The 44,458-nt window shown below is 69.2% G+C and carries 50 protein-coding genes and 1 tRNA gene; 22 read left to right on the forward strand and 29 right to left on the reverse strand.

Annotated elements, in window-relative coordinates; genetic code table 11:
- Positions 1-220 (forward strand): antibiotic biosynthesis monooxygenase (locus BGO46_RS01580; RefSeq protein ID WP_292683866.1); only part of this gene is annotated, 220 nt, incomplete at its 5' end.
- Between the two features lie 174 nt (positions 221-394).
- Here the strand turns inward: BGO46_RS01580 and BGO46_RS01585 are convergent.
- From BGO46_RS01585 to BGO46_RS01600, 4 genes are all read right to left on the reverse strand, one after another.
- Positions 395-904, reverse strand: a complete 510-nt coding sequence (locus BGO46_RS01585; protein WP_292677880.1) for a GNAT family N-acetyltransferase — start codon at positions 902-904, stop codon at positions 395-397.
- 88 nt (positions 905-992) lie between these two features.
- Positions 993-1,472, reverse strand: coding sequence for a hypothetical protein (locus BGO46_RS01590; RefSeq protein WP_292677878.1), 480 nt, complete (start codon positions 1,470-1,472; stop codon positions 993-995).
- Between the two features lie 12 nt (positions 1,473-1,484).
- Entirely contained in the window at positions 1,485-2,555 is a 1,071-nt protein-coding gene (ychF, locus tag BGO46_RS01595; protein WP_292677876.1) for a redox-regulated ATPase YchF, read from the reverse strand.
- Between the two features lie 46 nt (positions 2,556-2,601).
- Positions 2,602-3,342, reverse strand: coding sequence for a class I SAM-dependent methyltransferase (locus BGO46_RS01600; RefSeq protein WP_292677874.1), 741 nt, complete (start codon positions 3,340-3,342; stop codon positions 2,602-2,604).
- Positions 3,343-3,490: 148 nt separating this feature from the next.
- Here BGO46_RS01600 and adhP point away from each other — a divergent pair, with 148 nt between their 5' ends.
- The 3 genes from adhP (at position 3,491) to rmuC (ending at position 6,598) form a co-directional block, all read left to right on the forward strand.
- On the forward strand, positions 3,491-4,558 hold the full coding sequence (gene adhP, locus BGO46_RS01605) for an alcohol dehydrogenase AdhP (RefSeq protein WP_292677872.1): 1,068 nt from the start codon (positions 3,491-3,493) through the stop codon (positions 4,556-4,558).
- 119 nt (positions 4,559-4,677) lie between these two features.
- Positions 4,678-5,283 (forward strand): exonuclease domain-containing protein, encoded by a 606-nt coding sequence (locus tag BGO46_RS01610; protein WP_292677909.1) that lies wholly within the window; start codon positions 4,678-4,680, stop codon positions 5,281-5,283.
- A 55-nt stretch (positions 5,284-5,338) separates the two neighbouring features.
- Positions 5,339-6,598, forward strand: coding sequence for a DNA recombination protein RmuC (gene rmuC, locus BGO46_RS01615; protein ID WP_292677870.1), 1,260 nt, complete (start codon positions 5,339-5,341; stop codon positions 6,596-6,598).
- A 26-nt stretch (positions 6,599-6,624) separates the two neighbouring features.
- On the opposite strand, the gene BGO46_RS01620 is transcribed toward rmuC, so the two are convergent.
- Positions 6,625-6,816 carry a UDP-N-acetylmuramyl pentapeptide phosphotransferase gene (locus BGO46_RS01620; RefSeq protein WP_292897057.1) on the reverse strand — a complete coding sequence of 64 codons (192 nt, stop codon included), beginning with the start codon at positions 6,814-6,816 and terminating at the stop codon, positions 6,625-6,627.
- A gap of 160 nt (positions 6,817-6,976) precedes the next feature.
- Entirely contained in the window at positions 6,977-7,966 is a 990-nt protein-coding gene (gene glpX, locus BGO46_RS01625; RefSeq protein ID WP_292677868.1) for a class II fructose-bisphosphatase, read from the reverse strand.
- Positions 7,967-8,181: 215 nt separating this feature from the next.
- Between glpX and fbaA the strand changes: the two genes are divergently transcribed.
- A complete protein-coding gene (gene fbaA / locus BGO46_RS01630; RefSeq protein ID WP_292677866.1) occupies positions 8,182-9,219 on the forward strand; it encodes a class II fructose-bisphosphate aldolase in 1,038 nt (345 codons plus the stop codon).
- Between the two features lie 124 nt (positions 9,220-9,343).
- Here fbaA and BGO46_RS01635 read toward each other — a convergent pair whose 3' ends face one another.
- On the reverse strand, positions 9,344-9,922 hold the full coding sequence (locus BGO46_RS01635; RefSeq protein WP_292677864.1) for a DUF6264 family protein: 579 nt from the start codon (positions 9,920-9,922) through the stop codon (positions 9,344-9,346).
- Positions 9,919-10,980 (reverse strand): 4-hydroxy-3-methylbut-2-enyl diphosphate reductase, encoded by a 1,062-nt coding sequence (locus BGO46_RS01640; protein ID WP_292677862.1) that lies wholly within the window; start codon positions 10,978-10,980, stop codon positions 9,919-9,921. The genes BGO46_RS01635 and BGO46_RS01640 overlap by 4 nt, the downstream gene beginning before the upstream one ends.
- Before the next feature lie 76 nt (positions 10,981-11,056).
- Here BGO46_RS01640 and xseA point away from each other — a divergent pair, with 76 nt between their 5' ends.
- The 7 genes from xseA (at position 11,057) to BGO46_RS01675 (ending at position 17,012) form a co-directional block, all read left to right on the forward strand.
- Positions 11,057-12,331: an exodeoxyribonuclease VII large subunit gene (xseA, locus tag BGO46_RS01645; RefSeq protein WP_292677860.1), complete on the forward strand. Its 1,275-nt coding sequence runs from the start codon at positions 11,057-11,059 to the stop codon at positions 12,329-12,331.
- A gap of 78 nt (positions 12,332-12,409) precedes the next feature.
- Entirely contained in the window at positions 12,410-12,631 is a 222-nt protein-coding gene (locus BGO46_RS01650) for an exodeoxyribonuclease VII small subunit (RefSeq protein ID WP_292677857.1), read from the forward strand.
- Between the two features lie 22 nt (positions 12,632-12,653).
- On the forward strand, positions 12,654-13,280 hold the full coding sequence (locus BGO46_RS01655; protein WP_292677855.1) for a DUF4245 family protein: 627 nt from the start codon (positions 12,654-12,656) through the stop codon (positions 13,278-13,280).
- A gap of 50 nt (positions 13,281-13,330) precedes the next feature.
- Positions 13,331-13,930, forward strand: coding sequence for a carbonic anhydrase (locus BGO46_RS01660; RefSeq protein WP_292677907.1), 600 nt, complete (start codon positions 13,331-13,333; stop codon positions 13,928-13,930).
- 34 nt (positions 13,931-13,964) lie between these two features.
- The gene (locus BGO46_RS01665; protein ID WP_292677853.1) at positions 13,965-15,362 is read left to right on the forward strand and encodes a class II fumarate hydratase; all 1,398 of its coding nucleotides are present in this window, start codon (positions 13,965-13,967) and stop codon (positions 15,360-15,362) included.
- Between the two features lie 10 nt (positions 15,363-15,372).
- Entirely contained in the window at positions 15,373-16,359 is a 987-nt protein-coding gene (locus tag BGO46_RS01670; protein ID WP_292677851.1) for a HAMP domain-containing sensor histidine kinase, read from the forward strand.
- Positions 16,356-17,012 carry a response regulator transcription factor gene (locus tag BGO46_RS01675; protein WP_292677849.1) on the forward strand — a complete coding sequence of 219 codons (657 nt, stop codon included), beginning with the start codon at positions 16,356-16,358 and terminating at the stop codon, positions 17,010-17,012. The genes BGO46_RS01670 and BGO46_RS01675 overlap by 4 nt, the downstream gene beginning before the upstream one ends.
- An 18-nt stretch (positions 17,013-17,030) precedes the next feature.
- Here BGO46_RS01675 and BGO46_RS01680 read toward each other — a convergent pair whose 3' ends face one another.
- The 3 genes from BGO46_RS01680 to BGO46_RS01690 form a co-directional block, all read right to left on the reverse strand.
- Positions 17,031-18,380, reverse strand: a complete 1,350-nt coding sequence (locus BGO46_RS01680) for a PhoH family protein (RefSeq protein ID WP_292677847.1) — start codon at positions 18,378-18,380, stop codon at positions 17,031-17,033.
- 164 nt (positions 18,381-18,544) lie between these two features.
- On the reverse strand, positions 18,545-19,885 hold the full coding sequence (locus BGO46_RS01685) for an aminotransferase class V-fold PLP-dependent enzyme (protein ID WP_292677845.1): 1,341 nt from the start codon (positions 19,883-19,885) through the stop codon (positions 18,545-18,547).
- 56 nt (positions 19,886-19,941) lie between these two features.
- Positions 19,942-20,727 carry an isoprenyl transferase gene (locus tag BGO46_RS01690; protein ID WP_292677843.1) on the reverse strand — a complete coding sequence of 262 codons (786 nt, stop codon included), beginning with the start codon at positions 20,725-20,727 and terminating at the stop codon, positions 19,942-19,944.
- A gap of 127 nt (positions 20,728-20,854) precedes the next feature.
- Between BGO46_RS01690 and BGO46_RS01695 the strand changes: the two genes are divergently transcribed.
- Positions 20,855-21,559: a hemolysin III family protein gene (locus tag BGO46_RS01695; RefSeq protein ID WP_292677905.1), complete on the forward strand. Its 705-nt coding sequence runs from the start codon at positions 20,855-20,857 to the stop codon at positions 21,557-21,559.
- Between the two features lie 4 nt (positions 21,560-21,563).
- On the opposite strand, the gene BGO46_RS01700 is transcribed toward BGO46_RS01695, so the two are convergent.
- Entirely contained in the window at positions 21,564-21,908 is a 345-nt protein-coding gene (locus BGO46_RS01700; protein WP_292677841.1) for a hypothetical protein, read from the reverse strand.
- A gap of 138 nt (positions 21,909-22,046) precedes the next feature.
- Between BGO46_RS01700 and BGO46_RS01705 the strand changes: the two genes are divergently transcribed.
- A complete protein-coding gene (locus BGO46_RS01705; RefSeq protein WP_292677840.1) occupies positions 22,047-22,457 on the forward strand; it encodes a DUF4307 domain-containing protein in 411 nt (136 codons plus the stop codon).
- Between the two features lie 77 nt (positions 22,458-22,534).
- Positions 22,535-23,023, forward strand: coding sequence for a transcription elongation factor GreA (gene greA / locus BGO46_RS01710; protein ID WP_292677838.1), 489 nt, complete (start codon positions 22,535-22,537; stop codon positions 23,021-23,023).
- 202 nt (positions 23,024-23,225) lie between these two features.
- Here the strand turns inward: greA and ilvA are convergent, their stop codons facing one another.
- The 7 genes from ilvA to BGO46_RS01745 all read right to left on the reverse strand — a co-directional run bounded on the left by ilvA (position 23,226) and on the right by BGO46_RS01745 (position 31,197).
- The gene (gene ilvA, locus BGO46_RS01715) at positions 23,226-24,452 is read right to left on the reverse strand and encodes a threonine ammonia-lyase (RefSeq protein WP_292677836.1); all 1,227 of its coding nucleotides are present in this window, start codon (positions 24,450-24,452) and stop codon (positions 23,226-23,228) included.
- Positions 24,449-25,648, reverse strand: a complete 1,200-nt coding sequence (locus tag BGO46_RS01720) for an AI-2E family transporter (protein WP_292677834.1) — start codon at positions 25,646-25,648, stop codon at positions 24,449-24,451. Before BGO46_RS01720 ends, ilvA begins: the two co-directional genes overlap by 4 nt.
- Positions 25,649-25,740: 92 nt before the next feature.
- Positions 25,741-26,628, reverse strand: coding sequence for a M48 family metalloprotease (locus BGO46_RS01725; protein WP_292677832.1), 888 nt, complete (start codon positions 26,626-26,628; stop codon positions 25,741-25,743).
- A 47-nt stretch (positions 26,629-26,675) separates the two neighbouring features.
- A complete protein-coding gene (locus tag BGO46_RS01730; RefSeq protein ID WP_292677903.1) occupies positions 26,676-27,242 on the reverse strand; it encodes a LemA family protein in 567 nt (188 codons plus the stop codon).
- A gap of 82 nt (positions 27,243-27,324) precedes the next feature.
- On the reverse strand, positions 27,325-28,638 hold the full coding sequence (locus BGO46_RS01735; protein WP_292677830.1) for a D-arabinono-1,4-lactone oxidase: 1,314 nt from the start codon (positions 28,636-28,638) through the stop codon (positions 27,325-27,327).
- Complete coding sequence (locus BGO46_RS01740; RefSeq protein ID WP_292677828.1) at positions 28,635-29,876, reverse strand: alanine racemase; 1,242 nt, start codon at positions 29,874-29,876, stop codon at positions 28,635-28,637. The genes BGO46_RS01735 and BGO46_RS01740 overlap by 4 nt, the downstream gene beginning before the upstream one ends.
- A gap of 205 nt (positions 29,877-30,081) precedes the next feature.
- Positions 30,082-31,197, reverse strand: a complete 1,116-nt coding sequence (locus BGO46_RS01745) for a nucleotide disphospho-sugar-binding domain-containing protein (protein WP_292677825.1) — start codon at positions 31,195-31,197, stop codon at positions 30,082-30,084.
- Positions 31,198-31,554: 357 nt separating this feature from the next.
- Here BGO46_RS01745 and BGO46_RS01750 point away from each other — a divergent pair, with 357 nt between their 5' ends.
- Positions 31,555-31,833 (forward strand): hypothetical protein, encoded by a 279-nt coding sequence (locus tag BGO46_RS01750; RefSeq protein WP_292677823.1) that lies wholly within the window; start codon positions 31,555-31,557, stop codon positions 31,831-31,833.
- A gap of 20 nt (positions 31,834-31,853) precedes the next feature.
- Here BGO46_RS01750 and BGO46_RS01755 read toward each other — a convergent pair whose 3' ends face one another.
- The 3 genes from BGO46_RS01755 to BGO46_RS01765 all read right to left on the reverse strand — a co-directional run bounded on the left by BGO46_RS01755 (position 31,854) and on the right by BGO46_RS01765 (position 34,533).
- The gene (locus BGO46_RS01755; protein ID WP_292677821.1) at positions 31,854-32,345 is read right to left on the reverse strand and encodes a nuclear transport factor 2 family protein; all 492 of its coding nucleotides are present in this window, start codon (positions 32,343-32,345) and stop codon (positions 31,854-31,856) included.
- Between the two features lie 11 nt (positions 32,346-32,356).
- The gene (locus tag BGO46_RS01760; protein ID WP_292677819.1) at positions 32,357-33,487 is read right to left on the reverse strand and encodes an FAD-dependent monooxygenase; all 1,131 of its coding nucleotides are present in this window, start codon (positions 33,485-33,487) and stop codon (positions 32,357-32,359) included.
- 74 nt (positions 33,488-33,561) lie between these two features.
- A complete protein-coding gene (locus tag BGO46_RS01765) occupies positions 33,562-34,533 on the reverse strand; it encodes a LysR family transcriptional regulator (RefSeq protein ID WP_292677817.1) in 972 nt (323 codons plus the stop codon).
- 204 nt (positions 34,534-34,737) lie between these two features.
- Here BGO46_RS01765 and BGO46_RS01770 point away from each other — a divergent pair, with 204 nt between their 5' ends.
- From BGO46_RS01770 to BGO46_RS01795, 6 genes are all read left to right on the forward strand, one after another.
- Complete coding sequence (locus tag BGO46_RS01770) at positions 34,738-36,039, forward strand: extracellular solute-binding protein (RefSeq protein WP_292677815.1); 1,302 nt, start codon at positions 34,738-34,740, stop codon at positions 36,037-36,039.
- 82 nt (positions 36,040-36,121) lie between these two features.
- Positions 36,122-37,072, forward strand: coding sequence for a sugar ABC transporter permease (locus BGO46_RS01775; protein WP_292677813.1), 951 nt, complete (start codon positions 36,122-36,124; stop codon positions 37,070-37,072).
- A complete protein-coding gene (locus BGO46_RS01780) occupies positions 37,072-37,902 on the forward strand; it encodes a carbohydrate ABC transporter permease (protein WP_292677811.1) in 831 nt (276 codons plus the stop codon). Before BGO46_RS01775 ends, BGO46_RS01780 begins: the two co-directional genes overlap by 1 nt.
- The gene (locus BGO46_RS01785) at positions 37,902-38,240 is read left to right on the forward strand and encodes a hypothetical protein (RefSeq protein ID WP_292677808.1); all 339 of its coding nucleotides are present in this window, start codon (positions 37,902-37,904) and stop codon (positions 38,238-38,240) included. Before BGO46_RS01780 ends, BGO46_RS01785 begins: the two co-directional genes overlap by 1 nt.
- Positions 38,237-38,548: a hypothetical protein gene (locus BGO46_RS01790; RefSeq protein WP_292677806.1), complete on the forward strand. Its 312-nt coding sequence runs from the start codon at positions 38,237-38,239 to the stop codon at positions 38,546-38,548. Before BGO46_RS01785 ends, BGO46_RS01790 begins: the two co-directional genes overlap by 4 nt.
- Before the next feature lie 85 nt (positions 38,549-38,633).
- Positions 38,634-39,830, forward strand: a complete 1,197-nt coding sequence (locus tag BGO46_RS01795) for an MFS transporter (protein ID WP_292677804.1) — start codon at positions 38,634-38,636, stop codon at positions 39,828-39,830.
- A gap of 6 nt (positions 39,831-39,836) precedes the next feature.
- Here BGO46_RS01795 and BGO46_RS01800 read toward each other — a convergent pair whose 3' ends face one another.
- From BGO46_RS01800 to BGO46_RS01830, 7 genes are all read right to left on the reverse strand, one after another.
- Positions 39,837-40,181, reverse strand: coding sequence for a type II toxin-antitoxin system PemK/MazF family toxin (locus tag BGO46_RS01800; RefSeq protein ID WP_292677802.1), 345 nt, complete (start codon positions 40,179-40,181; stop codon positions 39,837-39,839).
- On the reverse strand, positions 40,178-40,411 hold the full coding sequence (locus tag BGO46_RS01805; RefSeq protein WP_292677800.1) for a hypothetical protein: 234 nt from the start codon (positions 40,409-40,411) through the stop codon (positions 40,178-40,180). Before BGO46_RS01805 ends, BGO46_RS01800 begins: the two co-directional genes overlap by 4 nt.
- A 22-nt stretch (positions 40,412-40,433) precedes the next feature.
- Positions 40,434-40,778: an HNH endonuclease signature motif containing protein gene (locus tag BGO46_RS01810; protein ID WP_292677799.1), complete on the reverse strand. Its 345-nt coding sequence runs from the start codon at positions 40,776-40,778 to the stop codon at positions 40,434-40,436.
- Positions 40,779-40,850: 72 nt separating this feature from the next.
- Complete coding sequence (locus BGO46_RS01815) at positions 40,851-41,327, reverse strand: DNA alkylation repair protein (RefSeq protein ID WP_292677797.1); 477 nt, start codon at positions 41,325-41,327, stop codon at positions 40,851-40,853.
- A gap of 132 nt (positions 41,328-41,459) precedes the next feature.
- Positions 41,460-41,532 (reverse strand) — tRNA-Leu (locus BGO46_RS01820).
- 65 nt (positions 41,533-41,597) lie between these two features.
- Positions 41,598-43,139 carry an FAD-dependent oxidoreductase gene (locus BGO46_RS01825; RefSeq protein WP_292677901.1) on the reverse strand — a complete coding sequence of 514 codons (1,542 nt, stop codon included), beginning with the start codon at positions 43,137-43,139 and terminating at the stop codon, positions 41,598-41,600.
- Positions 43,140-43,195: 56 nt separating this feature from the next.
- Positions 43,196-44,458, reverse strand: a 1,263-nt coding sequence (locus tag BGO46_RS01830) for a S8 family serine peptidase (protein WP_299985075.1), incomplete at its 5' end; no start/stop codon positions are given.

Below are 44,458 nucleotides of genomic sequence, written 5' to 3' on the forward strand. Positions count from 1 at the left end.
CGCTGTCGCACTCGCCAACGAAGAAGTAGGAACGATTGTCTGGTTCGCGGTCAGGACCCACGCCGACACCTTCTGGATCTTCGATGCATTCCCCGACGAAGCTGCTCGCGACGCCCACGCCAACGGCGCCATCGTCGCAGCCCTGATGGCCAACCAGCACCTCCTCGGCGCAGCACCCGAGATCCTGGCGGCCGACGTCCTCGCGTCCAAGCTCCCGTAGTCCGCCAACGCACGAAACGATCGCGCCCCGCCGAGCCGTCGCCAGGTCGCGACGCAACGCCACGCTGCGTTGCCGAGCGGTGCGAGGCCTATCGGCACACGGACAGGATGCCGGCCGCGAACGCTCAGCCGGCGAGGGGTCCGTCGCAGAGGCATCTTGGTCGCGACGTCGCACTCACTGTCGCCGCGCCCAGTCTTGCCGAGACAGCATAAAGCGTGAGTACGTGGATTTAGCGCCGAGGAACACGTCTTCGTCACCCGTACCGATAGGGGTCATGCCGATGCGCTCGAGCACGCGAAGCGAACCTACATTGGCCTCGACTGCCTCTGCCCATAGGGACGAGAGCCCGAGGACCTCAAACCCGTACTCGACTCCCGCGGAGGCAGCAAGCGTCCCCCACCCCTGGCCCCATCGCGACGAAGGACCGACGACGAACCCGAGCTCACGCGTTTCCTCTGCGTCTCCGTGAGTGTCCACGTAGCCCACCACGTCATCTCCGAACACCGCGGACAGCCGGATCAGGTGAGGGCCTGGGTTCGCGATATGCGCGGCCCACCACTCGGCGAGGTCCTCGAACGTCGCATCCTCACTCCACCCGGCGTGAGCACGAAAGACAGGATCGGATGCCCAACCGGCGAACGTGCCAGCATCAGATGACACCATCGGGCGCAGCTTAAGCTCCATGCCCGCAAGTCCATCACACCGGCAACGCCGAAGGCTCAACCCTCATCAGCGCGCTTCGCCGGCGGCTCACTCAACGGTCTGGCAGCAGTCAGTTGATGAACCGGAACTCCACGACGTCGCCGTCCTGTCGCCGCTCGGCACGGCTGAGCATCGTCCGCGCAAGAACAGCACTGGTCAAGCCCGCGACAGCTGCGATCCCGATGAACATGTACAGGTAGCCAGCACCACCTGTCACGGCAGCCACAATTCCGAAACCGATCCACAGCACCGCCGCCCCGATGCTCGCACCTACGGTCCCGAGGATAACGCGCGACGCGCTCGGTCGCCCGAGTCGCCGGTCACGCAACCAGATAGCGGTTACCGCGCCCGCGCAGGCTGTCAACCCCGTCCCGATACCGAGACACGCCCCCAGCGCAATCCAATAGAAGAAGCCTCCCCAGCCAGACTGTGCGCGGTAGTCCGCGTTCCCAGTGAGGTACTGCGCAAGCCCGCAAAAGAGCCCGAGCACCGCGGATGCAACAATCGCTACCCCGAGGGTTGACCGGTAACGCCGCCAGATCGTACTCACGCGCTCACATGCCTAACTGTGGCGGAACTCCACCACGTCGCCGTCCTGCATGACGTAGTCCTTGCCCTCGAGGCGCGCCTTGCCGGCGGCACGGGCATTCGCAACCGAGCCGGTCTCGACGAGGTCGTCGAAGCCGATCACCTCGGCCTTGATGAAGCCCTTCTCGAAGTCGGTGTGGATGACGCCCGCGGCCTGCGGAGCCTTCCAGCCCTTGCCGATCGTCCAGGCGCGTGCTTCCTTCGGCCCCGCCGTAAGGTAGGTCTGCAGGCCGAGCGTGTCGAAACCGATGCGCGCCAGCTGGTCGAGACCCGATTCGTCCTGACCGGTGGATGCCAGCAGCTCCGCGGCATCCTCGGGGTCGAGATCGATGAGCTCCGACTCGATCTTCGCGTCGAGGAACACGGCCTTCGCGGGAGCGACGAGCGCGGCGAGTTCGGCCTTGCGCGCGGCATCCGTCAGCACCGCCTCGTCGACGTTGAAGACGAAGATGAACGGCTTCGACGTGAGCAGCCCGAGCTCCCGGATGGGCTCGAGGTCGAGCCCCGACGCCGACAGCAACTCGCCGCGCTGCAGTGCGTCGCGGGCGGCCGTGGCGGCCTCGAGCACCGACGGGTCGAGCTTGCGGCCGCGCACCTCCTTCTCGTAACGCGTGATCGCCTTCTCGAGCGTCTCGAGGTCGGCCAGCTGCAGCTCGGCGTTGATGGTCTCCATGTCGGATGCCGGGTCGACCTTGCCGTCGACGTGCACGACATCGCCGTCGGCGAAGCCGCGGACGACCTGCGCGATGGCATCCGCCTCACGGATGTTCGCGAGGAACTTGTTGCCCAGGCCCTCGCCCTCGCTCGCGCCGCGCACGATGCCGGCGATGTCGACGAACGAGACGGATGCCGGGAGGATCCGCTCGCTGCCGAAGATCTCGGCCAGCGTGTTCAGGCGCGGGTCGGGCAGGTTGACGACGCCGATGTTCGGCTCGATCGTCGCGAACGGGTAGTTCGCCGCGAGCACCGAGTTCTTCGTCAGCGCATTGAAGAGCGTCGACTTGCCGACATTGGGGAGACCGACGATTCCGATGGTAAGAGCCACGGGAGGTCAGTCTACTTTGGCGCGGACACAGGCGACGCCCGCCGCCTCATCCCTTCACGGCGCGAAAGGCTCTCGTGATGTACGGCAGGTCGACGACCGCATCGCCGACGGCGCCGGCCTCGTCGAGCAGCGTCTCGACCTCACGCCCAATGCGGGCACGTTCGTCGGCGGATGCCGTGATGATGTAGCTGCGCGAGAACACCATCGCCGTCAGCGTCTCGCGGGTCACGCGGCGGCTCCAGCGCCAGGTACGCTCCTCGAGCGCCGTGAACGGCGTCGCGACGGTCGGCGGGCCGCTCGCCAACATCTCCTCGGCGTGGCTGCCCTTCATGATCGCGGTGAGCCGCGCGACCCACGGCACCGACTCGTCCCGGATGTTCCAGATCAGCCCGAGAGTCCCGCCCGGCTTGAGCACCCGACCGATCTCGGCGGACCCGGCGACGGGTTCGACCCAGTGCCAGGCCTGCCCGAGCACAGCGGCGTCGACGCTCTCATCGGGCAGGGCAAGCCGCTCCGCGGCGCCGACCATCGTCTCGACACCGGGCACGCTCGCCCGCAGGACGTCGAGCATCGAGGCATCCGGATCGACAGGGATCACGTCAGCGCCGAGGGCCGCGACGACGCGGGTCAGCTTGCCGGTTCCCGCGCCGATGTCGACCACGCGCGGATGCCTCCCCGCGGCCTCGAGCAGCCACGCGACCGCCTCGACGGGATAGTCCGGCCGCCCCTGCTCGTAGGTCGCGGCCGCCGTGCCGAAGCTGGTCGCCATCTCGTCGCGCGTCGCCATGGTGTCGACCCTACGCGCGGCCACTCCGAGCGCACACCCCACCCGACACGCCGGGGCCGCAACCTCCTGCAACGTGCGTCTGCCTACCGTCGGAACACCCGCGGCGCCTCCCCCGCCGCACCGGTTCAGCACAAGGAAGTGAATGTCGATGACGACTCTGATCCCCGCCCCCACCGCAGCACGCGACAAGACCCGAACCGACACGATGCGCGCCGCGGTCGTGACCACCGCCGGCGAACCCCTCGTCGTCGCCGACGTCCCAATCCCCACGCCCGGTCGCCACCAGGCCCTTGTGAAGGTGCTCGCGAGCGGTGTCTGCCACACCGACCTGCACGCCGCGCGTGGCGACTGGCCGGTCGCCCCGAAGGGCGACCTGATCCCGGGCCACGAGGGCTACGGCGAAGTCATCGCCCTCGGCGAGGGCGTCACGACGCTCGAGGTCGGCCAGAAGGTCGGCAACGCCTGGCTGTGGTCGGCGTGCGGCACGTGCGAGTACTGCCGCACCGGCTGGGAGACGCTGTGCCCCGAGCAGCAGAACGGTGGCTATTCGGTCGACGGCAGCTTCGGTGAGTACATGCTCGTCGACGAGCGGTTCGCCGCACGCATCCCCGACGGCGCCGATCCCATCGAGGTCGCGCCGATCCTGTGCGCCGGCGTCACGGTCTACAAGGGCCTGAAGATGACCGGCGTCCGTCCCGGCGAGTGGGTCACGATCTCGGGAATCGGCGGGCTCGGGCACATCGCCGTCCAGTACGCGCGCGCCATGGGCATGCGCGTCGCGGCGGTCGACGTCGACGACGCGAAGCTCGAGCTCGCCCGCGCGCACGGCGCCGAGGTGACCGTCAACGCCTCGCAGCAGGATCCGGGTGAGGCGATCCAGGCCGCGACCGGCGGCACCCACGGCGTCCTCGTGACTGCCGTGCACCCCAAGGCGTTCGACCAGGCGCTGCAGGTCGTGCGCCGCGGCGCGACGATCGTCTTCAACGGGCTGCCCCCGGGAACGTTCGACGCCGACATCTTCGACATCGTGCTGCGCGCCATCACGATCCGCGGATCGATCGTCGGCAGCCGTCAGGACATGGTCGAGGCCCTCGACTTCTATGCCCGCGGTCAGATCCACCCGACCGTCAGCGTCGAGTCGCTCGACGACATCAACGACATCTTCGAGCGCATGGAGCGCGGAAAGATCGATGGACGCATCGTCATGACGTACTGACGATGGATGCCACGAGGGCGGCCGCAGCAGGGCCGCCCTCGTGGCGTGTCACGCCGCAGTTGACGCGGTCACGGCGCGCCGAACCGCCGATCCCCTTCCACGAGAGCACAGTGGATCACGTGCCCCTGGACTTCACCGCGATCGACTTCGAAACGGCGAACTCCTCGAGCGCGTCGGCGTGTGCGGTGGGCCTGAGCCGCGTCCGCGACGGCCGCGTCGTGGCCACCGAGGGCTGGCTGATCAAGCCACCCGCGGGCCACGACCGCTTCTTCGAGCTGAACATCGGCATCCACGGCATCCACCCCGAAGACGTCACGGGCGCCCCGGACTGGACGGCCCAGCTCACCGATCTGACGGCGTTCATCGGCGACGATGTGCTCGTCGCCCACAACGCCGGGTTCGACATGACGGTTCTGCGCCGCGCGTGCGAAGTGACGGATGCCGCGTGCCCGCCCTACCGCTACCTCTGCAGCCTGCAGGTCTCGCGCAAGACGTACGAGCTGGCGTCGTACCGACTGCCGCTGGTCGCCGCAGCGGCCGGCTTCCTCGATTTCGCGCATCACGACGCGTCGGCCGACGCCCTCGCGTGCGCGCACATCATGATCGACGCGGCCCGCCGCGCCGGCGCGACCGACATCGTCGAACTCGCGATGCTGCTCGGACTGCGCGTGCCGCAGATCCCGGTGCCGGCGGCCGCCGAAAACGCCCCCGCAACCGCTCGCTGAGCATCATCGGCGCGCTCACCGCGGCGATGTCGGAACCCTCCGGCACCATGAGGCTATGGATGCCGTCATCGTCACCGTCATCGCCATCGTGTGTCTGCTCGCCGGCCTGCTCGCCGGGTGGTTCGCCGGCGGCGCCCGAACGGCCGAGCGCACGTCCGCCGAGCGCACGGCGCTGACCGCGCGCACGTTCGCCGCCGAAGCGGCGCAGCGCTCGCTCTCCGACCAGCTCGAGCAGCAGCGTGCGCTGACGCGTGAGCTGGGAGCCCAGTCGCGCGCCGATCAGGAGGCGCAGCACGAGCGCGAGCGGCGCGAGCAGCTCGTCCTGCGCGCTCTAGCACCGGTGCAGGAGACGCTGCAGTCGATGCAGCACAAGGTCGACGAGCTCGAGCGCGAGCGGCAGACGCAATACGGCTCGCTCGCCGAGCAGTTGCGGCGTGCGCACGAGTCCGACGAGGCGCTGCGCGCGACGACCGAGTCGCTCGCGGGCGCCCTGCGATCGAACGCGACGCGGGGCGTGTGGGGCGAGACGCAGCTGCGCCGCGTCGTAGAGTCGGCGGGACTGACCCGCTATGTCGACTTCGACACGCAGGCTTCACTCACCTCTGACGTCGGCGACGGCCGGCCCGACATGATCGTGCGCCTGCCGGGAGAGAAGGCCCTCGCAGTCGATGCCAAGGTGCCGCTGGATGCCTATCTCGAGGCATCCGCGATCCCTGTCACCGCGCAGGGCGAGGCGGCTGCACGTCGCGCGCAGCTGCTGCAGAAGCACGTCAAGGCGGTGCGGGCGCACATCGACGCGCTCGCGGGCAAGCGATACTGGACCGGCCTGCCCTCGAGCCCGGAGTTCGTCGTGTGCTTCATCCCCAGCGAGTCACTGCTGGCGGCGGCGCTCGAAGAAGACGCGAGCCTGCTCGACTACGCGTTCACGCGCCGCGTCGCGCTGGCATCCCCCGTGAACCTGTGGGCGGTGCTGAAGACCGTCGCCTACACGTGGACGCAGCAGGACGTCTCGACCGAGGCACGCCGCCTGTTCGATCTCGGCAACGAGCTGTACCAGCGCCTCGGCGGGCTTGCCGCCCACACCGACGAGCTGCGCCGTGCGATCGAGCGGACGGTCGACAGCTACAACCGACTCGCGGGCTCGCTCGAGTCGCGCGTGCTCGTAAGCGCGCGACGGTTCCCGGGCATCGACGACACGAAACTGGATGCCACGGCCGCGCCCGCGACGATCGAGAAGACACCGCGCCGACTCGTCGCGCCGGAGCTCACCGAACAGCTGTCGGCAGACCTGGGCGATGTGCGCGAGCGCCTGTGACGGCGCTCAGCCGCCGATGACGAAACTCAGCCGCCGGGGAAGAGGTTCATGAGGCCGACGACGCCGAGAGAGACGACGACGAACGCGCCGATCATCCACCACGCGCTGACCTGGTGGTCGTCGGGCAGGCGCCGACGCAGCAGCACATCAGGGCGGCGAGAGGCGTCGACGGGGACTTGAACTTGACCTGTGCTGGGACCGCTCGCGGCTGCTGACATGTGTACCCCCGGACTCGGCATGGACGACGTGGACGTCGCCGGTGACCGCGTTCCATTGTGCCAGAACGTTCCTGAGAACTCGGGATAGCCCACCAAAAGTATGAATCCGCGCCACAGGCGCGCCGCTCCTGCCCGTCAGCGCGCCGTCAGCGCGCCCGGGTCACAGCCACTTCGAGGTGAGGTGCTCCGAGCTGATGCGGCGGAGGGTCCCGGATGCCCCGCGCAGCACGACGCTCTCGGTGTAGGTGTAGTCGCCATCACGGCGCACTCCGGCGACGAGCTCCCCGTTGGTGACGCCTGTCGCGACGAAGATCGTGTTGTTGCCCGTGACCATCTCGTCGGCCTCGTAGACGTAGTCGTCGAGCTTGAGGCCCGCGTCGATACCGCGCTGCTTCTCGTCGTCGTCGCGCGGCCACAGCCGCCCCTGAATGTGCCCGCCGAGAGCCTTGATCGCACACGTGGTCGCGACGCCCTCGGGGCTGCCCCCGACGCCGATGCACATGTCGGTGCGCGCGTTGTGCCGCGCCGCGTTGATGCCGCCGGCGACGTCGCCGTCACTCATCAGGCGGGTGCCGGCACCCGAAGCCCGGATCTCCTCGATCAGCCGCGCGTGGCGCGGACGGTTCAGCACCGAGACGACCAGTTCGTCGACGGGCTTTCCGAGCGCCTTCGCGAGCAGGCGGATGTTCTCGGCGACGGGCAGGCGGATGTCGACGACGCCGACGCCCGCGGGGCCCGTGACGATCTTGTCCATGTAGAACACACTCGAGGCATCCAGCATCGACCCGCGATCCGACACCGCGAGCACCGACAGGGCGTTGTTGCGACCCTCCGCCGTCAGCGACGTGCCGTCGATCGGGTCGACGGCGATATCGCACTGCGGGCCACGCCCGGTGCCGACGTGCTCGCCGTTGAAGAGCATCGGAGCGTTGTCCTTCTCGCCCTCGCCGATGACGATGACGCCGTCGAAGTTGACCGTCGTGAGGAACGCGCGCATGGCATCCACCGCCGCGCCGTCGGCGAGCTCTTTCTGGCCGCGTCCGATGAAAGGCACCGACCGGATCGCGGCCGCCTCGGTCGCGCGCACCAACTCGAGGGCCAGGTTTCGGTCGGGGTGCAAAGGGCTCATATCCGCGGTCAGGCTCACCATGACTCGAGCCTACGTCGGCCGCGCCCGCGGCGTCAGGGTTTTCGCCGCCGCCGGGACGAAGGAATCGCGATTCTTATCGACTCGTCAAGCCGAGCACGTGGCGACCGCCCGGCGACCGGATGCCCGTTTTGCAAGGCGGCGAGCCTCTCACCGCACCGCGCGCTTCGGTAGAGTGACCCGTGGACACGGCCGAACGCCTATCAACGATCCAAGGAGTGGAAATGCCCGTCGCAACCCCGGAGCAGTACGCAGAGATGCTGGACAAGGCGAAGGCCGGCGGGTACGCCTTCCCGGCGATCAACGCCGCCAGCTCGCAGTCCATCAACGCCGTCCTGCAGGGCCTGACCGAAGCCGGATCCGACGGCATCATCCAGGTCACCACCGGTGGCGCCGACTACTTCGCCGGCCACACCGTGAAGGGTCGCGCGACGGGCGCGCTCGCGTTCGCGAAGTTCGCCACCGAGGTCGCCAAGAACTACCCGATCACGGTCGCGCTGCACACCGACCACTGCCCCAAGCCCGCCCTCGAAGACTTCGTGCTGCCCCTCATCGCGGCATCCGAGGAAGAGGTCAAGGCCGGCCGCAACCCGATCTTCCAGTCGCACATGTGGGACGGCTCGGCCGTGCCGCTGGACGAGAACATCGAGATCGCGAAGGAACTGCTCCCCCGCATCAAGAACATCAACGCGATCCTCGAGGTCGAGATCGGTGTCGTCGGCGGCGAAGAGGACGGCGTCAAGCACGAGGGCTCGAACGAGGCGCTCTACACGACGACCGCCGACGTCTCGAAGTTCGTCGACGCCCTGGGCCTCGGCGAGAACGGCCGCTACATCGCGGCGCTCACGTTCGGCAACGTGCACGGCGTCTACAAGCCGGGCAACGTGAAGTTGCGCCCCGAGCTGCTCGGTGAGATCCAGGCCGGCATCGCCGAGAAGTTCGGCACGGGCGCCAAGCCCCTCGACCTCGTCTTCCACGGCGGCAGCGGCTCGACCGCTGAAGAGATCGCGACGGCCGTCGCGAACGGCGTCGTGAAGATGAACATCGACACCGACACGCAGTACGCGTTCACGCGCTCGGTCGCCGGCTTCATGTTCCAGAACTACGACGGCGTCCTGAAGGTCGACGGCGAGGTCGGCAACAAGAAGGCCTACGACCCGCGCGCGTGGGGCAAGGTCGCCGAGTCGGCGATGGCAGCCCGCGTCGTCGAGGCCACGCAGCAGCTGGGCTCTGCGGGTCACTCGATCAGCGCCTGACCGGCACCAGACTCACGAACGCCTCGGTCCTCCCGTCTCGGAGATCGGGGCGTTCGTGTTTCCCCGCGCACACTCCCGCGCGCCGGCACCCGCGCACCCGCGCGTCAGCGAGGGTTCCCGCGCGTCAGCGGGTGATGTACGCGATGATCGCAGGGTCGCTGTACAGCGGCACCATGACGCATACGGTCACGACGAGGAACGTGACGATCGCGCCGACCAGCGGAATCCACCAGCTCAGCCGTCCGCGCGCGACGGCTCGCCACGAGAGCACAGCCGTCAGCATCCAGCCGACTACGAAAACGATGGCGCCGATCCGACCCCACAGGTCGCCCTGGGCGAAGTTGCTGAAGGTCGCGTCGATGCCGGCGAGATCCAACGTGGTCTGCGCGAGCTCGGTGAAGTTCCACAGCTGTGGCACACCGCTGATCACCGTGATCAGGCCGTAGACCAGCAGCGCGAACGTGATGATCCGATCTGCTGTGCGCGAGGGCCGCGCCGCGCTCGTCGTGGGGTGCGGCAGCGGAAGCGGCCCGGTCACCGGCGTCGGCAGGTGCGTCATGCGGGCGGATGCCTGCGGTGCAGGCTCGCGGATCGCCGCGCGCTGCTGCTCGGGCGTCGCATACTCGCCGTACTGCGGACGCTTGCGGGCGTCATCCCCTCCCGACAACTCGGGCGCGTCGTGGCGAGGCTCGGCGGCACTCACGACCGGGTCCGTCCCCCCAGGGCGCGTCCGTCGCGCTTGCCGGAGGCATCCTGCCGCAGTTCCTTCGGCAGCGAGAACATGAGGTCCTCTTCTGCCGTGCGCACCTGCTCGACGTCGCGGTAACCCGCACCCGAGAGCTCTTCGAGCACCTCTTGCACGAGCACCTCGGGCACCGACGCGCCGCTCGTGATGCCGACCGTGTCGACGCCGTCGAGCCAGGCCTGCTCGATCTCGTGCGCGTAGTCGACGCGATACGCGGCCTTCGCTCCGTACTCCAAGGCGACCTCGACCAGCCGCACCGAGTTCGACGAGTTGGCCGAGCCCACGACGATCACGAGATCCGCTTCGGCGGCGACCTTCTTGATGGCGACCTGGCGGTTCTGCGTCGCGTAGCAGATGTCGTCGGAGGGCGGATCGTGCAGCTCGGGGAACCGCTCGCGCAGGCGCCGCACGGTCTCCATGGTCTCGTCGACCGAGAGCGTCGTCTGCGACAGCCACACGACCTTCGCCGGGTCCTTCACCTCGACGGTGTCGGCGTCTTCGGGCGAGTTGACGATCGTGACGTGCTCGGGCGCTTCACCGGCCGTTCCCTCGACCTCTTCGTGGCCCTCGTGGCCGATCAGCAGGATCTCGTAGTCGTCGCGCGCGAACCGCACGGCCTCTCGGTGCACCTTCGTGACCAGCGGGCAGGTGGCGTCGATCGCGTGCAGTCCGCGGTCTTCTGCCGCGTTGACGACTGCGGGTGAGACGCCGTGCGCGCTGAAGACGACGTGCGCACCCTCGGGCACTTCGTCGACTTCGTCGACGAAGATGGCACCCTGCGCCTCGAGCTCGGTCACGACGTGGATGTTGTGCACGATCTGCTTGCGCACGTACACCGGCGCTCCGTAGCGCTCCAGTGCCTTCTCGACCGCGATCACTGCCCGGTCGACGCCCGCGCAATAGCCGCGCGGCGACGCCAGGAGGACCTTCTTGTGTCCGGGCGTCGGGTTATCCTGAAGCCGCCCACGGGGCCTCGGGACCCGGGGCGAGGGAAGACGGACGGCGGTGCTGCTCACGCCTACGATTCTAGAGAGCAGACGCTGTGCACGGGCCGCATGCGTGCAGACGACCGGCCGGAAAGGAACGGGAGCGATGACCTCTTTCGAAACCGCGCCCGGCCAGGCCCCTCCCCCCGACGCCGTGCATCCGCGCGACTCGTCGCCCGACACGCCGACGTCGGTGTCGCGGCTGAACGAGACGATACGCGGGTTCATCTCGAGCTGGGGTTCGGTGTGGGTCGAGGGCGAGATCACGGCGTGGAACCTGCGCGGCGGGCATGTGTTCGGCAGGCTCAAGGATGCCTCGGGCGACGCGATGATCTCCTTCCGACTGTGGTCGTCGACGCTGCAGCGCCTGCCGGACGATCTGAAGGTCGGCGACCGCGTGGTCGCATGCGTGAAGAGCGACTACTTCGTCAAGACGGGCGACTTCAGCTTCACCGTGTCGGCGATGCGCCATGTCGGGCTCGGCGATCAGCTCGAGCGTCTCGAGCGGCTGCGGGCGACGCTGCGCGCCGAGGGTCTGTTCGATCCTGCCCGCAAGAAGCGGCTGCCGTTCCTGCCGCACGTCATCGGTCTCATCACGGGCGAGCGCAGCGACGCCGAGAAAGACGTGCACCGCAACGCCGAGTTGCGCTGGCCGCAAGTGCGCTTCCGCACGATCCACGCCGCCGTGCAGGGCGACCGTTGCGTGCCCGAGACACTCGCCGCCCTCGCGCAGCTCGATGCCGACCCCGAGGTCGATGTCATCGTGATCGCGCGCGGCGGCGGCGACCCGCAGACCCTGCTCGGCTTCAGCGACGAGCGCCTGCTGCGGGCCGTCGCCGCGGCATCCACCCCGATCGTCTCGGCGATCGGGCACGAGAACGACCACCCGCTGCTCGACGACGTCGCCGACCTGCGCGCGTCGACGCCGACGGATGCCGCGAAGAAGGTCGTCCCCGATGTCGCTGAGCAGCGCGCACTCGTGCAGCAACTGCGCAGCCGCGCGCGCATGCGCCTCACCCAGCGCATCTCGCACGACGTCGCCCAGCTCGAGCAGCTGCGCACGCGCCCCGTGCTGCGCGCGCCGGAGGGCATGCTGACCGCCCGTGCGCAGGAGCTGTGGACGCTCACCTCGCGCGGACGTGACCTCGTCACCCGCCGCATCGACACGGCCGAGCGCACGACGGCGCAGCTGCGCGCATCGCTGCGCGCGCTCTCGCCCGGCGCGACCCTCGCGCGCGGATACGCGATCGCGCACCTCGACGGTGGTGTGATCGTCCGCGACGCGGCGCAAGCGCCCGCCGGATCCGCGGTCGTCGTCACCGTCGCCGACGGCTCGTTCGCCGCCCGCTCGGAAGGTCCCGTGGCCGAGACGGACGCCTGACGGGGCGAACACGGGGCATCCGCCGTCCACCCCCTTCCGGGGTCAGGCGTGTCGTGAGGCCGCCCTAAGATGGAGAGCATGACCGCGGACACCGCCACCGATGTCGCGAGCCTGTCGTTCGAGCAGGCCCGTGACGAGCTCGTGCGCGTCGTGGCCGAGCTCGAGCAGGGCGCGCCGACCCTCGAGCAATCGCTGACCCTGTGGACGCGCGGCGAGGCGCTCGCGGCGCGCTGCGAAGAGTGGCTGCTGGGTGCGAAGCGGCTGCTGGATGCCGCGCGTCCGGCGGACCCGGAGGCATGATGGCGTCCGGAGGGAACAGCTGATGGCACCCGGCCCCCGCGTCGTCGCCGAGCTCGGCCGACCCGAGACCCCGCAAGAGACCGCCGACCGCAAGGCCGCATCGTCGGCCGCCTACCGGTCGAGCCAGACGTTCCGCAGTCTCATCGCGGCGCTGATCGTCACGGTCGCGGTCGTCGCCGTCGTGTACCTGGGCGTGCCGCGGGGTTCGCTCGCCGAGCCCGAGCCCGTCGACGTGGCCGCCACGGCCGCGGAAGTGTCGGCATCCCTCGACCACCCCATCCTCGTTCCGGTCGTGCCCGCCGATTGGCGGGCGAACTCTGCGCGCGTCGAAGGCCAGATGTGGCGCGCCGTCTACGCCCCGGCATCCGGCTACGTGCGCATCGCACAGGCGTTCGACGCCCCCGACGGATGGGTGCAAACCGAGCTCGGCGGTTATGCGCCGACCGGGTCCGTCACGATCTCCGGCATCGAATGGGATGAATACCGCATCCCGTCAGCCGGGCGCACCGACTCCGTGTCGTACGCGCTGGCGACGGATGCCGGGACCGACGTCGTCCTCGTCTACGGCGACACCGACGCCGACACCGCCGCGATCGCCGCGGGCGGCGTCGCCGACCAGATCCGTGCCCTGCGTGAGGAGACACCGTGACCGAACAGGCCGCACCCGCTCGAGAGACTCCGGCAGCCGTCTGGGAGGACATGCGTGCCGGCAACGCCCGATTCGTCGCCGGTGAACCGAACCACCCCAACCAGGACGTCGAGCGTCGCCATCTGCTCGCGGCGGCTCAGACGCCGCGTGCGGCACTCTTCGGCTGCGCCGACTCGCGCCTCGCGGCCGAGATCATCTTCGACCAGGGCCTCGGCGACCTCTTCGTCGTGCGCAATGCCGGCCAGGTGGCATCCGACTCGGCCGTCGCGAGCCTTGAGTACGCCGTCGCGGCGCTGGATGTACCCCTCATCATCGTGCTTGCGCACGATGCATGCGGCGCCGTGCGCGCCGCGATCGACTCGACGACGTTGGACAGTCCCGAGCTTCCGTCGGGCATCTGGCAGCTCATCGCCAAGATCGTTCCCGCCGCACGCACCGTGCTGCGCGAGAGTGATGGCGTCGACCCCCGCGAGCTCGATGCCGAAGACGTCGGCATCGCGCACCTGCGCAACACGATCGACGACATCCTGGGGTCGTCGCGCCTCATCGCCGACGCGGTCGCTGCGGGGCGACTCGGCATCGTGGGGGCGAACTACCGCCTCAGCGAGGGCACTGCCGTGCCGCACGTGGCCGTCGGCATCACCGACTGAGACTTCCGAACCAGCACACACACGAGGACGTGAGATGACCGACACCACCGACTACCGCATCGAGCACGACACGATGGGCGAGGTGCGCGTTCCGAAGGACGCGCTGTACGCCGCGCAGACCCAGCGCGCGGTGGAGAACTTCCCGATCTCGGGCAAGGGTCTGGAATCCACGCAGATCGCCGCGCTGGCCCGCATCAAGAAGGCTGCCGCGCTCGCCAACAAAGAGCTCGGAACCCTCGACGGCGCGATCGCGGAGGCCATTGCGGCGGCAGCCGACGACGTCATCACCGGCCGCTACGACGACCAGTTCCCCGTCGACACGTACCAGACCGGGTCGGGCACGTCGTCGAACATGAACATGAACGAGGTGCTCGCGACCCTCGCGACTGCCAAGCTCGGTGCGACCGTGCACCCCAACGATCACGTCAACGCATCGCAGTCCTCCAACGACGTGTTCCCCACCTCGGTGCACATCGCGGTGACGCAGGCACTGATCGACGACCTCGTTCCGGCGCTAGACCACCTCGCCGTCGCCCTCGAGGCCAAGGCCGTGCTGTGGAAGGACGCCGTCAAGAGCGGGCGCACGCACCTGATGGATGCCACGCCGGTCACCCTCGGCCAGGAGTTCGGCGGCTACGCCCGCCAGATCCGCCTCGGCATCGAGCGGGTGCAGTCGGTCATCGGCCGCGTCGGCGAGGTGCCCCTGGGCGGCACGGCTGTCGGCACGGGCATCAACACGCCCCTCGGGTTCCCGCAGAAGGTCATCGCGTTGCTGCAGGCCGAGACCGAGCTTCCGATCACCGAGGCGAAGGACCACTTCGAGGCGCAGGCGAACCGCGACGGGCTCGTCGAGGCGTCCGGCGCCCTGCGCACGATCGCGGTCTCGCTGACGAAGATCAACAACGACATCCGCTGGATGGGCTCGGGCCCCAACACCGGCCTCGGCGAGCTGCACATCCCCGACCTGCAGCCCGGCTCGTCGATCATGCCCGGCAAGGTCAACCCGGTCGTCCCCGAGGCCACGCTCATGGTGTGCGCGCGCGTGATCGGCAACGACGCGACGGTCGCGTGGGCCGGGGCATCCGGCTCGTTCGAGCTCAACGTCGCGATCCCCGTCATGGGTACGGCGCTGCTCGAGTCGATCCGCCTGCTGTCGAACGCCATGCGCGTGCTCGCCGACAAGACGATCGACGGGCTCGAGGCGAACCTCGACCGTGCCGCCGCGTTCGCGGGCATGTCGCCCTCGATCGTGACTCCGCTCAACAAGCTCATCGGCTACGAGGCGGCCGCGAAGATCGCCAAGCACTCGGTTGCGAAGGGCATCACGGTCCGCGAAGCGGTCATCGATCTCGGCTACGTCGAGCGTGGTGAACTGACCCTCGAGCAGCTCGACGAGAAACTCGATCTGCTGTCGATGACCCACGCGGGTTGATAATCGGAGTGTGAACCGCACCGTCGGCGCTGCGCGGCCCGCACCCGCGCGGCGCCCCCGCACTCTGGGACTGCTGCTGACGATCGTCGGCGCAGGTTTCGCCGTGACCGCGCTGGCCGTGCTGCTGGCGCTGATCGTGTCGTCCGCGGAGGTCTCGTGGCCGGCCGTGATCGCGTTCGCCGTTGCGGCTCTTGCCACAGTCGCCGTCACGGCGGTCGTCGGGTGGACGCTGCTCGATGAGATGCACTCCCCCGCGGTCGCCGACCGCGTCGAGTCATCCTTCGACACGCAGCGGCGTCTGCTCGATGACGTGCGCCACGAGCTGAAGACCCCGATCACGATCGTGCGCGGTCATCTCGAGCTGATGGATGCGGGCGACCCTGAAGACGTCTCGGCGATCCGCGAGCTCGGCATCGCCGAACTCGACCGCATGACGCGCCTCATCGGCGACATCGACCTGCTGGCCGCTGTCGAGGCCGACAGCTTCACGATGGGCGACGTCGACCTCGCTGAGCTCACGCAGCGCGTGGGGGGTCTCGTCGGTGTCATCCCGGGGCACACGTGGAGCATCGAGCAGAGTGCGACAGCCGTGATCCGCGGCGATCGCGACCGGCTGCTGCAGGCGTGGCTGCAGTTGGCCGACAACGCGGCGAAGTACACGCCCGAAGACAGCCCGATCGAGATCGGCACCGCCGTGCACCCGTCGGGCGCGCAGCTGTGGGTGCGCGATCACGGTCCGGGCATCCCGCCTGCGATGCGCCACCGGGTGTTCCGCCGCTTCGATCGCGGCGTCGGCAAACGCTCGGTCGGCGGCTCGGGACTGGGTCTTGCGATCGTCGACGCCATCGCGAAGGCACACGGCGGTCACTGCACGGTCACCGATACACCCCGCGGAGGTGCCACACTGACACTGGAGATCCCGATCGGGACGCGGGCTTCCCTTCCGACGCCGGTGCGCGCCGGCGATGTCGTCCTGCAACGAGAGGCCTCTGGATGACCCGCATTCTCGTCGTCGACGACGAACCGCACATCGTCGCACTGGTGACCCGCGCGCTGCACGCCGAGGGGCACGACACCGTCGTCGCCGACGACGGGCAGGCCGCGCTCGACCGCGCCGTGCAGGGCGACATCGACCTCATCATCCTCGACGTCGGTCTGCCGTCGATGGATGGGTTCGAAGTCCTGCGCGCCCTGCGCGCAGAAGGCGAGCGGATGCCCGTCATCATGCTGACGGCACGCAGCGCCGCCAGCGACGCCGTCGATGGTCTGGATGCCGGGGCCAGCGACTACGTGCCCAAGCCGTTCTCGGTCGCGGAGCTCATGGCGCGCGTGCGCTCACGGCTGCGCGAGCGCACCGGCGCGATCACGATGGTGCTCACTCAGGGCGACGTGACCCTCGACATCCTCGCGCGCCGCACGACCGTCGCGGGCCGTGAGATCGACCTGTCGGCGCGCGAGTTCGCCCTCGCCGAGCAGTTCCTGCGCCACCCTGGTGCCGTGCTCACGCGCGAGACGCTGCTCAGCCGCATCTGGGGCATGGACTTCGATCCGGGGTCGAACGTCGTCGACGTGTACGTGCGCTACCTGCGCGCCAAGCTCGGCGCGAACCACATCGTGACGGTGCGCGGCGAGGGCTACCGCTGGGAGTAGCCCCCGCCGCGCAACGGCTCAGCTGAGCTCGCCGGCCTCCAGCAGGTCGGTGACGAGAGCCGCGATCGCGGAGCGCTCCGAGCGCGTCAGCGTGACGTGCCCGAACAGGTCGTGCCCCTTGAGCGTCTCGATGACCGAGGCGATGCCGTCGTGGCGCCCGACACGCAGGTTGTCGCGCTGGCCCACGTCGTGCGTCAAGACGACCCGCGAGTTCTGCCCCATGCGGCTGAGCACCGTCAGCAGGACGTTCCGCTCGAGCGACTGCGCCTCGTCGACGATCACGAAGGCGTCGTGCAGCGACCGGCCGCGGATGTGCGTGAGCGGCATGACCTCGAGCATCCCGCGCGCGACGACCTCTTCGAGGACGTTGCCCGACACGACCGAGCCGAGGGTGTCGAACACGGCCTGACCCCACGGGTTCATCTTCTCGGCCTGGTCGCCGGGCAGGTAGCCGAGCTCCTGACCGCCGACGGCGAACAGCGGGCGGAACACGATGATCTTCTTCTGCTGCTGCTTCTCGAGCACGGCATCGAGGCCCGCGCAGAGGGCGAGGGCCGACTTGCCGGTGCCGGCGCGGCCGCCGAGCGAGACGATGCCGACCTCGGGGTCGAGCAGCAGGTCGATCGCGATGCGCTGCTCAGCCGAACGCCCGTGCAGCCCGAAGACCTCGCGGTCGCCGCGGACGAGCTTGTACCCGCCGTCGCCCGTGACCCGGCCGAGGGCCGAGCCGCGCTCCGAGTGGATGACGAGGCCCGTGTTGACCGGCAGCCCGCGCACCTCTTCGCTCGTGGCGACCTCGCTCTCGTAGAGGTCGCTCATGTCGTCACCCGACACGTCGAGCGAGGCGATGCCGGTCCAGCCGCTGTCGACCGCTTGCTCGGCGAGGTACTCCTCGGCGTTGATGCCGAGGGACGCCGCCTTGACGCGCATCGGGAGGTCCTTGGAGACCACGGTGACCTCCTGGCCGTCCTGCGCGAGGTGTGCCGCAACGGCGAGGATGCGGGTGTCGTTGTCGCTCAGACGCAGACCCTGCGGCAGCACCGAGGCATCCGTGTTGGCGAGTTCGACGCGCAGTGTTCCACCGGTGCCGACCGGCACGGGGAAGTCAAGGCGTCCGTGCTCGATACGCAGCTCATCGAGGTGACGCAGCGCCTGACGGGCGAAGTAGCCGAGCTCGGGGTCGTGTCGCTTCGCCTCGAGTTCGGTGATCACCACCACCGGGACGACGACGGAGTGCTCGGCGAACCGGAAGAACGCCCGCGGATCGCTGAGCAGGACCGAGGTATCGAGCACGAAGGTGCACAGGTCCTGATCCACCTCCGCACCCTGGTCGACGCTCTGCTGCTGCTCTGGTGCTCGTGTGGTCACAACCCACTCCCGCCCCGGGTGATTCACCCGGCAGTCTCGAGTTGGCCCGTGCCACGAGTCGCGGTTGGGCCGACTCGACCGGGCGCCTTGCCCGATGTGATGACCGTACGTCTGGGCCGGATGCCACGACACCTCCGACACGCCGACGGCAGGTTGCGGGAACGTTAACTTTCCGTCGTGTCGCCGGCGACGTCATCCCGCGCACCGTCTTCCGGCGCCGGATCGACGACCGCGATGAGGATCTCGCCGGAGGGCGGCTCCGCATCCAGGCCGAGATCGTCGTCGAGCACCACGATCTCGTCGGGCATCTCAAGGATGTCGCCGACCTCGATCGTGATCGCGTCACCGCTGGTCGCTTCGGCACCGAGCTCCTCGCGGGTGAACTCGACCGCGACGACGCGCAGCGCGGCGGCATCGGCCAGCGCGTCGCCGAGCAGCTGCAGACTGTCGGCACCGCCACCGACGTGGGTCGACACACGGATCGTCGCGCCGCGCGCGGTCACCGTGACCCCGTGGTTGGCCAGGGCTGCAGCGAGTGCGGGCGCATCGTGCGGCTCGGGCACGAGCGTCACGATACCGGCGTGCGCGTCGCGCGGGGTGAGCACGGCGATGCCGTACCGGTCGGCCAACTGCATGACGCCCTGCGCGCGCTCACGCACGCCCTGCGCGATCTCAGCAACCCCGGCCTCCTGCACCTCGCGCAGTGCGGCCGCGAGCCGTGACGCGGCCAGCGGGTCAGAGGGCGCGACCGAGTACGCCGCGGCACCGTCGCGCGCTACGGGCGCGCCGAGGCTCGTCGCGTCGCCGGCCATACCGGAGATTCCGGACAGCACGGGGGCGATGCGCTCCCGTGCGTGCGACGAGAATCGCGCGAACCCGGTGCCGCGCCCGGCACGCAGCCACTTGTAGCCGTTGCCGGCGACGACGTCGGCCGCGCTCCAGTCGATGTCGACGACGCCGAATGCCTGCATGGCGTCGACGATCAGCAGGCGCCCGCCGATCGCGTCGCGAATCGCGGCGATGTCGGCGAGGGCCCCGGTGCGGAAGTCCACGACACTCAGCGCGACGGCGGTGACATCGTCGGTGAGCGCTGCGACGATGGCATCCGTCGTCATGATCCCGCCGGGCGTGTCGATCTCACGCACCGTGAGCCGACCGCGCGCGGCTGCGGCACGATGCGCCTCGACGCGCACCGAGGGGAAGTCCTGCGCCGGCACCACGACGGTGCCCTTGAGGCCGAACATCGCATGCATGAGCCCGAACGTCGTCGAGGGCTGCAGCACGACCTCGTCAGATGAGGCGTGCAGCAGCTGCGCCGCCAGGTCACGGGCTTCACCACCGCGAGCGCCCACGAGGTCGATGCTGGAGGGCCGGCCTGTACCGAGCAGCTCCGCGTCAGCGCGCATCTCAGCACGCACTACCGGCGACAGTGGGCCGAACCGCGCCCAGTCCAGATATCCCGCCGGAACATCGAAAGACTCGACCAGCGACTCCAGTGCACTCACGCCTGCAATTGTGACACGCGCCGCCGACCCTGCCCCCATCCGGCCCTTGGACCGGGTCAGCCGCCGTAGCGGCGATCACGCGTCGCGTAGTCGCGGATCGCCCGCAGGAAGTCGACTTCGCGCAGGTCGGGGCCGAGCGCCTCGACGAAGTAGAACTCCGAATGCGCCGACTGCCACAACAGGAAATCGCTCAGCCTCTGCTCGCCCGATGTGCGGATCACGAGGTCGGGGTCGGGCTGCCCGCCCGTGTAGAGGTGCTCGCCGATCTGCTCGGGCGTGAGGCTCGCTGCCAGGTCTTCGAGCGACCCACCGCCCACCTGGTGCTGCGCGATGATGCTGCGCACGGCGTCCACGATCTCGCCGCGGCCGCCGTAGCCGACCGCGAGATTGACGTGCAGGCCGGTATTGTGCGCTGTGCGCTCTTCGGCGGTCTTCAGCACGCGGGCGAGGTCGGGCGGCAGACCGTCCGAGCGGCCGACGTGCTGCACGCGCCAGCCGGGTTCGCGGGAGAGCTCGTCGGCGAGCTCGGCGATGATCTCGATGAGGTCGGAGAGCTCTTGCGAGTCGCGTTTGCGCAGGTTGTCGTTCGACAGCAGATACAGCGAGACGACGCGGATGCCGAGGTCATCGCACCAACGCAGGAACTCGTGCATCTTCGCGGCGCCGGCACGGTGGCCGTGTGCGACCGTCGTATAGCCGGCCTGACGCGCCCAGCGCCGGTTGCCGTCGATCATCATCGCGACGTGATTCGGCACCGTCTCCGGCGTGAGCACACGCTTGAGCCGTGAGCTGTACAGGCGGTAGAGCAGGCCTCTGCCCTCATCGGATGCCTTCGCCGTCACGCGTCTACGCTATCGCTCCGCGCCCGCACGAACACGGCAATCCGCCGCGCCGCGTATGTTCTGCCCGGCATGCGCCGCCGCGTAGGCTCAGGGTGTGCCCGAGAACACACCCGCCGAGGGCGTCGAGATGCCCCAGCTGCCCCTGCTGGAAGCCGCCGGCGACAGCGCCCAGATCGAGCTGAAGCCGAGCTGGCGCGGTTGGATCCACGCGGGGACCTTCCCCGTCGCGATCGCGGCGGGCATCGTCCTGATCGTGCTCGCTGATGGGGCGCCCGCGAAGTGGGCATCCGCCGTCTTCATGGCGACCTCGGTGTTGCTGTTCGGCAATTCGGCGCTGTACCACCGGTTCAACTGGGGTGCGACGACCAAAGCCGTGCTCAAGCGCATCGACCACGCCAACATCATGCTGCTGATCGCGGGCACCTATACGCCGATCGCGGTGCTCGCGCTGCCGCCCCAGAAGGGTCTGCTGCTGCTGATCCTCGTGTGGTCGGGCGCACTCCTGGGCATCCTCTTCCGCGTGTTCTGGATCAACGCGCCGCGCTGGCTGTATGTCGCGCTGTACCTGCTGCTGGGCTGGGCGGCCGTCATGTACCTCGTCGATCTGTTCGAGGCGAATGTCGCGATGATGATCCTCGTGATCGTCGGCGGGCTGCTCTACACCGGCGGTGCCATCTGCTACGCCCTCAAGCGGCCCAACCCGTGGCCGGGCCACTTCGGCTTCCACGAGATCTTCCACGTGTGCACGGTGCTCGCGTTCCTGTGCCACTGGACGGCGTGCCTGCTGATCGCGCTCGACCCTGTCGTCCCGTCGCTGGGCGTTCCCGCCTGACCCGTCAGCGCTGGGCGGGGCCGCCGTCGCGGGGGGAATCGTCGCCTGCGGGGTCGTCGGCCGCGGGGTCGTCATCCGCGTCGAGGTCTTGGTCGTCGACATCGGTCGCCTCGACAGCGGCTTCCGCCTGCGCCTCGGCATCCAGCTGCTCGTTGATGTCAGCGCGGTAGCCGGCCCGGCGGATCCGTCGCAGCATGTCGATGATGAGGAAGACCACGACGACTGCGATCAGCGCCATGGCGGCGAACCCGACGAAGCCCGGGGTCACCGAGTCGGGGTCGACCGTCATGGAGGGCGACGGCGTCGCCAGGCCTGCCGCCAGAATCTGCCCGGTCGCAAGTGTGTGCATCGTTCCTCGGTTCATCGGTGCGCCGACCCGCTGGTGCGCAGGTCCTCGGGCTGCGCGCACAGCGCGTAGCCTGGAGGTCCAGCCTAGAACGCCGCGCCCGCGGGCACGCCCCGCACACACCACCGGAACGGATCCGAGATGACCACCGCCACGCTGCCCGACGATGTGCGGGCAGAGCTCGACGACCGGTACGGCCGCGGGCGAGGCGGGCGCCGGTGGGGATGGATCGCCGGCGCCGCCCTCGCGGTGGCCGCCGTCGGGTACCTCGGCTGGACGACCGTCGCGCAGTCGGTGACCTCCGTCGACTTCGACACGACGGGGTACTCATACATCGACACGCACACGATCACGGTCGATTTCCAAGTGACACTGCAGCCCGGTGCGGCGGTCACGTGCGCCGTCGAGGCGCAGGACACCGAGCACGGTGTCGTCGGCTGGCGCGTGATCGAATACCCCGCGGATGCCGCGCACACGCGCGCGTTCCGCGAGACGATCCCCACCGTCGCAGAGGCGACGACGGGTTTGGTGACCTCTTGCTGGATCCCGTAGGCTGATCCACACATCACGCGCCCCGGCTGCCTGCCGGGGCGTTTGGCTTACGCCCCGACCGATCAAGGAGAAGACACGTGGCAGACAGCACGGAGACCTTCCTCACCCAGGACGCCTACGACCGACTCGCCGCCGAACTCGAGCAGCTGTCGACGACGGGACGCGCCGAGATCGCGGCGCGCATCGAGGCAGCCCGCGAAGAGGGCGACCTGAAGGAGAACGGCGGCTACCACGCAGCCAAGGATGAGCAGGGCAAGCAGGAGGCGCGTATCCGCACGCTACAGGCGTTGCTGAAGGATGCCGTGGTGGGCGAAGCCCCCGAGTCGGATGGCACTGTGCGCGGTGGCACCGTCGTGACAGCGATCGTCGCCGGAGGCGAAGAGGTCTTCCTCCTGGGCAGCCGCGAGATCGCGGCGGGTTCCGAGCTCGACGTGTACAGCGAGGCATCCCCTCTCGGCGCGGCAATCCTCGGCCTTGCCGAGGGTGCGAAGACGTCCTACACCGCGCCGAACGGCCGCGAGATCTCGGTCGAGATCGTCAAGGTCGACACCTACGCCGGGCAGTAGTCCCGCGCGGCGCTCCTGCGGGGGCGTCCTGCTCGAAAAGTTGGCGCACATGCGCGCCTCGCGCACAGGCAACCCCTCATTTGCGCCAACCATTACTGGCTGCGCCGAAATGGCTGGCGCGAATGCGCACCTCAAGGGCATCCAACCCCTCATTTGCGCCATGAAATCGCGCCCGAAGGCCGCGGAAGCGACCCCGCGCCCGTTAGTCCTCGACGACGCGGGGGTGGAAGCCGGCTTCTTCGAGGACGCTGATCACGTGCGCGCGGTGCTCCTGACCGCGTGTCTCGACGCTGAGCTGCAGGATCACCTCGCTGATCTGCAGGCCCTGGCCGTGGCGCGTGTGCAGCACCTCGATGACGTTCGCGCCGGCGATCGACAGCAGCTCCGACACGCGCGCCAGCTGACCGGGGCGGTCGGGCAGCGGGATCTGCAGCGTCATGTACCGGCCGGATGCCGCGAGGCCATGCGCCACGACCCGCTGCAGCAGCAGGGGGTCGATGTTGCCACCCGACAGGATCACGGCGGTGGGGCCGGATGCCTGCACCTTGCCCGCCAGGATCGCCGCCACGCCGACGGCTCCCGCGGGCTCGACGACCTGCTTCGCACGCTCGAGCAGGCTCAGGATCGCACGGGCGATGTCGTCGTCGGTGACCGTGACGACCTCGTCGACGAGTTCGCTGATGATCTCGAACGGGATGTCGCCCGGGCGGGCGACGGCGATGCCGTCGGCGATCGTCGGCGTCGTCTGAACCGTCAGCGGCTCGCCCGCGGCGAGGGACGACGGGTAGGCGGCCGAGTTCTCGGCCTGCACGCCGATGACACGCACCGTGCGCCCCGCGGCCGCAGCGCGCGCCTTGACGGCCGCCGCGACGCCCGCGATGAGCCCGCCGCCGCCGATCCCGAGGATGACGGTGTCAAGGTCGGGCACGGCGTCCCACAGTTCGAGCCCGAGCGTGCCCTGGCCGATGATGACGTCGCGGTGGTCGAACGGGTGGATCAGCACGGCGCCCGTGCGCTCGGCGAACTCCGCGGCCAGGCGCAGCGGCGTCTCGACCGTCGCCCCCTCGAGGATCACCTCGGCGCCGTAGCCGCGCGTCGCGAGGAGCTTGGGCACGGGCACGCCCAGCGGCATGAAGATCGTCGCGGGGATGCCGAGCTTCTGTGCCGCCAGGGCGACGCCCTGAGCGTGGTTGCCGGCGGATGCCGCGACGACGCCGCGCGCACGCTCGGCCTCGGTCAGGCGCGACAGCCGGTACGTCGCACCGCGGATCTTGAACGATCCGGTGCGCTGCAGGTTCTCGAGCTTGAGGTAGACCGGCTGCCCGAGCACGTCGGACAGGTGCTCCGACACGTCGAACGGGGTCTGCACGATGACGTCGCGAAGGACGGCGGCGGCGTCTTCGAACTCCGCCAGGGTGGGGGTGGTCACGCGGGGTTCCTCCTGCTGCGCGGAACGGTACTCCAGATGAGATCGCGTTCGGTGGGCGGAGCCCCGCCGCCGTGTCGCTCGGACAGATATGCGGCGACGACGTTGACGAACGCGGCCAGCGGCACGGCGAACAGGGCACCCGGGATGCCCGCGATCATCGCGCCACCCGCGACGACGAGCACGACTGCGAGCGGGTGCACCTTGACGGCCGAGCCCATCAGCAGCGGCTGCAGCACGTGGCCCTCAAGCTGCTGCACGCCGAGGATCACGACGAGCATCCACAGGGCGATCCAGGGACCGTTGTAGACGAGGGCGAGGAACACCGCGAGGGCGCCCGTGACGACGGCGCCGACGAACGGGATGAACGCACCGAGGAACACGAGCACGCCGACGGGGATCGCAAGGGGCACGCCCAGCAGGGCCGCGCCGACCCCGATGCCGATCGCGTCGATCGTCGCGACGAGCAGCTGCGTGCGGGCGTAGGTGACGACCGTCGCCCAGCCGGCGCGGCCGGCACCGTCGGCATCCGCCCGCGCGCGGCGCGGGAACAGGCGCACGACCCAGCGCCAGATGCCGCCGCCGTCGGCGAGGGTGCACAGCAGGATGAACAGGGCCAGCACAGCACCGGTGAGCACGTGCCCGACGGTCGATCCGATGACCAGGGCGCCCGACCACAGCGCGCCGACCTGCTGCTGCAAGAAGTCCCACGCCTGAGCGAGCACGTCGTCTATCTGCGTCGTCGTCAGGTGCAGCGGCCCATCGATGAGGAACTGCCGCAGCGCCGCAATCGACTCGGTCGTCTTGGTCTGCACGCTCGACCATTCCTGGGTGATCTGCCAGACCGCGAGCCACAGCAGGCCGCCGACGATCGCGAGCGCACCGACGACCGAGATGACGATCGCGAGCCAGCGCGGCACGCGATGGTTCAGCAACCACGAGAACGCGGGCCACAGCAGTGCCGTGATGAGCAGGGCGACCAGCAGCGGCACGACGAGGAGCTTGAGCTGGATCACGAGCCAGATCAGGATGCCCGCGGCGATCGCGATCACGACGAAGCGCCACGCGTAGGCGGTCGTCACGCGCAACCCGTGCGGGAGGCTCTCGTCGATCTCGGTGCGCACGGTCTTCGTGCGGATCGCATCGAGCAGTCGGCCCCGGGGCTTGTCACTCCGGTCGGACTCGTCGGTACCGCTCATCTCGCCAGTCTAGGCGCGCACTGATGCACGCACGGGAATGCATGCGCCTGACGGCATCCATGCGGAGCGCATTCCCAGCCGACGCGCCGCATCTAGAACTTCCCGCCGATCTCGCGCAGGCGTGCGATGCGATCGGCGATCGGCGGGTGCGTCGCGAACAGCCGTGAGACCGCCCCCGGCCGCAGCGGGTCGCTGATCCACAGGTGCGCCATCGACGTGTTCGCTCGCGTCAGCGGCCGCCCCTGGTCGGCGAGTTTGGCGAGCGCCGACGCGAGTCCGTCGGGGTCGCGCGTCGTCATCGCGCTCGTCGCGTCGGCGAGGTACTCGCGCTGGCGCGAGATGGATGCCTGCACGATGCCCGCCAGCAGCGGTGCAACGATCGCCGCGACGACGCCGAACAACAAGAAGACGAGTTGGGCCTGGTTGTTGCCGCCGCGGCGCCCACCGCCGAAGAAGGCGACACGCATGAGGATGTCGGCGATGAGGCCGACGGCGACGACGAGGCCGAACACGATGAGCGAGACGCGGATGTCGTAGTTGCGGATGTGGCCGAGTTCATGCCCGAGCACGCCTTCGAGCTCGCGGTCGGTCATGATCTCGAACAGGCCCGTCGTCACCGTGATCGCGGCTTCGTCGGGTTTGCGGCCCGTCGCGAATGCGTTGGGCGCGGCATCCTGCACGACGTACAGCCGCGGCATGGGCGTGCCCGTCGTGATGCAGAGGTTCTCGACGATGCGGTAGTACCGCGGCGCGTCTTCGCGCGTGACCTCCTGTGCGCCCGACAGCGCGAGCGCCTCACGGTCGGCGAAGAAGTACTGCGCCGTCGCGTAGCCGGCCGAGCCGACGAGGATGAACGCGGTGATCCACCAGTTGTTACCCGCGAGCCACCCGGCGACAAGACCGATCAGGCCCAGGAACAGCACGAACCCGCCGAGGATGAACCAGGTGTTGCGCTTGTTGCGCGCGATCGCGGAGTACATGGCTCACCGGGTGCGAACGCCGCGGTGCGGCACCGACCTGGCTCGGCTCAAAACTGGATCCGCGGCGGCTCCGAGATCGCGGCCCCGCCGGTGACCTCGAAGAACTCGCGCTCGTGGAAGCCGAGGTTGCGCGCGAACATGTTGTTCGGAAAGACCTTGATCTTCGTGTTCAGCTCGCGCACGCCGCCGTTGTAGAAGCGGCGGGATGCCTGGATCTTGTCTTCGGTGTCGACGATCGACTGCTGCAGCTGCAGGAAGTTCTGACTCGCCTGCAGCTGCGGGTAGGCCTCGGCGACGGCGAACAGCGACTTCAGCGCCTGCTGCATGTGGCCTTCGGCAACGCCCGCTTCAGCGGGCGACTGCGCCCCGAGCGTCTCGGCGCGGGCGCGCGTGACGTTCTCGAACACGGCTTTCTCGTGCGCGGCGTAACCCTTGACGGTCTCGATGAGGTTCGGCAGCAAGTCGGCTCGACGTTTGAGTTGGACGGTGATGTCGCTCCAGGCCTCGTCGACGCGCACGTTCAGCGCGACGAGCGAGTTGTACGTCGCCCACAGATAGATCCCGAGGATCACCACCAGCGCGACCACGATCAGAACCGGGATCAGCCACGCCATATCCATACGTCTCCCCTCGACTTGTGCTCATCTTATCTGCGGCGGCGGACGCTCCACCGTGCGCGGCGGAGGTTCTCAGCCGTTACTCACCCAGCACCCGCCGCAGATAGGGGTTGCCGAACCGGCGGTCGGGATCGAGGCGATCACGCAGGGCGACGAAGTCGTCGAAGCGCGGATAGCGCCCCCGCAAGGCCGAGGCATCCAGCGTGTGCATCTTGCCCCAGTGCGGGCGGCCCCCGTGGGCGAGCATGATCTGCTCGACGGCGGTGAAGTACGCCGTCGGGTCGGCCCTCCAGTAGCGGTGCACCGCGATGTAGCCGCTCGCGCGGCCCGCCGCCGTCGACAGCCACAGATCGTCGGCGGCGGCGACGCGCACCTCGACGGGGAACTCGATGCGCCAGTCGTTGTCGTCGATGACCTGCTGCACCCCGCGAAAGGCGGCGGCAAGGTTCTCGACGGGAACGGCGTACTCCATCTCGCGGAACCGCACGCCGCGACTCGTCGCGAAGACGCGATGCGAGGCATCCGAGAACGAGCGATCGCCCCAGACCCGCGCCGACATGCGGTTGATACGCGGCACGAGTGCGGGCACGGCGCGCCCGGCGCTGCACACCGCCTGATGCACGCCGTTGCCGACGATGAGGTCGTCGACGATGCGGGATGCCCGGGACAGCGGCGCCGTCGTGGCATCCGCCGGGAGCCTCGTGTTGGTCTTGGTCAGCGCGACGTCGGTGTGCGGAAACCAGTAGAACTCGAAGTGGTCGACGGCGTCCGCGCGCGCGATCACGTTGTCCACAACCTCGTCCAGTGCCTCGGGGCGCTCGATCGCCTGCAGCACGAACGTCGGCACGCACTGGATCGTGACGTCGACGAGGATGCCGAGGGCGCCCAGCCCCAGCGCGACGGCGGGCAGGAGCTCGGGTTCGTGGTCTTCGTCGACCGTGAGCAGTTCGCCGTCGGCGGTCACGAGGGTCGCGCCGACGATTTGCGTCGAGAGGCCGCCGAAGCGCGCGCCGGTGCCGTGCGTGCCGGTCGAGATGGCACCCGCGATCGACTGCCGGTCGATGTCGCCGAGGTTCGTCATCGCGAGGCCGTACGGCGCGAGCAGCGCGGGGATGCGGTGCAGCCGCGTTCCCGCGAGCAGGCGCGCGCGCGACCGCTCGCGGTCGACCGAGACGAGTCCGGACAGCTCGGTCAGCTCGAGGAGCGTGCCCGGCGCGACCGCGATGCCCGTGAAGCTGTGCCCCGCGCCGACGGCCTTGATCGGCCGGCCCCGGGTCGCGGCGGCGCGCACTGAGCGGCGCACGGCCTCGATCGTGCTCGGGTACTCGACATACTGCGGCCGAATGTGCTCGGTGCGCGCCCAGTTCTGCCAGATGCCGCCGGGTCTGGTCACAGGAAGCTCTTCCCTTCGCCGCGGTAGGTGGCCGTCTCGCCGACGAGCTGGTCGCCGCTGGTCAACAGGTAGTGGTCGACGCGCTCAGCGAGCTCGCCGCTCTTGGCGTGCCGGAACCACGTGCGGTCGCCGATCTTCAGTCCACGGGCGGCATCGCCCTGCAGCGGCGTCTGCACCTCGCCGGCGCCCTCGCGGGCGAGGGTGTGCAGGCCCGCGGGCCAGGCTGGCAGGGGCTGGCGCGACGCGACGGGCGGGCCCGAGGCGATCCAGCCGCCGCCGAGGACGGTCGCGATGTCGGGCGTGGGCTTGCGGACGACCTCGAGCGCGAAGGCCGCGGCGGGCGCGGGCGAGAACGCGCGGTAGAGGTCGAACAGGTGGCCCGCGAGCAGACCGCTGCCGGCCGTCGTCTCGGTGACGGCGAGGTCGGATGCCGTGGACTCCAGCGACCCCGTCCCTCCCCCGTTCACGAACTCGAGCTGCGTGATCTCACGCAGGCCCGCGACGATCGCGCCGCGGCGGTCGAGCAGTTCCTGCCCCGAACGGCGCTGCATCCAGCGGATCACGGCATCGCCCGAGCCGGTGTCGTCGGGCTGGCCCGCGATCTGGGCTTCGTACATCATGAGGCCGACCAAGCGGAAGCCCGCCCGCGCGACGATGCCGCGCGCGAGCCGCGCCACCTCGCTCGCGTCGTGCACGGGCGAGCGGCGCACGCCGATGTGACCGAGCACGGGGGCGCGCCACGAGGCATCCGCATCGATCGCGACGCGGATCGTCGCGCGGGCAGGCGCCGCCGCGATCGCGTCGATGAGGTCGAGCTGGGCGAGGTCGTCGACCATGAGCGTGATGCGGGATGCCTTGTGCTCATCGGCGGCGAGCGTCGCGAGCGCGGCACGGTCGACCGTGGGGTAGCCGAGGACGATGTCGTCATGCGTGTCGGCCAGCCAGAGCGCTTCGGGCAGCGTGAAGGCGAGGATGCCCTGGTAGCCCGCGACCGCCAGCGTGGCATCCAGCACCTCGCGCACCCGGATCGACTTGCTCGCGACGCGGATCGGCACGCCGCTCGAGCGCACCACGAGGTCGAGCGCGTTGTGCCGCAGCGCGTCGACGTCGATCGACGCGACGGGGCCAGCCGCGCTCGCGACAGCGTCGGTGCGCGAGCGCCAGTAGCGAGCCGGGTCGCGCCACGGCTCCGCGATGGCGGGCTGAGACACGGGTTCGGCGAGCAGGTCGAGGCTCATGGGAGGCTCCTTCGCACGGGTGGCACAAGCCTACGACGGGACGGAGTCTCTCTTGCGCCGCGACGCCGGGTCGGGTTGCGCGCGGGGTGCTCGTGCTGGTTGGGGTGGGCGAGCGATTTGGGTGGCGCAAATGCCTACCTCGAGCGAGTTGAGGTGGTCATTTGCGCCACCTATTTCGGCGACCGGATGCCCCGGGCGCGAGCGCCTACGCTCGCGCGAGCGCGAGGATGCGGTCCGCCGCCACGGCGGCTCCCGGCGGCGCGGAGCGCAGGCGGGCGCCCGTCGCGGCGGCGCGTTCGCGCAGCGCGGCATCCGCCAGCATGTCTTCGACTGTGCGGCGGAGCATCGCCGGGTCGCTGCGCGGCGAGAGCTTCGCGCCCAGGCCTTCCGCGGCGATGATGTCGCCGATGAGGGACTGGTCAGCGGTCGGATTGAGCGGCAGAACGATGAGGGGGATGCCGTGCGCGAGCGCCTTCATCGTCGTGGAGTGCCCGCCGTGCCCGATCACGAGCGCCGCACCGGGGAAAATCTCGGAGTGGGGTACGAACCCCTCGATCGTCACGTTCGCGGGCACCGTGCGAGGCCGCGAACCCTGGATGTCGCAGCTGCCCGTCGTCACGATCACTTCGACGGGCAGGCCCGCGAGCGCGTCGATCGCGCGCCAGTACACGGCGCGCATGCCTGCCAGCGGCGTGCTCGAGAAGCTCACGATGACGCGGGGAAGGCGGCTCGCGGATGCCGGTGCCGCCACGCCCACCTCGGTGGTGCCAGTCCACGCATAGCCGGCGAGTTCGGGGGCGCCGGAGGCGGGATCGAGCTCGCGGTCGGTGAGCAGGAGGCGCAGCGCGGCAGCACCCCACAGCAGACGGGGCGAGTGGCCGAGCCCGCGGAGCAGCCCGGACACGAGTCCGTGGAGAGCTGCGCGCCGCCAGAACTCCCCGAAAGTGTGCAACAGCACGACGACCGGGATGCCTGTGCGCTGGGAACCCGCGATCAGGGCGAGCGCCATGCAGTCCACGACGACGATGTCGGCCCGGCGGTCATGGACGAGGCGTTCCGCGTCAGCCGCGAAGCGGCGGCTCAAGAAGATCCCCGCCTGACGTGTTCCCGGCGGTTCCCACCGTCCCGACGCGTCGCGCCGGGCCGCCCATCGCGCGTCGACCGCGACCGGGTACGCGTCGGACCCCCGGTCGCCCGCTGGCTCGGCGGCGGCGAGTCCCGCTATCTCGACCTCGATTCCTCGGCGGCAAAGCTCCTGGGCGATCGCCATCGTCGGCGGCACGTTGCCGCCGAGGTTCGCGGTCAGGAACAGCGCCCTCACGGCTCGACCTCGAGCACCGTCGGGCGGCGCGCAGCGAGCTCGGTCTCGGTGCGCGGCCAACCGGCGGTCGCGGGAGCTGTCTTTCGTGGCATGTCGACTCCGCTCCGAGCAGATGGGCGACGATGGGTGCACTCGTGGCTCGCGGCGACCCGCGACGAATCAGCCACGACGATGGCCGCGGGCCGTCCCCCGAGCCAACGGCGTCAGCGTAGCGCCACCTGCGCAGCGGCGAAAGGCTACCCGTGCTGCGCGAGCGCCCCGAACGAGATCTGCAGCAGTTCGAGCGGCGTGGGGCGGGATGCCTCGCGGCTCGGCCCCCGGCCGCTCGGCGTCATGCTCGCTCGATAGGGTCGTCGCATGGACGACGAGCTCCGCAACGCGCAGGCCCGACGTGAGATCCTTGCCGCGTACGTCACGGCGCTCGATGATCCGGCGCGACTGCTGCGCGTGTGCGCGGAGGTCGGCGGCGACAACGACGACGCACGGCGCGCGGTCGCTGCGGCGTTCGGTGTGTCGGTGCATGCCGCCGACGCGATCCTCGCGCTGCAGGTGAGGCGTTTCACGCCGCGCGAGATCGACAGGGTGCGCGGCGAGTTGGCTGAGGTCGACCGGCGACTCCGGGTGCTCGGGGCGTAGCAGCGAACGGCAGCCTGCACTCAACGGCGGTACTGAGCGGGAGTGTAAGGACCGACCTGCAGCGCCTTGCCGAGTTCCTCTCCCTCCCACCCGAAGTGCAGCTCGCTTCGCACGATCCACCAGCGCCCGTCGCGGCGCTCGTACCGATCGACGTTGCGGGTCGTCGACATCACCTCGGGGCGCCGCTTCGCTTCGTTGTACGCGAGGGTCAGCACGTAGTACTCACTGGCCGCACCGTCGCCGTCGATGTCGATCAGCACGTTGGTGACCGCGTGCCGCATCACCGCCCAGCTCTCACCCGCGCCGTATCCCGGGTTGAATCGCACGACATCGCCGGCGACCTTCTCGAGGATCTCGTCGAGGTTGCGCGAGAGCACGTGCCCCGCCCCCGTCGCGATCTGCGCGTCCGCCGCGAAGACCTCGCGATACAGCGCCGCCTCTGTCGTATCGCGTCCCTTCGCGTACCTCGCGATCAACTGCGCGATCGCGTACGCGTCATCACCGATGCTCATCGCTCCCCCATTCAGTACGGCTGGTTCAGCACGGCGATCGCGCCGCCCATGAGCTTCTGCTGCTCCGGCCCGGTCGGCAGGTTCTGCTGCTCGCGCTGCGACAGCGCGACGCTCGTGTTCACGACGGCGCTCACCCGTGGCCAACGACGCTCGCGAAAACTCTGGAATGCGTCCTCGATGGACGCCGCGGACTGAAGCTCCTGTGCGAGCACGACGCCGTCTTCCAGCGCCATCCCACCGCCCATGCCCATGTGCGCCGTCGTGGCATGCGCGGCATCCCCGATCAGCAGCACGCGCCCACGGTGCCACTTCTCGAGGAGAATCCAGTCGAACGGACGGGGAATGATCTCGTCGTCGGGCTTCAGATGATCGCGAAGCTGCACGATCGCGGGTGCCGTGTACTGCGCCATGAAGTCCCGCAGCACGACGTAAGCCTCTTCCTGACTCAGTCGCGTGCGCGGCAGATTGAGCACGAACGGGCAGTAGGTCTTGTCGGGATACGGCTGGTAGTAGAAGGCCATGCGCCCCTGCTCCCCCTGCACGTACCACCCCTCCGGCTCGATGCCCGTCGCATCCGAAAGCCAACGGACGCTCATCTGGCCCGCGTACTCCGGCTCAGGCGCCTCGGGAAAGACGAGTTCCCGCACTTTCGAATAGCACCCATCAGCACCGATCACGATGTCGTAGCGGTCGATGCCACCCGTCGAGAAGGTGACCTCCACGGCATCCTCGGTCTCGACGATCTCATCGACCGTCGTACCGGTCAGCAGGCGCGCACCCAGCTCCGACGCGCGGTCGACCAGCGTCGCCGCCAGCGCGGGGCGGTACACGCCGATGGGCATCAACCCGCCGGCCGGAATATCCGGCTTCGCCGGAGGCAGCATGAGCGTGCTGCCGTCCGACGCGTACATCCCGGGTGCGGCAAGCCCCGGCTGGCCGTCGGCCGCGACCTGTTCGTAAACACCCAACTCGGCGAGCGCATTGGGCGCACGCCCCGCGATACCCATGCCGGCACCGACCGCGCCGAACTGATCCGCGAGTTCGACGACATCGACGTCGATACCGATCTGCTCGAGCGCGATCGCGGCGGAGAGCCCCGCGATCCCGCCGCCGACGATGAGAGCCCGTGAAACCAAGGCCATGAATCACTCCTTTGTTCATCCACCCCGTTTGGCAGAAGGCCAGTATCGGGAGCGGATGGCGGATGTGACGCCGGCTATCGAGAACGCTGATGGTCGCCATGCGCGGGACGTATCGCCCCGGCTGGCCGCACTCCGAGTGCGCTGAGGTCACGCAGATAGTCGAGCTGGGCGCGCATCCACCGGTGTTCGCGATCCGCGTTGTGCGTCGGATGCCACCAGAAGGCGAGCACGATGGGGTCCATTGCAAACGGCGGTTCCAGCACCCGTAAGCCTGTACGCGCGTGGCCGGCATCCAGCAGTCGCTCCTGGATGAGCCCCACACGATCCGTTCCACGAATGCACAGCGGCATGTCAGAGAACCGGTCGACGACGACGGCGATCTTCATCGCGATCGACGCCCACTCGTTGCGCTGCATCTGCACCGGCGAGACGCGGCTCGACTCGAACGGTGTCACCCAAGGCAGCGCACTCAGTTGGGGAATGGTCGGCCGCTCGCTCAGTCGCGTGTTCCCCTCGTCGGCGATGACGACCCACCGGTCCGTGTACACATCGAGGTGCGGCATCTCTTCGGGGAAGTACCCGTGCGGAGCGATCGCGCCGTCGATGTCGCGGGTGCGCACCTCGTACGGCATGAGCTCGTTGGGCGGGAGATTGCGGAACGCGACTCGCACGTGCGGGGCGCGGCGCGCGACCTCGGCGCTCCACCGCGCACCCAGCGCACCGAGGCCGTAGTCGGACGAAGCGATCGCAAACCGGCGGGTCGAGGTCGACGGGTCGAACTCCAGGTGCGCCGAGAACAGGTGCTCCGCCGAATCGACGACCTCTGCCACCATCGGGCGCAGCCGCACGGCGAGCGCCGTCAGCTCCATCTCGTTGCCCACACGGATGAGCAGCTCGTCATCGAAGTGGGCGCGCAGTCGAGCCAGTGATCGCGAGACTGTCGGCTGCGCGAGGTTCAGCCGTTCCGCGGCGCGAGTGACGTTCGCCTCTCGCAGCAGTGCGTCGAGCGCGACCATCAGGTTGAGGTCCAGCCCGCCGATGTTCACGGCTCCATTCTCCCGTGCGGCCTGCCGAATCGGGAGCATGGCGGCATGCACCCGGCGGATACCGCCTATTGCCCGCGCGCATTCCGTGGCATCCGATGTTGCACCGTCGGGTACCAATGACCAACGGATGCCACACCGCACCGACGCGGCGGACCGCCCGAGGCCCGCGCATCCGCCGACAACGAGGTCAGAGAGGACCTACTGATGACACAGCATGTCACTCCCCGCAGAGGCCGACTGCTCGGTTTCACCGCGGCCGGCGCGGCCATTGCGCTCCTCGCCGGATGTAGCGCCGGCAACGACACCCCTGAGGCAGATGTCACGCCCGCGTCGAGCTTCACGATGGTCGCCCCGACCTCGGGTTCGGGCGAAACGCCTGCCGAACTCATCGCGGCCGACTACGAGGCGGCGACCGGCGTGCACATCGACGTCACAGCCATCCCCGCCGACTCCTATGACAGCACCGTCAAGACGCAGCTGCAGGGTGGCTCCGGCGCCGACCTCATCATGGTCACCGGCGGCAAGCTCTTCCCCACCTCGGTCGGTCCGCTCGTCGACGCGGGTCTGTTGAGGCCGCTCGAGGGCGATGCCTCCGCGGCACTCATGACGCCTCAGACCGAGGCACTGTTCACGGGTGACGACGGCACCGTCTACGCCCAGCCGACGGGCACGGTGGTCTACGGCCTCGTCACGAACGACGCGACCGTCGCGGCATCCACCGGCTCGTTCCCGGAGACGTTCGACGACCTGCTCGCCGGGTGCACGGCCACGGCGCAGAACCCGGCGTTCCTCGGGCTCGCGGGCACGACGTCGTCGAGCACGTCGATCGTCGTCGCGGAGCTCGCCGCGAACCTCGTCTACGCCGTCGACCCGGAATGGAACCAGAAGCGCGCCGACGGTGAGGTCACCTTCTCCGACAGCGACCAGTGGCACGCCGTCTTCGACACGCTGACCGAAATGGTCGACGCGAACTGCTTCCAGCCTGGAGCCGAAGGCGCCGGGTTCCCCGACCTCGTCGGCGGGCTCATGCAGGGCGGGATCCAGACGGTGGCGCTCCCCTCGCTCCTCCTCGCAGAGCTCTCGCGTCAAGCCGGTGCTGAGCTGCCGCTCAGCGTGCAGACGCTGCCCGCCGATTCAGATGGCAAGGCGCTGCTGATCGCGCAGCCCGGATCGGGCCTCGGCATCAACGCCGATGCGGACCCGTCCGCCCAGGCGGCCGCGCAGGACTTCCTCGACTGGCTCGCCGAGCCGGAGAACTCCGCCACCTTCGCCGGTTACGAGGGCTCGATTCCTGCGGCCGACCTCGGCGACGCATCGAAGATCCCCGCGGCATTCGCTGCGGTGGCGGATCAACTGGCGGCGGGTGACTACACCTACCTGCCGTCGAGCGACTGGACCAACCCGGAGGTCTCGGCCGCGATGGGCGACGGACTCACCGCGATCCTGACCGGGCAAGGCGACACGGCCTCTGCACTGGCCGCGATGGACGCCGCCTGGGGCGCGTGACACCAGCGACGCCCCGCGGGGTGCGGGAACGGCTCCTGCCCGTGCCCGTACCCCGCCCCGAACATCGAAGAAGGAAACCGCAGTGAGCACAGCGACCGAGCGCATCCTGACCTCAGGGCGCGGCGACAGGCGCGTACGGCGTGATCACACAGCCCCCGAACCGCGGCGCCTCATCCGCTTCGGCTCCTGGTGGTGGGCGTTGCCGGCCATCACTCTGATGGTCGGAGCGATCTACCTCGCAACGGCGACGGGTGCCTTCTACGCGTTCACGAACTGGAAGGGCCTGGGCGACTTCGACTTCGCCGGCCTCGACAACTTCGCCCGCATCTTCACGGATCCAAAGATGGTGACCGCCCTCGTGAACACGCTCGTCCTGGCGGCGGGTTTCGTCATCGGGACGAACGTCATCGGGATGATGTTCGCGCTCGCTCTGCATCGCACGCTGCGCACGCGCCACGCATTGCGCGCGCTGATGTTCTTGCCGGTCATCCTGAGTCCGCTCGCGGTGTCGTACCTGTGGCGATTCATCTTCGAGTACAACGGACCGCTGAATGCCGCGCTCGAGTCTCTCGGACTTGAGACATGGCAACGCACGTGGCTGGCAGATCCCACCTGGTCGCTGTGGGTCGCCTTGTTCGTGATGGTCTGGCAGGCCAGCGGCATCGCCATGGTCATCTACATCGCCGGCCTGACCGGTGTTCCCGAAGAGATCGAGGAGGCCGCCGCCCTCGACGGCGCCGGCGCCTGGACGCGCTTCTGGCGCATCACGATGCCCTCCATCAGACCTGCCGTCGTCATCGCGCTCACGCTGACCACGATCCAGGGGCTGCGGACCTTCGACCAGATCATCGCGCTCACCGGCGGCGGCCCCGTCGGCGCGACCGAGACGATGGCGACCCAGGTGTGGAAGCAGGCGTTCGTCAACAACAACTTCGGCTACGGCGCGGCGATCGCCCTCGTCCTGACGCTGATCATCCTCGTCTTCGCCGTCATCCAGCAGGCGGCAGGACGCCCGCGCCCCGAGGAGGGCTGATGTTCCGCTACACCAAGGGCATCGCCGTGCGAGAAGTGATCCTGTGGATCATCACCGCGTGCGCGCTGTTCCCGTTCTGGATCCTCATCGTCACCGCGCTCAAGCCGACAGATCAGCTGTACACGACAAGCGCAGCCGTGCCGACGGCGATCGACTTCTCGTCGTTCGTCTCAGTTCTCACCGACGAGCGCAACAACGTCGCACGGGCTCTCGTCAACAGCATCCTGATCACGGTCATCGCCCTCGCGGGGCTGCTCGTCTTCGGCTCGCTGTGCGCGTACGTCATCGCTCGAAGCACCCGCGCCTGGACGAAGGTCACGTTCTATCTCGTCCTCATCGCGATCCTGCTGCCCACGCAGCTCGGAACCCTCCCGCTGTACATCGGCGCGAAGTCACTCGGGCTCACCGGAACGATCTGGGGCGTCGCACTCGTGTGGATCGGGATGCTGATGCCGTTTGCGGTGTTCCTGTACGCCGGGTTCTTCCGCTCACTCAGCACGGAGTACGAGGAAGCAGCCGCGATCGACGGCGCCACACCCGCGCAGACGTTCTTCCGGGTCGTTCTGCCGATCATGGGGCCCGCGACCGGCACCGTCGCGATCCTCACCGGCCTCATCGTGTGGAACGACTTCTTCACGTCGCTGCTGTTCCTCAGTGGCAGCGACGCACAGACCATCCCCGTCACGATGTACTACTTCGTCGGGGGCTCGGTCACTGAGTGGAACAAGATCTTCGCGATCGTGATCATCTCGATGGTCCCGATCCTCGTCTTCTACGTGTTCGCGCAGAAGCAGTTCATGCAGGGGTATTCGGGAGGAGTGAAGGGCTGATGGCAAGGAAGCTGCTGATCGTGCTGTCGGAGGACGCCGCGGGGCACGAAGAGGCGTATGCCGCTTGGAATGCAGAGCACGTCGAGGTGATGGCACTTCTGCCCGGCATCCGCTCGGCTCAGGCCTTCCACATCGACGCGGCCTTCGAAGAGGTGATCGGCGAGCGTCCCGAGACGCCACGATATCGGCACCTGAACGTCTTCGAGGTCGACGAGGACTTCCCCGGCCCACGACCCGGGACACCCGTGCCTGACCAGCCGGGCGGCACCGGGCCGAATCGACCCGCCCCATTCCTGTTCGTCGCCGTGACGGACGAGCACCGAAAGGACCTCGCGTGACAACGTATCTCGTGCTCTATCGGCGGCCCGCCGCCGCGCCCGACCCGATGGCAGACCCGGACCCCCAGGCGATGGCCGAGGGCAAAGCCGCCTGGGGCGCGTGGCTTCGCGGCGCCGGCGATGCCGTCGTCGACTTCGGCTCGCCCACGTTCCCCGTCGAGCCTGCCGAAGGGCCCGACCGGATCAGTGGGTTCACGATCCTGCAGGCCGGATCACGAGCAGAGCTGGAGTGGCTGTTGTCGACCCACCCTCACCGCACCGAAGGCAGCTTTGAGGTGCACGCGTTCGCTCGACCGCCAGGGGCGTGATCTGAAGCACCGGGATTGGCATCGCGGGGCGATAACGTGAGTGTGGCTGGCGACACAGCCACCGTTCCCCCAGAAAGACCCCCCGATGTACGCGCTCCTCCTGGCGATCATCTATATCGCCTTCATCAGCCTGGGCCTGCCCGATTCGCTCATCGGCGCCGGCTGGCCCGTGATGCAACGCGATCTCGACGTGCCGATCGCGTTCATGGGCTTCGTGACGGTCATCATCGCCGGCGGCACGATCGTGTCGAGCCTGGCATCCGAACGTCTCACACGACGCTGGGGCGCGGGTCTCGTCACGGCGGTCAGCGTCGGGATGACCGCCGCCGCGATGCTCGGCTTCGCGTCGTCCGGCTCGTTCTGGATGCTGTGCCTCTGGGCGATCCCCTACGGGCTCGGCGCCGGCGCGGTGGATGCCGCCCTCAACAACTACGTCGCGCTGCACTTCGCCGCGCGCCACATGAACTGGCTGCACGCCTGTTGGGGCCTCGGCGCATCGATCAGCCCCTTCATCATGAGCTCAACGCTGAGCGCCGGGATGCCCTGGAACAGCGCGTACCTCATCGTCGGGATCATCCAAGCCGTCCTGACCTTCGCCCTGTTCGCGAGCCTGCCGCTGTGGGGCCGCAATCGCACGACCGTGCCGCTCGCGAGTGGGGACAGCAGCCAGGCGGATGCCCCGGAGCCCGCGCCCGCGCACAAGACGCCGCACGTGCCCCTCATGACCGCGCTGCGCATCCCCGGAGTCCCCTACGTGCTGACGGCCTTCTTCGCGTATTGCGCGTTCGAGGCGACGGCGATTTTGTGGGCATCCACGTACTTCGTAACCGACCGCGGCGTCGAGCCCTCGCTGGCCGCCGCGTTCGCCGCGATGTACGTGCTCGGGATCACCGTCGGGCGCTTCCTCGCGGGATTCGTCGCCGATCGGGTCGGCGACAGAATGCTCATCCGCGGCGGCTTCATCATGGCGGGCGTCGGTGTCGTGATGATCGCGCTACCCTTCGGCGGCAGCGCGTTTGCACTCGTCGGCCTCGTGATCGCGGGCCTGGGCTCAGCGCCGATCTACCCGGCCATCATCCACTCGACCCCGACGAACTTCGGCCGCGAGAACTCGCAGGCGATCATCGGCATCCAGATGGCCTCTGCCTACGTCGGATCAACCCTCGCGCCGCCCACCTTCGGCTTCCTGGCCGAAGTGACAGGCACCTGGATCTTCCCGCTGTTCCTCGGCGTCCTCGTCGTTCTCGGCCTCGTCATGTCGGAGCGTCTCGCACGGCGGTGACCGCGGTCAGAAGTCGAGGAAGTCAGCGAGCCACCTGCGCGCGGCGTGGAGACAATCGGCCGACACCTGGCCCGCAATACCCGTGACTCGGCTGCGCGACAGCGTGCGCGGCTGCTCGGTCATGATCCACGACGGTTGATCGAGCCCGCTCGGCCCCTCAACGGCGACGTGGTTCGGCCAACCCCGGTCGGTGGTGGTGATGGGCAACGCGATCACCAGTGTCGTCACCGCATCGAGATACCCCTCGGAAGCGACGACCAGCACGGGGCGGTGCCCACCCTGTTCTCGCCCTCGCACCGGTTCAAGCAATGCCCAAGCGATCACACCGGGCGCGAGTTCAATCGCCGTCACGACGCGTCAGACAGCTCAGACCGCTCCCACTCAGCGGTCTCCGCAGCATATGACGCCATGGTCGCTTCATCGGTCCGGCCGATGGCGAGCTTCAATTGCTCGAGGCGACGCCGGCGATCCTCGCCGTCGGCCAGGTGCTCGAGATGCACGCCAAGCGTTACTCCATCGCGTGCAGCCTGACGCTTCAACCGATCACGCAGCTCGGAGCTCACCTTGATCGTCGTTGTCATACTCTGAGTATACCGCCGACGGCTACTCGACTGCCCGGAGGATCACCAGGTGCTCCACCCACTGACGCAGGAAGCGCGGCTCATCCATGCGCCTGCGGCGCATCCAGGACGTGACCTCGTCGTTGGACTTGCTCGCGTTGCACGACCGGCATGCGGGCACGACGTTCTCGAGCGTGTAGCGACCGCCGCGCGATATCGGCAGGACGCAGTCCTTCTGCAGCGCGACGCCGTCGGCGCCGCAGTACGCGCAACGCGCCCACACGTCGAGGATGCGGAACCACTGGGCATCCGTCAGATCACTGCCGGATGCAGCGACGCGCCGCGCTCGCCTGCGCGACGCCCGCGCGCGACGAGTCTGGGCCACCATGTGGGAGACGCTACCGGCGCGTGTGCGGGCGGGCGGCGCGGCGCGCGGCCGTCGACCGTACGCCGCCATCCGTCACAGCAGCGCCGCGGCGGCTCTCAGGCCCTCGGCGTCCGCCGTGGCCCACCGCGTGACGATGCGCTGGGCGCGCTCGGCCTCGACTCCCGTCAGACGTGCAAGCAGGGGGCGAACGACACCGAGCGCGAGCGGTTCGACAAGGTCGGGGATGCCCGTGCTGCGCAGGAACCCCTCGATCCGCGTGAGGTCGTTGCCGGTCAGCGTGTCGACCTGGCCCTGCAACAGCACGACCGCCGCGAAGCGACGCTCGAACACCGGCGCCGCCCACAGCTCCGACGCGAGCGCGGTGATGTCGTCGTGCTCGAGCCCGCGGTGGCGACGCAGCGCATCGCGAACCGTGCCGCGGATCGCGCCGACCGATGCCCCGTAGACCGCCAGCCCACCGACCGAGGCATCCCCATCGGCCCACGTCCGCCATTCCGATGCCTCAGCCCGCAGCGTGCGGTCGATGAAGGCAGCGGCGGGGGAATCCATGTGTCCATCCTCGCGCGTTGCGGGTGTGGCGCAGCCGGTGCGGCGGGGCGGCGGGATGGTTTCGATACACCGCCTGCGGCGGCTACTCAACCACCGGTGGGAGGCGCACGCGGCGGCGGACTCACCGCGGCGTACCCCCGGTCGGACTCGAACCGACACTGAAGCGATTTTAAGTCGCCTGCCTCTGCCATTGGGCTACGGGGGCGTCTGCCCAGGTTAACGCGAACCCCCGCCTCCGACGCATCGGAAGCGGGGGTTCGGCGCGGGAACTCAGTTCGCGGCGGAGTCGGCCGGGGCCTTCTCAGCGGCGGGCTTGGCAGCAGGTGCCCTGCGCACGGGCGCCTTGCGGACGGGTGCCTTCTTCTCGGCCACCGGAGTCTCGGCGGATGCCTCTGCGGGCGCGGCGGCGGATGCCTCTGCAGCCGGCGCAGCGGCCGCTGCAGGAGCGGCCAGCGCAGCGGCAGCAGCCGGCGCAGCCGCGGCCGGAGCGGCCGGGCGCGGGCGCGCGGCGAACTCCTCGAAGACGTAGCGCGGGTTCTGCACCGTCTGCAGCGACACGTTGTCGCGCGTCAGCCAGAAGTTGTGCCACCAGTCGCCGATGACGCGCCACTTGCGCTCCCACGACGGCATGGCCAGGCCGTGGTAGCCGCGGTGCGCGCACCACGCGATGAAGCCCTTGAGGGCGAGGTTGCCCGACTGGAAGACACCGTTGTACAGACCCAGGCCCGCGACGGCGCCGAGGTTGTGGTGGATGTACTCGCGCGGCAGCTCGTCGCGCAGCACGGCGACGAGGTTCTTCGCGAGCAGCTTCGCCTGACGCACGGCGTGCTGAGCGTTCGGCACGCAGTAGCCGCCGACGCCCTTGCCGGTGAGGTCGGGAACGGCGGAGATGTCACCGGCAGCCCACGCGCCGTCGACGATCTCTTCAGCGGTGCCGACGCGCAGGTCGGCGCGCGTGCGGATGCGGCCACGCTCTTCGACGGGCAGGTCGCTGCCGCGCACGACGGTCGGGTTCGCCATGACACCGGCGGTCCAGACGATGAGGTCGGTCGGGATCGACTCGCCCGTCGACAACTCGACAACGCCGTCGACGGCGCTCGTGAGCTGCGTGTCGAGGTGCACGTTCGCGCCGCGCTTGGCGAGGCTCTTGAGCACCCACTCGCTCGTCTCGAGCGACACCTCGGGCATGATCCGGCCCATGGCCTCGATCAGGTGGAAGTGCGTGTCTTCGAAGCTCAGCTGCGGGTAGTCCTTCAGCAGCGACGAGGCGAACGCGCGCATCTCGGCGAAGACCTCGATACCCGCGAAGCCACCACCGACGACGACGACCGTCAGCAGGCGGTCGCGCTCGGGGCCGGCCGGCAGGTTCGCGGCACGGTCGAAGTTCGTGAGGATGCGATCACGGATCGCGACTGCCTCTTCGATCGTCTTCAGACCGATCGCGTTGTCGGCGATGCCCGGAATCGGGAACGTGCGCGAGACGGCGCCGGCGGTGACGACGATCTGGTCGTACGTCTCCTGCCAGGGCTCGCCCATCTCGGGCGTGATCGTCGCGGTGCGGCCGGCGTGGTCGATGCCGGTGACCTTCGCCGTCACGACGCGCGTCTTCTTGAGGTGGCGGCGCAGACCCACGATGACGTGGCGGGCCTCGATCTCACCGGCGGCGACCTCGGGCAGGAACGGCTGGTAGGTCATGTAGGGCAGCGGATCGACGATCGTGACCTGGGCCTCGCCCTTGCGCAGCTGCTTCTCGAGCTTCCACGCGGTGTAGAAACCGGCGTAGCCACCGCCGACGATGAGGATCTTGGGCACGGCGCGGACGGCGGTGCTGGACGCTGTGTCAGTCACAGGTGGAAGGACTCCTTGAATCAACGGCTCGAAGCACGTGCGCGCTCCGATCTGATGCGCCGGGCAGCAGCAGTGACGCCGAGCGCCACCAGTATAGCCGCCAGCGTGCCCCCCACGAGCGGCACGGTGCCGTATCTGAGCGTGTCCGCGCTCGGCAGCAGGGGCGATCGCTCCACGACGTGGTCGGCGGCAGGCAGTTCGGGAACGACGACGGGCGTCGCTGATGTCGACGGCTGCGGCAGCGGAGCCACCTCGGCGCGGCGGTACAGACGCACCCATTCGGCGAGCGTCATGCCGAGCGGGCTCTTGTCGACGGTGGCGACGGATGCCGAGACGGCGCCGGCCGCGTTGATGAGGCCGTAGCCGTACGTGGCATCCGGCACCTTCTTGGCCCCGGCCGCGGGCCGCGCCGTCTTGATGATGCGGTTGATGACGTTGTCGGCGTTCAGTTCCGGGTGCGCCGACCGCACGAGCGCCACGACCCCCGCCACGATCGGCGCGGCACCGCTCGTGCCCTCCCAGCGCACGAGCTGCCCATCCGCCGACACGCCGAGCAGCTGCTCACTCGGGGCCGAGACGCCGATCGTGATGCCCTGAGTGGATGCCTCTTCACTGGCGATCTCGTCACGGTTGACCCCGGCGACCGTCAGGACTCCGGGGATCGTCGCCGGCGCGCCGACTTCTTCGGTGCCGCTGCCCTTATTGCCTGCCGCGACGACCACGACCACATCGTGGTCGAACGCGTACTGGAACGCGCTGTCCCACGAGGTGTCCCACGTGAGGGTGTTCGTCGTGAACGACAGGTTGATGACGTCCGCGCCGTGGTCGACGGCCCAACGCATCGCGTCGGCGACCTGCTGCACGAACGGCACCGACGACGCGGCCCCGAAGCCGATCGAGATCGCCAGCAGATTCGCCTCGGGGGCCACCCCGATCATGCCCGTGTCGTCGCCGGTGCCCCGCGAGGCGGCGAGCGACGCGACCCAGCTGCCGTGGTTTCCGTCGACGGCGCCCACGGGTTTGCGACCGTCGGCGGCGCCGACGCCCGAGAAGTCCGCACCGCCCACGACGCCGGAGAACTCGACGGGGGTGCGCCCGATGCCGGTGTCGATGATCGCGATCGTCGTGCCCCTGCCCTTGGTCGTCTGCCACGCGTCGCGCACGCCGTACTCGTCGAGCCAGTACTCCGCGTCGCGTGCGACATCGGCCTGCGACTCCGGCGTGGGTGTCGCCGACGCGGCGGGGGCGGGCGCCGATGCCTCCGAGTCCGCCGCGACGGACGC

It is taken from the genome of Microbacterium sp. 70-16, from assembly GCF_001898315.1.
Classification (GTDB): domain Bacteria; phylum Actinomycetota; class Actinomycetes; order Actinomycetales; family Microbacteriaceae; genus Microbacterium.

Coding starts and splice junctions, on each gene's coding strand:
- BGO46_RS01660 (WP_292677907.1), top strand. CDS start 13,331: ATGCGTGCCGGCAACGCCCGATTCGTCGCCGGTGAACCGAACCACCCC.
- glpX (WP_292677868.1), bottom strand. CDS start 7,966: ATGGTGAGCCTGACCGCGGATATGAGCCCTTTGCACCCCGACCGAAAC.
- BGO46_RS01655 (WP_292677855.1), top strand. CDS start 12,654: ATGGCACCCGGCCCCCGCGTCGTCGCCGAGCTCGGCCGACCCGAGACC.
- BGO46_RS01785 (WP_292677808.1), top strand. CDS start 37,902: ATGGCAAGGAAGCTGCTGATCGTGCTGTCGGAGGACGCCGCGGGGCAC.
- BGO46_RS01695 (WP_292677905.1), top strand. CDS start 20,855: ATGCCCCAGCTGCCCCTGCTGGAAGCCGCCGGCGACAGCGCCCAGATC.
- BGO46_RS01720 (WP_292677834.1), bottom strand. CDS start 25,648: ATGAGCGGTACCGACGAGTCCGACCGGAGTGACAAGCCCCGGGGCCGA.
- BGO46_RS01760 (WP_292677819.1), bottom strand. CDS start 33,487: ATGGCCTTGGTTTCACGGGCTCTCATCGTCGGCGGCGGGATCGCGGGG.
- BGO46_RS01755 (WP_292677821.1), bottom strand. CDS start 32,345: ATGAGCATCGGTGATGACGCGTACGCGATCGCGCAGTTGATCGCGAGG.
- rmuC (WP_292677870.1), top strand. CDS start 5,339: ATGGATGCCGTCATCGTCACCGTCATCGCCATCGTGTGTCTGCTCGCC.
- BGO46_RS01795 (WP_292677804.1), top strand. CDS start 38,634: ATGTACGCGCTCCTCCTGGCGATCATCTATATCGCCTTCATCAGCCTG.
- BGO46_RS01770 (WP_292677815.1), top strand. CDS start 34,738: ATGACACAGCATGTCACTCCCCGCAGAGGCCGACTGCTCGGTTTCACC.
- BGO46_RS01665 (WP_292677853.1), top strand. CDS start 13,965: ATGACCGACACCACCGACTACCGCATCGAGCACGACACGATGGGCGAG.
- BGO46_RS01600 (WP_292677874.1), bottom strand. CDS start 3,342: ATGGCGACGCGCGACGAGATGGCGACCAGCTTCGGCACGGCGGCCGCG.
- BGO46_RS01815 (WP_292677797.1), bottom strand. CDS start 41,327: ATGGATTCCCCCGCCGCTGCCTTCATCGACCGCACGCTGCGGGCTGAG.
- BGO46_RS01620 (WP_292897057.1), bottom strand. CDS start 6,816: ATGTCAGCAGCCGCGAGCGGTCCCAGCACAGGTCAAGTTCAAGTCCCC.
- xseA (WP_292677860.1), top strand. CDS start 11,057: ATGACCTCTTTCGAAACCGCGCCCGGCCAGGCCCCTCCCCCCGACGCC.
- BGO46_RS01730 (WP_292677903.1), bottom strand. CDS start 27,242: ATGGCGTGGCTGATCCCGGTTCTGATCGTGGTCGCGCTGGTGGTGATC.
- BGO46_RS01805 (WP_292677800.1), bottom strand. CDS start 40,411: ATGACAACGACGATCAAGGTGAGCTCCGAGCTGCGTGATCGGTTGAAG.
- BGO46_RS01585 (WP_292677880.1), bottom strand. CDS start 904: ATGGAGCTTAAGCTGCGCCCGATGGTGTCATCTGATGCTGGCACGTTC.
- BGO46_RS01750 (WP_292677823.1), top strand. CDS start 31,555: ATGGACGACGAGCTCCGCAACGCGCAGGCCCGACGTGAGATCCTTGCC.
- BGO46_RS01675 (WP_292677849.1), top strand. CDS start 16,356: ATGACCCGCATTCTCGTCGTCGACGACGAACCGCACATCGTCGCACTG.
- adhP (WP_292677872.1), top strand. CDS start 3,491: ATGACGACTCTGATCCCCGCCCCCACCGCAGCACGCGACAAGACCCGA.
- BGO46_RS01650 (WP_292677857.1), top strand. CDS start 12,410: ATGACCGCGGACACCGCCACCGATGTCGCGAGCCTGTCGTTCGAGCAG.
- BGO46_RS01700 (WP_292677841.1), bottom strand. CDS start 21,908: ATGCACACACTTGCGACCGGGCAGATTCTGGCGGCAGGCCTGGCGACG.
- BGO46_RS01705 (WP_292677840.1), top strand. CDS start 22,047: ATGACCACCGCCACGCTGCCCGACGATGTGCGGGCAGAGCTCGACGAC.
- BGO46_RS01780 (WP_292677811.1), top strand. CDS start 37,072: ATGTTCCGCTACACCAAGGGCATCGCCGTGCGAGAAGTGATCCTGTGG.
- BGO46_RS01740 (WP_292677828.1), bottom strand. CDS start 29,876: ATGAGCCTCGACCTGCTCGCCGAACCCGTGTCTCAGCCCGCCATCGCG.
- BGO46_RS01725 (WP_292677832.1), bottom strand. CDS start 26,628: ATGTACTCCGCGATCGCGCGCAACAAGCGCAACACCTGGTTCATCCTC.
- BGO46_RS01810 (WP_292677799.1), bottom strand. CDS start 40,778: ATGGTGGCCCAGACTCGTCGCGCGCGGGCGTCGCGCAGGCGAGCGCGG.